The organism is Cellulosimicrobium sp. I38E (assembly GCF_001647255.1).
GTDB lineage: Bacteria > Actinomycetota > Actinomycetes > Actinomycetales > Cellulomonadaceae > Cellulosimicrobium > Cellulosimicrobium cellulans_E.
In genome coordinates this window covers 1-57,671 of the sequence record NZ_LUAZ01000072.1, presented here as the reverse complement: position 1 = coordinate 57,671, position 57,671 = coordinate 1, and the positions used below count along the sequence as shown (strand labels likewise).

The following is a 57,671-nucleotide window of genomic DNA, read 5'->3' as shown; positions in this document are numbered from 1 at the left end:
CAGCGCCGGACGCACCCCGCCGAGATCGGCCCGTGCGTCGCGACATCGACCTGCCGAGGGCCGATCTCGGACGCTCGGGCCGATCTCGGCGCGCTCCGGACCCGGCTCCCGACGCGCGCGGCCCCGGGGGCGGGTGGTACGACGGAGCGGTGAGCCCGCAGCGCGCCGAACCGGACCCGAACCGCTGGCGCGTGCTGCCCGTCTGCCTCGCGGTGGGCTTCGTCACGACGCTCGACGTCTCGATCGTCAACGTCGCCCTGCCGTCGATCGAGTCGTCTCTCGACGCGGGCCCCACGGAGCTCCAGCTCGTCGTCGCGGGCTACACGCTCGCGTTCGGGCTCGCCCTGGTTCCCGCCGGCCGCCTCGGTGACGCGGGCGCCCGGCGCTCGCTGTTCATCGCCGGGCTGGTGGGCTTCGCGCTCATGAGCCTCGCGTGCGGGCTCGCGCCGACCGACACGTGGCTGGGCGTCGCGCGACTGCTCCAGGGCGTGAGCGCGGGCATCCTCAACCCGCAGGTCGTCGGGCTCATCCAGCAGCAGTTCTCCGGGTTCGAGCGCGGCCGGGCGTTCGGCATGTTCGGCGCGACGATCGGCGTCTCGACGGCGCTCGGCCCGCTGCTCGGCGGGCTCATCATCGCGGCGGCCGGCTCCGCGGACGGCTGGCGCTGGGTGTTCCTCGTGAACCTCCCGGTCGTGGCCGTCCTGCTGCCGTTCGCGTGGCGGCTCGTGCCCGGGCCACCGCCCGCCGACGCGCGGACCAGAGGGGGCCCGCGTCGCCTCGACCTCGTCGGGCTGGCGCTCCTGGGCGCCGCGACGCTCGGCGTCATGATGCCGTTCGTCACGACCACGGGACAGGGCGACGACGCGTCGCGCTGGTGGTGGCTGGCCGCCGCGGCGGCGGCGGGACTCGCGGCCGTCGTCTGGGAACGCCGGTACCAGCGCCGCACGGGGGAGGCGGTGCTCGACCCGCAGGTGGTCGGGCTCGGGTCGTTCCGCAACGGGGCGCTGCTCGGACTCGCCTACTTCGCGGGCTTCACGGGGATCTTCCTCGTCGTCACGCTCTACCTCCAGGACGAGCTCGGGTACACGCCGCTCCAGGCGGGGCTCGTCGGGACGCCCTTCGCGGTGGCATCGGGGGTCTCCGCCTGGTTCTCGGGACGGTGGGTCGCGCGGTGGGGCCGCCAGCTCGTCGTGGGCGGCGTGCTGCTCGTCCTCGTCGGGGTGGTCGCGGCCGACGCCGTGGTGCGACTGCTCGGGGACGACCCCGGCGCCGTCGGGCCGGCGCTCGCGGGCGCGCTGCTGGTCGCCGGGGCGGGCAGCGGCACGGTCATCGCGCCGAACCAGACCCTCACCCTGTCCGAGGTCCCCGTGAGCCGTGCGGGAGTGGCGGGGAGCATGCTCCAGCTCGGCCAGCGCATCGGGTCCGCGGTCGGGATCTCGGTCGTGCTGTCCGTGTACTACGGCGGGCTGGCGAGCGGCGACACGGCGGCGCACGCGACGGGGCGCGCGCTGCTCGTGACGATCGTGCTCGTCGCGCTCGCGCTCGTCGTCGGGCTCGTGGACCTGCGTTCGCGACGAGCGGAGGACCGCGGGACGGGCCGCGCGGACGCGTAGGATTGGCACTCGGAGGTCGAGAGTGCCGACGCCCGCGCGCCCGCCCGGGGCGGCGACGGCGCGGCACACGGAGGTGGACGTGAGCGAGGAGCGCCGGCTCGAGGTGCTGCGGGCGATCGTCGAGGACTACGTCCTCACGCGCGAGCCCGTGGGGTCGCGCGTGCTCACCGAGCGGCACAGCCTCGGCGTCTCGCCCGCGACGATCCGCAACGACATGGCCGCCCTCGAGGACGCCGGGTTCATCGCGCAGCCGCACACGTCCGCGGGCCGCATCCCGACGGACAAGGGCTACCGCCTCTTCGTCGACCGGCTGTCGGGCGTGAAGCCGCTGTCGGCGCCGGAGAAGCGCGCGATCGAGACCTTCCTCTCCGAGGGGGTCGACCTCGACGACGTCATCGCCCGCGCCGGGCGCCTGCTCGCGCAGCTCACGGGCCAGGTCGCGGTCGTGCAGTACCCGTCCCTGAGCCGGTCCGGGCTGCGCCACCTCGAGCTCGTGCCCGTCGGGGAGTCGCGCCTGCTCGTCGTCATCATCACGGACACGGGCCGCGTCGAGCAGCGCACGCTCGAGGTCGCGAGCGTGCCCGACGAGGGCACGCTCGTGGAGGTCCGCGCGCGGCTCAACGCCGCCGCGGCCGGCAAGCGCCTCACCGACCTCGCGCCGGGGCTCGCCGCCGTGACGGAGAGCTTCCACCCCGACGACGCCCCGCTCGTGCGCGCCGTGGGCGACCTCGTCGCCCAGACGCTCGCGGAGGAGAGCGAGGAGCGCCTCGTGCTCGCCGGCACGGCGAACCTCGCCCGCGCGGGCATGCGGTTCGAGCACGCGCTGCGCCCGGTCCTCGAGGCGCTCGAGGAGCAGGTGGTCCTCCTCGGCCTGCTCACCGAGATGGCCGCGGAGTCCGGCGTGAGCGTCCGGATCGGGCACGAGACCCAGCTCGAGGGCCTCGTCGAGACCTCCGTCGTGACGACCGGTTACGGTAACGACGGTGACACGGTCGCCCTCGTCGGCTCGATCGGGCCGACGCGCATGGACTATCCCGGGACCATCGCGGCGGTGCGCGCCGTCGCGCGCTACCTGTCACGGGTGCTCGGCACGTGAGCCCCGCCGCGGCCTCCCCGCACGCGGCGGGCACCCTCGACGACCGGCCCCGTGCCGGTCTCACGACTCCCACCAGCCCCTTCACGACCGGCCCCGTGCCGGCCTCACGACCCGCACCAGCAGAGAGTGACGTGTGAGCGACTACTACGAGATCCTGGGCGTGGCGCGCGACGCCAGCCAGGACCAGATCAAGAAGGCGTACCGCAAGCTCGCGCGCGAGCTGCACCCGGACGTCGCGGGCGAGGAGGCGGGCGACCGCTTCAAGGACGTCGCGCGCGCGTACGAGGTGCTCTCCAACCCCGAGAAGCGCCAGCAGTACGACCTCGGCGTCGACCCGAGCGCGCCCGGCGGCGGCAGCGGCCCCATGGGCGGCGGGTTCGGCTTCCAGGACATCTTCGAGACGTTCTTCGGCGGCGGGCAGGCGCAGCAGGGCCCCATCCCGCGCGCCCGGCGCGGCCAGGACGCGCTCGTGCGGCTCGACATCGACCTGTCCGAGGCGACGTTCGGCGCGCAGCGAGAGCTCCAGGTGGACACCGCGGTCGTGTGCGGGACGTGCGGCGGCTCGTGCTGCCGCCCGGGCACCTCGCCGCGCACGTGCGAGGTCTGCCACGGCCGCGGCACGGTCCAGCGCGTCGCGCGCTCGTTCCTCGGCCAGGTCATGACGAGCGCCCCGTGCGCCGCGTGCCAGGGCTTCGGCACCGTCATCCCCGAGCCGTGCGCCGAGTGCTCCGGCGAGGGCCGCGTGCGCAGCCGCCGCAGCATCACCGTCAACGTCCCCGCGGGCGTCGACACCGGCACGCGCATCAAGCTCACCGCGCAGGGCGAGGTCGGCCCGGCCGGCGGCCCCGCGGGCGACCTCTACGTCGAGATCCGCGAGCGCAACCACGACACGTTCGTGCGCCGCGGCGACGACCTGCACTGCACGCTCCAGGTGCCCATGACCGCCGCCGCCCTCGGCACGGTCCTCGAGCTCGAGACGCTCGACGGCGCGCAGGAGATCGACCTGCGCCCGGGCACGCAGCCGGGCCAGATCGTCACGCTCAAGAACCTGGGCGTCGGGCACCTGCACGGCAGCGGCCGTGGCGACCTCAACGTGCACATCGAGGTCCAGGTGCCGCGCGAGCTCGACGAGGAGCAGGAGCAGCTCCTGCGCACGCTCGCGACGCTGCGCGGCGAGGAGCGGCCCGAGCCGCGCCTGTCCGCCGCGCACCCGGGCGTGTTCTCGCGTCTGCGCGACAAGCTCTCCGGGCGCTGAGAGGGGCGGGCGCGTGAGTGCTCCGGTGTTCCTCGCCGAGACCGGGCTCGACGCCGTCGCGCCCGGCGACCGCTACGTCCTCGACGGGGCGGAGGGTCGCCACGCGGGCGTCGTCCAGCGCCGCGGGACGGGCGAGCGGGTCGACGTCGTGGACGGGGACGGGCTGCGCCTGCGCTGCGTCGTCGAGCACGCCGACGCGGGCCGCGTGACCCTGCTCGTCCAGGAGGTCGACCGCGAGCCCGCGCCCGCCGTCGTCGTGACGCTGGTGCAGGCCCTGGCCAAGGGCGACCGCGACGAGATGGCGATCGAGGCGGCCACCGAGATCGGGGTCGACGTCGTGGTCCCCTGGCAGGCGGAGCGCTCCGTCGTCGTGTGGCGGGGCGAGCGCGCCGCGAAGTCCCGCGCCCGCTGGCTCGCGACAGTCCGCACCGCGACGAAGCAGGCGCGGCGCGCGCGCCTGCCGCACGTGGAGGTGGCCCTCGACTCGCGCGGCCTCGCCGCCCGGGCGGCCGACGTCGTCGCGCGCGGCGGGTGCGCGATCGTGCTGCACGAGGAGGCGGCGACGCCGCTCGCCGACGTCGTGCTGCCCGACGGCGCGACCGCGGACGGCGGCCCCGCGCCCGAGGTGCTGGTCGTCGTCGGCCCGGAGGGCGGGATCTCCGACCGCGAGGTCGCCGACCTCACCGCGGCCGGCGCGGTCGCGGCCCGGCTGGGGCCGCACGTGCTGCGCACGTCGACCGCGGGACCCGTCGCCGTCGCGCTGCTCGCCGAGCGCCTCGGCCGCTGGGGCGTGGGGGCCGGGCCTGGACTAGCCTCGGGGTCATGACGAGCACCGACGCACGCACGGACCCGGACTGCCTCTTCTGCCGCATCGTCGCGGGCGAGCTCCCCGCCGACGTCGTGGCGACGAGCGAGCGCTCGATCGCCTTCCGGGACATCGACCCGCAGGCCCCCGTGCACGTGCTCGTCGTGCCGCGCGACCACCACGGCGACATCGCCCAGCTCGCGGCCGCCGACCCGGAGCTGCTGAGCGACGTCGTCGCGCTCGCCGACGAGGTCGCGGGCGACCAGGCCGACGGCCAGTTCCGCCTCATCTTCAACTCCGGCCCGCGCGCCGGGCAGAGCGTGTTCCACGTGCACGGGCACGTCATCGCGGGCGCCGAGCTCGGGTGGACGCCCGCCTGAGCCCTGCGCGAAAGGACGTGTGGGGCCCGGGCGCGCTCGGTACGATGGAGGCGATCTGCGGGGCCGTGGCGGCCCCGGCCCTACCGTCCGACCGAAGGAGCGCAGCGGCGCAAGCCGGCTCATGACCTCTCCGTCCCGAGAACCCGACCCCCAGCCGCACCGGGTCGAGCACCGCATCGTCATCCCGAACCACGTGCCGATGGTGGCGCTCCTCGGCAGCCGCGACTCCGTGCTCCGGGCCGTCGAGGAGGGGTTCGGCTCGGTCGACGTCCACGTGCGCGGCAACGAGATCGCGGTCTCCGGCCCTCCGGGGGACGTCGCGCTCGCCTCGCGCCTGCTCGACGAGCTCGTCGAGGTCGTCGAGGCCGGCACGCAGCTCACCGCCGACGTCGTCTCGCGCTCCATCGCGATGCTCACGGCCGCGACGGCGTCGCGCCCGGCCGAGGTGCTGACGCTCAACATCCTGTCGAGCCGCGGGCGCACGATCCGGCCCAAGACCGTCGGGCAGAAGCGCTACGTCGAGGCGATCGACGCGAGCACCATCACGTTCGGCATCGGACCCGCGGGCACCGGCAAGACGTACCTCGCGATGGCCAAGGCCGTCCAGGCGCTCCAGTCCAAGCAGGTCAACCGGATCATCCTCACGCGCCCGGCGGTCGAGGCGGGGGAGCGGCTCGGGTTCCTGCCCGGCTCGCTCACGGAGAAGATCGACCCGTACCTGCGCCCGCTGTACGACGCGCTGCACGACATGATCGACCCCGACTCGATCCCCAAGCTGATCGAGGCGGGCACGATCGAGGTCGCGCCGCTGGCGTTCATGCGCGGCCGCAGCCTCAACGACTCGTTCATCATCCTCGACGAGGCGCAGAACACGACGACCGAGCAGATGAAGATGTTCCTCACGCGCCTCGGGTTCGGGTCGCGCATGGTCATCACGGGCGACGCGACGCAGGTCGACCTGCCGGGCGGCACCCAGTCCGGGCTGCGCGTGATCGAGGACGTCCTCACGGGCGTGGACGACGTCGAGTTCTGCCGCCTCACGTCGTCCGACGTCGTGCGCCACCGACTGGTGAGCGAGATCATCGACGCGTACGCGCGGTGGGACCTCGCGTCCGGGACCGGCGCCGGGGCGCGACAGGGGACGGGCGGCGGACCGCGCCGCCGCGACGACGAGCGCCGCGGACGCCCCGCGGCCAGGGACCGACGGACGAGGGACGACGCGTGAGCATCGAGGTCAACAACGAGACCGAGGCCGAGGTCGACGAGGCCGAGTTCGCGGCGCTCGCGCGCTACGTGCTCGACGCGATGCGCGTGCACCCGCAGAGCGAGCTGTCGATCCTCTTCGTCGACACCGACGTCATGACCGAGCTGCACGTGCGCTGGATGGACGAGCCCGGCCCGACGGACGTGCTCTCCTTCCCCATGGACGAGCTGCGGCCGGGCCGCGACGGCGAGACGTCCGGCCCCGGCCAGCTCGGCGACGTCGTGCTGTGCCCCGAGGTCGCCGCGCAGCAGGCGGTCACCGCGGGTCACTCGACCGCGGAGGAGATGCTGCTGCTCACGACGCACGGCATCCTGCACCTGCTCGGCTACGACCACGCCGAGCCGGAGGAGGAGAAGGAGATGTTCGCGCTCCAGCGCAAGCTGCTCCTGACCTTCCTCGCCGGCCGGTGAGCGGCGAACCCGTCGCGCTCCTGGCGGTCCTGACCGTCCTCACGGTCGTGCTCGCCGCGGCGCTGAGCGCCGGGGAGGCGGCGGTGCTGCGCGTGACGCGCGCGGCGGTGAGCGAGGCCGCGCTCGGCGACGACCTGACGACGCCGCCGCGTCCCTCGGGGCGTCGCGCGCTCGTCCTGCTCGCGGACCCGGCCGCGACCGCCCGCTCCGTCGGCTTCGTGCGCGTCGTCGCCGAGGTCGCCGCGATCACGTGCCTCACGCTGCTCGTCGCCGCGTGGCTCGAGCCGTGGTGGCAGGTCCTGCTCGTCGCGCTCGCGGTGAGCGTCGTCGTCGGGCTCCTCGTCGTGCGCGTCAGCCCCCGGTCGCTGGGCCGCCGGCACGCCGTCCGTACCCTGCTCGCGCTCTCGGGCCTCCTCACGGGGATCGTCGCCGCGACCCGCTGGCTCACCCGCCTCGCGCCCGCGCCCGACTCGGGGGCGCACGAGCGCGAGCTCCAGGACATGGTGGACCGCGTGAACGAGTCCGAGGTCATCGAGGACGAGGAGCGCGAGCTCATCCGCTCGGTGTTCGAGCTGGGCAGCACGCTCACGCGCGAGGTCATGGTCCCCCGCACGGACATGGTCACGACCTCGCGGGACACGCCGCTGCGCAAGACGCTGTCGCTGTTCCTGCGCTCCGGGTTCTCCCGCATCCCCGTGACGGGGACGTCCGCGGACGACCTCGTCGGCGTCGCCTACTTCAAGGACGTCGTGCGCGTCCTCCAGGGTGGTCCGGGCACGGACGCGCGACCCGTGGGTGACGTCGCACGCGCCGCGATCTTCGTGCCCGAGTCCAAGCCCGTGGACGACCTGCTGCGCGAGATGCAGGCGTCGTCGTCGCACATCGCGATGGTCGTCGACGAGTACGGCGGCATCGCAGGGCTCGTGACCATCGAGGACGCGCTCGAGGAGATCGTCGGCGAGCTGACGGACGAGCACGACCGGCCCGAGCCCGAGGTCGAGGACCTCGGCGAGGGCGTGCTGCGCGTCCCCGCCCGGCTCGGCGTGGACGAGCTCGGCGAGCTCTTCGGGCTCGACCTGGACGACGACGACGTGGACACCGTCGGCGGCCTGCTCGCCAAGACCCTCGGCAAGGTCCCGCTGCCCGGCTCCGTGGCCGACGTCCACGGCCTGCGGATCGAGGCCGACCGGGTCGAGGGCCGGCGCAAGCAGCTCGCGACCGTCCTCGTCTCCCACACCGCTCCACCGTCCGCCGTGCCGCCCGCGGCGCCCCACGAGCCGGAGACCCCGGCCGACACCCGACCCTCCCTCCCGACCGTGAAGGACACCCCGTGAGCACGACCACCCCTGAGCACCGCTCCGGATTCGCCTGCCTGGTCGGGCGGCCCAACGCCGGCAAGTCGACCCTGACCAACGCCCTCGTGGGCCAGAAGGTCGCCATCACGTCCGGACGGCCGCAGACGACGCGCCACACGATCCGCGGGATCGTGCACCGGCCCGACGCGCAGCTCGTGCTCGTCGACACGCCGGGCCTGCACCGGCCCCGCACGCTGCTCGGCGAGCGTCTCAACGACCTCGTGCGCGAGACGCTGACCGAGGTCGACGTCATCGCGTTCTGCCTGCCCGCCGACCAGAAGATCGGCCCGGGCGACCGCTTCATCGCGAACGAGCTCGCCGAGCTGATGCGCGGGCGCCGCGGCACGCCCGTGGTCGCCGTCGTGACGAAGGCCGACCTCGTGGACCGCGGCACGCTCGCCGCGCACCTGCTCGCCGTGGACCGGCTGGGGGAGGTCGCGGGCGGCTGGGCGGACATCGTGCCGGTCTCGGCGCAGGACGGCTACCAGGTGGACGTCCTCACCGACGTCCTGGTCTCGCACCTCCCCGAGGGGCCGGAGCTCTACCCGGGCGGCGAGCTCACCGACGAGCCCGAGGCCGTGATGGTCGCGGAGCTCGTGCGCGAGGCCGCGCTCGAGGGCGTGCGCGACGAGCTGCCGCACTCACTCGCCGTCCAGGTCGAGGAGATCGTGCCCCGCGAGGGCAGCGGCGACGAGGCCAGCGGGCGCCCGCCCCTGCTCGACGTGCGGGTCAACCTCTTCGTCGAGCGCGACTCGCAGAAGGCGATCGTCATCGGCCGGGGCGGTTCGCGGCTGCGCGAGGTCGGCACGCGCGCCCGCCACGGCATCGAGGCGCTCCTCGGGACCCGCGTCTACCTCGACCTGCACGTCAAGGTCGCCAAGGACTGGCAGCGCGACCCCAAGCAGCTCCACCGTCTCGGGTTCTGACGCGTCCGACGACCCGGCGGGGGAGAGCCCCCGTCCGGTCGTCGGGGCGGCACCAGGGACCCGCGTCCGGGGCGCGACGTACGATTCCCCGGTGATCTTCCGGACCGCCGCGACCACCGCCGCCCTCGCGATCGTCCTCGCGATCGTCGGTGCGGTCACGGGACCGCAGTGGGACCCGGTGCCCGTGACCGAGCACCTGGAGCCCGCGACGCCCGACACCACGATCGGCGGCCAGCCCCCCGGCGGCGCCGCCCCGGTCGGCACGTTCGAGGTGCGCGAGACGGACGTGACGATCCGGCTCGACGGCGCGACGGTCGGCGGCATCCTGCGCGAGCCCGTCGACGCGGGGGACGACCTCCCGGGCGTGGTGTTCGTGCACGGCGCGGGCACGGGCCTGGCGACGGAGGCCTTCGTCGACGTCGCGGCCGACCTTGCGAGCGCCGGCGTCGTCACGCTCGTCCCGGACAAGCGCCTCGACACGTACACGACGCGCCACCGCGACTACGAGGCCATGGCTCGCGACTACGAGCGCTCCGTGGACCTGCTCCGGGCGAGGCCGGGGGTCGACCCGGACCAGGTCGGCCTGTACGGGGAGTCGGAGGGCACGTGGATCGTGCCCGTCATGGCGGTCGAGGACCCGACGATCGCGTTCTCCGTGCTCGTGTCCGCCCCGGTCGTGCCGCCGCGCCAGCAGGCCGCGTTCGCGGTCGACAGCTACCTGCGCAACACCGACGTCCCGCACGGCGTGTTCCGCGCGATCCCGCGCGCGGTCGGCATGGCGATCCCGGGAGGTGGGTTCGAGTACGCCGACTTCGACGTCGAGCCGTTCCTCGAGCGGCTCACCCAGCCGGTCCTCGTCGTCTACGGCACCGCGGACCCGTCGATGCCGGTCGAGCAGGGCGCGCAGCAGATCCTCGACGCGACCGGACCGTCGTCGGAGTCCGGCGGCGCCGACGTCACCGTCCGGTTCTACGAGGACGCGAACCACGGGATCAAGATCGACGACGTGCTCGTCCCCGACTTCCCACGCGACCTCGGGGCCTGGATCACGTCCCTCCCGGACAGCGCGACCGCGCAGCCGCAGGTGGCCGGTGCCGAGCCGAACCAGCAGTACCTCGCGGGGCCCGTCCCGACCCCCCGGTGGCTGGGCAACGGCGACCTCCTCGTCGGGCTCGTGCTCGGTGCCGTGGGCCTGCTCGTGCTCGGTCCGGTCGTCGGGCTCCTCGGCGGGCTCGTGCGGCGCCTGCGTCGCGTCGCCGGGCGCCCGAGCGCGCCTGCCGGGCTCGCGCCCGGCTTCCGCGTCCCGCTCGCCGGCCTCGGGGCGGGGGCGGTCGGGACGACGGCGGCCCTCGTCGTCTATCTCGTCGCCGTGGCGCGGCTCGCGCTCGACTACGAGAAGGACGCCTGGGTCGTGCAGGGCGGCTGGGTGGGGGTCCGGCTCGTCGGCCTCGCGACGCTCGTCGCGGCGGCGCTGCTCATCAACCGGTCGGCCGAGGTGCGGGCCACCCGCCGCGCCGCGGCGGACCTGGCCGACGCGTCGGGCACGGACGTCGTCGACGAGGGCCGGGCGGGGGTCCTGCGGGTCGCGCGGGGCGTGACGACGCGCGTCATGCTGTGGTGCGTCGTGGTGGGCTCCGCCCTCCTGCTCGTGATCCTCGCGTACTGGGGCGTGTACCAGCTCGGCATCTGACCGCTCGCCCGGGCGCGGGCGCCCCCGCGTGCGTATCGTGGACAGGTGAGGCGCCGTCGGCTCGCGCAGGACCGGGCGGCTCGTGCCGGGCACGTCACCCACGAGCCGACGACGGACGGTGCCAGCGCACCGGCGAGCTTCGTCAGCTTCGAGCTCCTCCCGCCCGAGCTGCGCACCGACGACCGCTTCGACGCCGTGTTCGACGGCGAGCCCGAGGCGGCGCGCGACCGCGGCACGCCCGCGGCGACCGCCCCGGGGGCTCGGGACGACCGACGTCGCTCCCCGCACCCGCAGGGCTCCGGGAACGTGCCGCGACCCTCGACCGCCGCGGCGCGGTTCGCCCCGGTCGGGCGCGAGCGCGGGCCGTCCCGGGAGAACGGCGACGCGGACGCGCCGCGGCGTGCCTGGTACGCGCACCCCGTGCCGTGGGTCGCCGTCGCGGTCGCCGCCGCGTTCGCGGGCTCGGTCGCCTTCACGGCGTCGATGGAGGACGCGCGGCCCGTCGACGTCACCGCGCTCGCGGGTGGGCTGCGCCCGCTCGAGGAGCCGCCCGAGGCGCGGTGGACCGTCCCGGTCGCGCCGGGCTCCGAGATCGTCCCGGCGGTGGGCGCCGTCGTCACGGTCGACGGAGGGCTCACGGCCTACTCGGTCGACGATGGCTCGGTGCTCTGGCGGTCCGAACGCCTGGGCGACCGGGCCACGTGCCTGCCGGCGCAGGGCGAGCCCGCCCGCGAGGTGGTCGTGTGCGCCGTGCCGTCGGGGTGGCGTGAGCAGGTCGCCCGGCTGGTCACGGTCCGGTCCGGGTCGGGCGAGGTCGTCGGGGACCGGACGGTGGAGACCGCCGGCCGGCTGTCGGTCGTGCCGGTCGGCGCCACCGACGTCGTGCGCGCCTGGTGGCGGGGTGGCGACGTCGCCGTCGTGCGCGAGGACGCGGCGACCGGAGAGGTCCGCTGGGACCGCTCGCTCGAGCACGACGGGCTCGGGCGTGGGGGCGACGTCGTGCTCGACGTCCGCCGCGGGGTGGTGGACGTCCTGGCGCCGGGCGTCGCCGCGGCGCTCACCGAGGACGGCCGCTCGCTCGTCGAGGACGACGTGTGGACCATCGTGCGGCTCCAGGACGGGCGCTACGTGGGGAACGAGTACGGGCGCGGCACGGCGACCGTCTTCACGGCCGCGGGCGAGCCGGCCTTCCGGATCAAGGGTCGCGTTCTCGAGTCGCCGCTCTCCGACGGCTCCGCCCCGGGGGTGATCGTCACGAACACGTTCGGGAGCATCGTGGGGGTCGACGCGGCGACCGGCTCGGAGCTCTGGTCCCTCCCGGGGACGGGCCTGCGGGCGGTGGCGCGCGTCGACGGGCGGGTGGTCGTGCAGACGGACTCGTCGTACCGCAGCGTCGACGCGCGGACCGGCGAGGAGGCCTGGGCCGTGGACCTCGACGACAGCGGGCCCTGGCCGGTGCTCACGGACGGACGATCTCTCTTCGTGACCGAGCGCGGCCGGGAGGGGCAGGGGCTCGTCTCGCTCGCGCTCGACGACGGGGCCGTCGAGTGGCGGTGGACGCTGCCCGAGGACACCTACCACGTGGTCGCGGTCGAGGGCCGGCTCTTCCTGCTCGGCGTCGACCGGCTGACGGCCGTGTCCTGAGCCGTGCCCTCGGATCGGGGCCCGCGCCGCGTGGGCGCTTGAAGACGCACGTGATGAACCGGTAGAAACGGTCGGGGCCCGTCGGGCCGGCGTGCGTGCGTACGGCACGGCGCGACAGCGTAGGGAGTGCACGATGACCAACCAGACAGAGCCGGCCGAGGACCCGCAGCCCCGTGCTGCGGGCACCGGGCCGACCACGGCGCCCGACGGCGTCGCGGTGGGTGACGGGGACTCCTCGGCCGAGCGCGCGCCGGTCGGGACGCCCGCGGAGCCGGGCGCCGGAGACGGCGGACCTGGCGGCGAGGAGAGGGCCGAGACGCCCGCCGAGCCGGTCGCCGCGTCGGGAGCCGCCTCGCCGTTTGCCGGGATCCCCGTGAGCGACTACGTGCGCGACGGCGTCGCCGCGCTCCTGCTCCTCGTGTCGCTCGCGCTGCCGTGGGACGCCGCGAGCCGCGCGTCCGACAAGATCGAGGTCGTCCTCCTGACGATCCTCTCCCTGCTCACGCTCGCGCTGCCGTACCTGGCACGCACCGGGGTGCTGCCCGCGACCTGGACCGTGCACACCACGCGAAAGGTCCGCCTGCTCGCCAACGCCCCGTACGTCCTGCTCGTCGGCGTGTACCTCGTCGTCGACGTCGTCGGGGGCGGTGACTTCCGTGACGGGTGGGGCGGCGTGGGCTCCGCGGCCGCGCTCGGGCTCGCAGGCGCGCTCCTCGCGGCGCAGCCGCGCGAGAGCGAGCTCGGACCGCAGGACCAGGACCGCGCCGTCACGAACCGGTGGCTCCAGGCGCTCCTCGTCGGGGCCGCCGTCCTGGCGGTGGCCGTCCTGCTCACGGTCGTCCTCACGATCACGGGGCCGCTTCTCGGCGGCGCCCTCTCCGTCCTGCTCGTGCTCGTCTCCGCGCTGTTCGTCCTCGCGCTCGCCGGGCTGCCGACGTACGGCACGTGGCGCCGGTCGGAGGCGGCGCGCCTCACGCTCGTCGGGCTGGGTGTCATCCTCGCGGTGGCGTTCGTGCTCGGCTCGGGCAACAACGGGCTCTTCACGATCGAGAGCACCCACCGCGGCCGTTTCGGGCTCGTGCTCGTCCCGGCGCTCGCCGCGATCGCCGCCGCGCCCGCCGTGCACCGGGCGATGGCCGCCGCCGACCCCGTGAAGACCTGGGTGCGCGTCGCCGTGAACGCCCTCGACCTCGCGCTCGTCGTCGCCGGGTACCTCGCCGTGACGGCCGTGCTCACGCTGGCCGAGGGCGCCCGCGGGGTGCCGGTCGTGCTCGCCGTCGTGGTGGGGGTGCTCGCGGCGGCCGTCGCGTTCGTCGCGCGCCGCTCGCTCGCCCGCGACGCGACGTCCGGCCGCCCGCTCGCCCTCGGCGGGGCCGGCGTGGTCGCCCTGCTGGGCATCGTCCTGCTCGTCGTGACGTCCAACCGGGTCGTGTTCGGCGGCGGCGTCGAGCACGTGCTCCTCGCGTTCGGGCTCCCGCTGCTCGTCGTCGGCGCCCTGACCGTCCCGCGCGAGGTGCGCGCGTACTTCGCCGAGCACCGCCCGGTGCCCGCCGCTGCCGCCGGGCAGGCGGCGCAGGCGTACGTCTGGCAGCCGCCCGCGCCCAAGCCGGTCCGCCCGGCGACCGCCGCTGCCTCCGGACCCGCGGTGGCGCAGCCGCCGGGCGGCTCCTACCCGGCGACCCCGCACGGCGCCGGGGCGTACCCGGGCGCCACGCAGACCGGGCCGGTCGCCGCGCAGCAGCCCGGCCGGGACCGCTGGGCCCCCGCAGGCGGCGACGCGACCGAGGTCCTCCCGGTCCAGCAGGTCGAGCCCGAGCGCAGCGGGTACGCCGCGCGCCCGGGGCTGGACCCCGACCAGGGCCCCTCGACCGCCGTCATGCCGGCGTACCAGGAGGGCCAGCCGGGCACCGGTCCGCAGCCGACCGCGCAGCCCGGCGCCGCGTCGCCCGCGCAGGGCTACCCGGGCTACGGCCAGCAGGGCTACCCCCAGCAGGGCTACCAGCAGCAGGCGCAGCCGCAGCAGGGTTACGGCCCCGGGTACGGGCAGCAGCCCGCGGCGCAGCCGCAGCAGTCGTACTCGCCGCCTGCCCAGGCGCCGGGCTTCACGGCCTCCCAGGCGCTCGACCCGAGCACGCCGCTCGAGGTCCTCGCGCAGATCGTCCAGGACGCGCCGCACCTGCGGCCCCAGGTGGCGGCGAACCCGTCCACCTACCCGGCGCTGCTGGAGTGGCTCGGCAACCTCGGCGACCCCGCCGTCGACGCCGCGCTGCGCTCGCGCCGCTGACCACCCGACGACGCCCGGCCGACCTCCCCGCGGAGGCGGCCGGGCGTCGTCGCGCCGCCGTGCGGGGGAGGCGCGGCCCCGCCGCGGCGTTCCCACGGACGACGTGCCCGAGGAGCGGACGTCCTCGGGTCACGGAGCGTGGAGGAGTACAGTGGCGTCGTGCACCTGATGCGGCAGCTCCTCCTTCGTTGCCGCGGCGAGGCTCTCTAGCCGGTCCCTCGTCGCGGTGGTCGGTGTGCCGGCTGACACCCATCAGACGACCCGAAGGACCCACGATGAACGCCTCAGCCCCCTCCTCGACGCCGACCGCCACGGACGCGAACCCGCAGCAGCCGTCGGGCATGCCGATCCACAAGTACCTGCCGTTCCACCGGCAGATCGACGTGTCGGTGCCCGACCGCACGTGGCCCGACAAGCGCATCGAGACAGCTCCCCGCTGGTGCGCGGTCGACCTGCGCGACGGTAACCAGGCCCTCATCGAGCCCATGAACGCGGAGCGCAAGCTGCGCATGTTCGAGCTGCTCGTCGAGATGGGCTACAAGGAGATCGAGGTCGGCTTCCCGTCGGCCTCGCAGACCGACTTCGACTTCGTCCGGATGCTCATCGAGGAGGACCGCATCCCCGACGACGTCGTCATCCAGGTCCTGACGCAGTCGCGCGAGCACCTCATCGCCCGCACCTACGAGGCGATCAAGGGCGCGAAGCAGGCGATCGTCCACCTGTACAACTCGACGTCGGTGCTCCAGCGCGAGGTCGTGTTCCGCTCCGACCCCGAGGGCATCATCGCGATCGCCGTCGACGGCGCGCGGCTGTGCAAGAAGTTCGAGGAGACCGTCCCGGAGACGACGGTCTACTACGAGTACTCGCCCGAGTCCTACACCGGTACCGAGCTCGAGTTCGCCGCGCGCATCTGCAACGAGGTGCTCGAGGTCTTCGAGCCCCGCCCGGACCGCAAGGTCATCATCAACCTGCCCGCCACGGTCGAGATGGCGACGCCGAACGTCTACGCCGACTCGATCGAGTGGATGAACCGGCACCTGAACCACCGCGAGAACGTCGTCCTGTCGCTGCACCCGCACAACGACCGCGGCACCGCGGTCGCCGCCGCCGAGCTGGGGTACCAGGCCGGCGCCGACCGCATCGAGGGCTGCCTGTTCGGCAACGGCGAGCGCACCGGCAACGTGTGCCTCGTGACGCTGGGCATGAACCTTTTCAGCCAGGGCGTCGACCCGCAGATCGACTTCTCCGACATCGACCGCGTGCGCCGCACCGTCGAGTACTGCAACCAGCTCGGCGTGCCCGAGCGCCACCCCTACGCCGGTGACCTCGTCTTCACGGCGTTCTCCGGCTCGCACCAGGACGCCATCAAGAAGGGCTTCGACGCGATGGCCGTCCACGCGGAGGCCGAGGGCAAGACGGTCGACGACCTCGTGTGGGCCGTCCCGTACCTGCCGATCGACCCCAAGGACGTCGGCCGCTCCTACGAGGCCGTCATCCGCGTCAACTCGCAGTCCGGCAAGGGCGGCATCTCCTACCTGCTGAAGTCGGAGCGCCACCTCGACCTGCCGCGGCGGCTCCAGATCGAGTTCAGCCAGGCGGTGCAGCACCACACCGACCAGCAGGGCACCGAGGTCACCGGCGACGACATCTGGCGGATCTTCTCCGACGAGTACCTGCCCGTCGAGCCCGACTCCGGCCTGGAGCCGTGGGGCCGCCTCAAGCTTCGTTCGACGCGCGCGTCGTCGAGCGAGGAGGGGCCGGACACGCTGAGCGTCGACGTCGTCGACCGCGGCGAGCAGCTCACGCTCGAGGGCACCGGCAACGGCCCGGTGGCCGCCTTCGTCGACGCGATCGCCCAGGTGGGCGTCGACGTCCGCGTGCTCGACTACGCCGAGCACGCCCTGTCCGAGGGCGGCGACGCGACCGCCGCGGCGTACGTCGAGTGCCAGGTGGGCGACGACGTCCTGTGGGGCGTCGGCATCGACCCGTCGATCACCACGGCGTCGCTCAAGGCCATCGTGTCCGCCGTGAACCGCGCGGAGCGTGCCCAGGGCTGACCACCGCCTCGCCGATCTTCCGACGGCCCGGACGACCTCGTCGTCCGGGCCGTCGGTCTTTTGTCGACAGAGCGTTGGTAAGATACCGACGCACTGTCGACAACATCGGAAGGGCTCTCATGTTCCTCGCGTTGCGCGAGCTCGTCTTCGCGCGCACCCGCTTCCTCCTCATGGGCGGTGTGGTCGCGCTGGTCGCGGTCCTCGTCGTCCTGCTCTCCGGCCTGTCGGCCGGGCTCGTCAACGACGGCGTCTCCGGCCTCGAGCGCACCCCCGTCACCGACTTCTCCTTCGACGAGGGCACCGGGACCGACGCCGCGTTCACGCGCTCCGTCATCGAGACCGACCAGGTCGGCACCATGGCCGAGCAGCGGGGCGTGCTCGAGGCCGCCCCGTACGGCCTGCTCCTGGCCAACGCGCACCAGGAGGACGGCTCGCCCGTCGACCTCACCCTCGTCGGCGTCGAGCCCGGCTCGTTCGTGGCTCCCACCGCGCTCGCGCAGGGCGACCCGGTCGGCGCGGCGGACGGGATCGTCGTCTCGGCGACCGCCGCCGAGGACGGCCTCGCCGTCGGGGACACCGTGACGCTCGCGCGCCCGGAGCGCACGCTCACCGTCGTGGGTGTCCTGGAGGACCAGCACACGTTCGGGCACGTCGACATCGCCTATCTGCCGCTCAGCACGTGGCAGGAGCTGCTCGCGGGCGCGGAGGGACCGGGCGCCGACGTCCCGGACGTCGCGACCGCCGTCGCGCTGCGCACCGATCCTGCGTCGTTCGACCGGGGGGCCGCCGACGCGGCGTCGGGCACGGTGACCCGGACGCTCACCGAGTCCTTCGACGCCTCGCCGGGGTACGCGGCCGAGACCGCGACGCTCCTGCTCATCCAGGTGTTCCTCTACGCCATCTCCGCCCTCGTCGTCGGCGCGTTCTTCACCGTCTGGGTCATCCAGCGGCGGCACGAGATCGCCGTCATGCGGGCGATGGGTGCGCGGCGCCGGTTCCTGCTCGCGGACAGCCTGGGGCAGGCCGCCGTGCTCCTGCTCGCCTCGATCGGCGTGGGATTCGCCCTCGGCGTCGCGGCCGGCGCGGGCCTCGGCGCGTCCCCGATGCCGTTCGCGCTCCAGGCGCCCGACCTCGTCCTGGCCGGCGTCCTGCTCTTCGTCCTCGGGATGGCCGGAGCGGCCGTCGCCGTCGCGCGCATCACCTCCGTCGACCCCCTGACCGCCCTGGGAGGGCAGCGATGAGCACCACCACCCCCGCCACGCCCGTGCTCGAGATCGACCGCGTCACCGTCCGCCACGGCGACGGGGACTCGACCGTCGTCGCGCTCGACGAGGTGAGCCTGAGCGTCGCCGCGGGCGAGCTCGTCGGCGTCGTCGGGCCGTCGGGCTCCGGCAAGTCGAGCCTGCTCGCCGTCGCCGGCGCGCTCACGGCGCCCGAGTCCGGGACCGTGCGCCTCGAAGGGGTCGACCTCGGCGCGGCGGGCGAGCGCGAGCGCGCCCGGCTGCGGCGCGAGCGCATCGGCTTCGTCTTCCAGTCCGGCAACCTCCTCCCGGCGCTCACGAGCGTCGACCAGCTCCGGCTCGCGCTGCGGATCGCCCGGATCGACGAGCGCGACCCCCGCGCGCGCAACCCCCGCGAGCTCCTGGAGTCCGTGTCCATGAGCCACCGTGCGGACCGGCGCCCGGACCAGCTCTCCGGCGGCGAGCGGCAGCGCGTGGGCATCGCCCGAGCGCTCGTCGCGAGCCCCGCGCTGCTCCTCGTCGACGAGCCGACGGCGGCGCTCGACCGGGCGCGCAGCCACGAGGTCGTGAGCCTCCTGGCTCGCGAGGCGGAGGCGTTCGGCGCCGCGGCGCTCATGGTCACGCACGACCACGACGTGCTCGAGCACTGCCACCGGGTCGTCGAGATGGTCGACGGGCGCCTCGGGATCCCCGCCGTCGCGGGGTGACCGGTCGGGTGCACGCGGGGGTCGGCGTCGGCGAGGACGGCGCCGCCCGCGCGCCCTGTCCTCGGGCATGATGGTCCGGCCGGGTCGTCGTGCCCGGGGAGGAGGAGGCACCGTGCCGAAGATCGCCGCTCCGACGGTGGCGGAGCACCGCGCCGCGCAGCTGCGCGCGCTGCTCGACGCCGCGCGAGAGCTCATCCGCGAGGACGGGAGCGGGCTCACGCTCGCGGCGGTCGCTGCGCGCGCCGGGCTCGCCCGGTCGAGCGTCTACCAGTACTTCCGGTCGCGGGAGGAGCTCCTGGACGCCGTCGTCGCCGACGTCGTGCCGCGGTGGTCGGCGCGCATCACGGCCGCGGTCGCGACGGCGGCGTCCCCGGAGGACGCGATCGTCGCCTACGCGCGCGAGAACCTGCTCCTCGTCGCCGAGGGCGAGCACGCCGTCGTCGCGGCGCTGCGTGCCGAGGCGGGCCGCGAGGCGCTCGCGCAGCAGAGCGCGGCGATGCACGCGACGATCCTCGTGCCGCTCGTGGAGGCTCTGGAGCAGCTCGATGTCCCGGACGCCGCGCGCTCCGCGGAGCTCGTCAACGCCGTGGTCCTCGCCGCGGCCCGCCAGGTGGAGGCCGGCGAGGACGCGGAGACGACGCTGGCCCGGGTGCGCGCCGTGCTCGGGTGCCTCGCGCCCGCCTGAGCGTCGTCGGCGGGTGGTGCACGCCGTGTCGGCGGCGTGACGGACAATAGGGGCGTGGTGCTGTACCGAGACGACGCGATCGTGCTGCGCGCCCAGAAGCTGGGCGAGGCGGACCGTATCGTCACCCTCCTCACGCGCGAGCACGGCAAGGTGCGCGCGGTGGGCAAGGGGGTGCGGCGCACGTCGTCCCGGTTCGGGGCGCGGCTGGAGCCGTTCATGGTCGTCGACGTCCAGCTCTACGCGGGCCGGTCGCTGGACACGGTGACGCAGGCGGAGACGATCGGCCCGTACGCCCGACGGATCTGCGAGGACTACGGCCTGTACACCGCGGGCGCGGCGATGCTCGAGACGGCGGAGCGGCTCGTCGCCGACGAGCGCGAGCCCGCGGTGCAGCAGTACTGGCTGCTCGCCGGTGCGTTGCGGGCGCTGTCCGAGCAGGCGCACGCGCCGGGCCTCGTCCTGGACTCCTACCTCCTGCGGGCGCTGGCCGTCGCGGGCTGGGCGCCGTCGTTCGTCGACTGCGCACGCTGCGGCGAGCCGGGCCCGCACCACGCGTTCGCCGTCGCGCAGGGCGGCGCGGTGTGCTCGCGCTGCCGCCCGCCCGGTTCGACGGCGCCCGCCCCCCAGACCTTCGCCCTCCTCGCCGCGCTGCTCGCGGGGGAGTGGGAGACCGCCGACGCGTCGGACGCCCGGCACCGCAAGGAAGCGAGCGGCCTCGTGGCCGCGTACAGCCAATACCACCTGGAGAGAACGTTGCGATCACTGCGCATGGTCGAGCGGGACGCGCCCGTCGCCCCGCCTGCCGCCTCGCCCGCCGGACCGGTCGGCGTCGCCGCGGACCGTCAGGGCCGTGGGGCGGACGCCTGATGGCGAAGCGGACGTACGCGCGACCGTTCCCCCACCCGAGCGGCGAGCGGGCACCGGCGATCCCGGCGCAGTTCGTGCCGAACCACGTGGCCGTGGTCATGGACGGCAACGGTCGCTGGGCCAACGCGCGCGGGCTGCCGCGCACCGCGGGCCACGAGGCGGGCGAGGCCGCGCTGCTCGACGTCGTGGCCGGCGCCATCGAGATCGGCGTCAAGCACGTGTCGGCGTACGCGTTCTCGACGGAGAACTGGAAGCGTTCGCCCGACGAGGTGCGTTTCCTCATGGGCTTCAACCGTGACGTCATCCGGCGGCGCCGCGACGAGATGGACTCGTGGGGCGTGCGCGTGCGGTGGGCGGGGCGCCGGCCGCGGCTGTGGACGTCCGTGATCAAGGAGCTCGAGATCGCGGAGGAGCAGACGAAGAACAACGACGTGTGCACCCTGACGATGTGCGTCAACTACGGGGGGCGCGCGGAGATCGCCGACGCCGCGGCCGCCATCGCGCGCGAGGTCGCCGCCGGGCGGCTCGACCCGGGCAAGGTCACCGAGCGCACCGTCCAGCAGCACCTCGACGAGCCCGACCTGCCGGACGTCGACCTGTTCCTGCGCAGCTCGGGCGAGCAGCGCACGTCCAACTTCATGATCTGGCAGGCCGCGTACGCGGAGCTCGTGTTCCTCCCGGAGCCGTGGCCGGACGTCGACCGTCGGTCGCTCTGGCGCGCGGTCGAGGAGTACGCGCGCCGCGACCGCCGCTACGGCGGCGCGGTCGACGCGGTGGGCGGTACCGCCTGAGGTCGTGGCCGGGGCCGTGCGGGGGACGGAGCGGGCGGCGGCCGGTAGCGTGCGCGCCATGGCTCTGAGCATCGGCATGGTGACCGTGGACTCCACCGACCCCCGTCCGCTCGCGCAGTGGTGGGCGCGCCAGCTCGGCGGACGGGTGGTCGACGAGTCGGACGGGTGGTTCCTCGAGGTCGTGCCCGCGGAGGGCGTGACCGCCCCGGTCCTCGGCTTCCAGCGTGTCGAGGACCCGACCCCCGGCAAGAACCGGCTGCACCTGGACCTCGGGAGGTCCGACCGCGAGGCGGACGTCGCTGCGCTCGTGGCCGACGGCGCGACGTTCGTCGCAGAGCACACGATGCCCGGCTTCCGCTGGGCCGTGCTCGCCGACCCGCAGGGCAACCAGTTCTGCGTCGGCGCGGCCGACGGCTCCGCGACGACGCTCGGCTGAGCCGCGGTCCGGCGCAGGAGCCGCACCGTCCTCGGTCCGCGCCGCTGACCGGGACGGGCCGTCAGCGGGCGAGGACCTCGAGCCGGGCGGCGAGCTGGACCGGCCGGCTGAGTGCCACGAGGTGGCCGCCGGGCAGCGTCTCGACCTCGGTGCCGAGACGCTCGCGGGCGACGTCGCGCTGGAAGGTCACCGGGAAGAGCCGGTCGTCAGCGCCCTGGAGCACGACCGTCGGCACGGCCGGCCAGGAGGGCGCCGGCCACGGCTCGGCGAAGGAACGCTCGGACGGCTGCCGGTCGCTGCGCTGCACGACGGCCGCGACGGCGTCGGGCACGTCGTGGAGGAAGTCGTCCACGGGGTCGAACGGCCCGAGCCCGGTCTCCGCGCGTCGCGCGGCGTGGTCGGTCGCGCGCCACCAGTCGGCCCCGGTCTCGCCCGGCAGCGGGATCATCGGGTTGAGCAGCACGAGCAGGCGGACCGCCTCGCGCTCGCACACGAGCGGGCCGACGTACGCGCCCATGGACTGGGCCACGACGACGAGGTCGTCCCGCTCGGCCGGGCCCGCCGCGTGGTGCAGGGACGCGACGGCGACGTCGGTGAGGTCGGCCCAGCCGTAGCCCTCGTCGTGCTGGGGCAGGTCGACGGGGACGGGGAGGTGGCCGAGCCGGGCGAGCTCCGGTGCGAGCAGGTCCCAGTACGCGGGGTCGCCGCCGGCGCCGGGCAGCAGGAGGAACGTGGTCATGCAGGTTCGGACGGTCGGGCGCGCGTCATCTCATCGGTCGAGGCGCGTCGCGTCCCGCGCGTCCTGCACCTGGGCGTCGGCCTCCAGGACGAGGCCGGTCCCGTCGAGGGCGACCGCCGAGCCCGCCGCGGCGACAGGCCTGCGGGCGGCGCGGCGTCGAACCACGACGACGACCCCGACGGCCAAGGCCAGGGCCAGCAGGACCAGCGCCGCGACACCCCACGGCGAACCGGTCGCCGCGGCGAAGGCGGCGGTCCACACGGCCCAGCCGACGGTCGCGTAGATGGTCGCGTGGATCGCGCACCCGAGCGTCATCGCGGCGAGGTAGCGGCCGAACGGCATCCGGACGACGCCCGCGGCGGCGTTGACGACCGTCTTGGTCCCGGTCGCGAGGAAGGACGCGGGGACGGCGAGGACGCCCCAGCGGCGGACGGTCTCGATCCCGCGCGCCGCCGACCGGCCCGACAACCAGGCGTGGACGCGCGCGACCCACGGCTTCACGGGGCGCGTCCGGTCCAGCGTCCACGTCGTGACGAGCCGGGCGATCCAGTACGTCGCCTGCGTCCGGACGAACGCGATCGCGAAGAAGAACGCGAACAGCGCGGCGAACGGGGCGCCGTCCAGCGCGTCGGGCACGGCTCAGTCCCGCACGGACGCGCGTGCGCACCCCGCGCACGTGCCGAACAGCTCGATCGTGTGCTGGATGTCGACGAACCCGTGCGACGTGCCCACCTGGTTGGCCCACGCCTCGACGGTCGGGCCGTCGATCTCGACCGTGCGGCCGCACGTGCGGCACACGAGGTGGTGGTGGTGCTCGCGCCGTTCGCACCGGCGGTAGAGGTTCTCGCCCTCCTCGGTGCGCAGCACGTCGACGTCGCCGCCGTCCGCGAGGCTCTGGAGCGTGCGGTAGACGGTGGCGAGGCCCACGTTGTCCCCACGCGTCCGCAGGATCTCGTGGAGCTGCTGGGCGCTGCGGAAGTCGTCGAGGTTCTCCAGCGCGTCCGAGACGGCGGCGCGCTGGCGGGTCATGCGCTGCACGATTCACCTCCGGGTGTGCGGTTCGACGCCCCCGAGGGTACGAGGTCGAGCTCGACGTCGTCGGGGATGTCCGGGTGCGGGTCCCGCGCGACGCGCGGGCGTCGACGGACCCACAGCGGCCGCAGGACCGCGACGAGGAGGTAGGTGGCGATCGCGAGGACCACGATGGTGGCGCCCGGCGAGACGTTGTTCCAGTACGTGAAGGACAGTCCGGCGACGCACACGACCACGCCGACGACCGACGCGACGAGCATCGTCCGGCGGAACGAGCGCGTGACGAGCTGCGCGACCGCGACGGGCACGATCATCAGCGCGCTGACGAGCAGCAGCCCGACGACCCGCATCGATACCGTCACCGTGAGCGCGGCGACGACCGCGACCGCGATGTTGAGCGTCCGGACCGGCAGGCCCGACGCGCGCGCGAACTCCTCGTCGTGGCTCACGGAGAACAGCGCGGCGCGCAGCCCGAGCCCGACGAGCAGGATCACGGCGCTGAGCACGACCGTGAGGACGAGGTCCGACGACGTGACGGTCGAGATGGAGCCGAAGAGGTACTGCATGAGGCTCCCCGAGGAGCCCCCGGCGAGCCCGATGAGCAGGACGCCGCCCGCGATGCCGCCGTAGAACAGGAGCGCGAGCGCGAGGTCGCCGCTCGTCCGGCCGCGCTCGCGCACGACCTCGATCGCGACCGCGCCGAGCACGGCCGCGACCACGGCCCCCGGGATCGCGAGCGCGTCGTTCGGGACGACGCCCATCGCGGCTCCGACGAGCCAGCCGAGCGCGACGCCGGTGAGGGCGACGTGCCCGATGCCGTCGCCGAGGAGCGAGAGCTTGCGCTGCACGAGGTACGTGCCCACGACGGGCGCGCTGACGCCGACCAGGAGCGCGGCGAGGAGGGCACGCTGCATGAGCGGGTCGGTGAGCATCAGGGAGATCTCGGAGAACACCGTGGTCATGAGGCCGTCCTGGGTGCGTGGCCCGCGGCGAGGTCGGGGTTGAGGGTGTCGGTGAGGCCCGTCTCCGGGCCGGTGGCGCGGTTGCCGGCGTCCGCGGGCTCGTGCGGGTGCAGGTGCTGGTGCGTGGCGCTCGCGTGGGTCGACGACGCGCGGGGCGGGGCGCCGTCGTGCACGACGCGGCCGTGGCGCAGCACGACCGCGCGCTCGATGAGCGGGGCGAGCGCGCCGAGCTCGTGGAGGACGACGAGCACGGTGAGTCCGTCGCCCACGAGCCGCGTCATGGTCGCGGCGAACGCCTCCTGGCTGGGCTTGTCCACGCCGGCGACCGGCTCGTCGAGGACGAGAAGGTCGGGCCGGCGGACCAGGGCGCGCGCGATGAGCACGCGCTGCTGCTGGCCGCCCGACAGCTCGGCGGTGGAGTCGTCCGCGCGGTCGGCGAGCCCCACGAGGTCGAGCGCCTCGACCGTGCGCGCCCGCCAGCCGCGGGGGAGCCGGAGGCGGGCGCCGCCGAGGAGGCCGGATGCGACGACCTCGGACGCCGTGGACGGCATGCCCGACGGCGCGGCGACGCGCTGCGGCACGTACCCGAGCCGCTGCCAGGGGAGGCGGGGACCGAGCGGTGCTCCGAAGAGGTCGACGGAGCCGCGGGACAGCGGCACGATCCCGACGAGAGCCCGCACGAGCGTCGACTTGCCCGACCCGTTGGCGCCGAGGACCGCGACGACCTCGCCGGCGCCGACGGTCAGGTCGATCCCGCGGAGGATCTCGCTCCCGCCGAGGGTCACGTGGACGTCGCGCGCGGCGACGAGCTCCGCTGCGTCCGTCATGAGCAGACGAGGCCGGAGGTGAGCGCCTCGAGGTTGGACTCCATGACCTCACGGTAGTCCGTCGCGCCCTCCGCGAGGCTCTCGAGCGGGTCGAGCAGAGCGGTCTGCACGCCGAGGTCGTCGGCGAGCGTCTGAGTCACCTTGGGGCTCACGAGCGTCTCGAAGAAGAGGGTGGTCACGCCGTTCTCGCGGACGACCTCGCCCACCTCGCGCAGTCGGGCGGGGGACGGCTCGGCCTCGGGGTCGATGCCCGAGATGCCCACCTGGTGCAGGTCGTAGCGCTCCGCGAGGTAGCCGAACGCCTCGTGCGACGTGACGAGGGTCGCGCCCGCGCAGGGGGCCAGCGCCTGTGCGTACTCGGCGTCGAGGTCGTCGAGGTCCGCCGTGAGCGCCGCGGCCCCAGCGGCGTAGTCGTCCGCGTGGTCGGGGTCGATCGCGGAGAGCTCGTCCGCGACGGCGTCGCCGACGGCGGCGAGCCGCGTCGGGTCGAGCCAGAAGTGCGGGTCGGTCGGGCCGTGGTCGTGGCCGTCGCCGGACTCGTCCGCGTGCTCGGCGTGCTCCTCCGCGCTCTCGTCGGCGTGCGCGTCCGCGTCCTCGCCCGGGTGCTCCTCGAGCCCCGCCGACCCGGCGGCGTCGACGACGTGCTTCGGAGCGCGCTGCTCGATCCCCTCGTCGACCGCGGGCTGGAAGCCCGAGAGGTAGACCACGAGGTCGGCGTCGCCGATCGACCGCACCTGGGCGGGCGCGAGCTCGAGGTCGTGCGGCTCGGCCGCAGGCGGGGTGAGGTTGGAGACGTCGACGTGCTCGCCGCCGACCTGCTCGACGACGTACTGGAGCGGGTAGAAGGATGCGAGCACCTGGAGCCGCCCGTCGTCGTTGCCGCCGGAACCGCCGTCGCCGGGGGAGCAGGCTGCGACGAGGGCAGCCGTGGCGAGGGCGGCGGTGGTGACGAGGGCGCGACGGCGCCGGGCGGGGGAGCGGTGCATGGCTCCAGTCTCCGCCTTCTTGAGAATGAATGTCAAAACCGTTCCCGGTGAGCCGGGTCACGGCCGGGTACGCTGGTCGGTCGGCGCCCGTGCGGGCGTCGCCCACCCGTCCAGCCCCCACGAGCCACGTGCGGGGCCGTGAGCACCAGGAGTGATGTCCGTGGCCGCAGCGCCCTCACCCACCGCCCGTCTCGACGCCGTCGTCTCCCTCGCCAAGCGGCGCGGGTTCGTCTTCCCCTCGGGCGAGATCTACGGCGGTACCCGCTCCGCCTGGGACTACGGGCCGCTCGGCACCGAGCTCAAGGAGAACATCAAGAAGCAGTGGTGGCGCGCGATGGTCACCAGCCGCGACGACGTCGTGGGCCTCGACTCCTCCGTCATCCTCCCGCGCCAGGTCTGGGTCGCCTCGGGCCACGTCGGCGTCTTCACCGACCCGCTCACGGAGTGCCTGCACTGTCACAAGCGGTTCCGCGAGGACCAGATGATCGAGGAGTTCGAGGAGAAGAAGGGCCGCGCGCCCGAGGGCGGCCTCGCCGAGATCGTGTGCCCCAACTGCGGCACGCGCGGGCAGTGGACCGAGCCCCGCGACTTCAACATGATGCTCAAGACCTACCTCGGCCCGGTCGAGGACGAGTCCGGCCTGCACTACCTGCGTCCCGAGACGGCGCAGGGCATCTTCGTGAACTTCGCCAACGTCATGGGAGCGGCCCGCCGTAAGCCTCCCTTTGGTATCGGCCAGATCGGCAAGTCGTTCCGCAACGAGATCACGCCGGGCAACTTCATCTTCCGCACGCGCGAGTTCGAGCAGATGGAGATGGAGTTCTTCGTCGAGCCGGGCACGGACGCCGAGTGGCACCAGTACTGGATCGACACGCGCACCGACTGGTACGTCGACCTCGGCATCGCGCGCGACAACCTCCGCCTGTACGAGCACCCGCAGGAGAAGCTCTCGCACTACTCGACCCGCACGGTCGACATCGAGTACCGCTTCGGCTTCTCCGGCTCGGAGTGGGGCGAGCTCGAGGGCATCGCGAACCGCACCGACTTCGACCTCAAGACGCACGCGGAGCACTCCGGCAAGGACCTGTCGTACTTCGACCAGACGAAGAACGAGCGCTGGGTGCCCTACGTCATCGAGCCGGCCGCGGGCCTCACGCGCTCGCTCATGGCCTTCCTCGTCGAGGCGTACACCGAGGACGAGGCGCCGAACGCGAAGGGCGGCGTGGACACGCGCACGGTCCTGCGCCTCGACCACCGCCTCGCGCCGGTCAAGGCGGCGGTGCTGCCGCTGAGCCGCAACGAGCAGCTCTCGCCCAAGGCGAAGGACCTCGCGAAGGAGCTCCGCAAGTACTGGAACGTCGACTTCGACGACGCCGGCGCCATCGGCCGCCGGTACCGCCGTCAGGACGAGATCGGCACGCCGTTCTGCATCACGGTCGACTTCGACACGCTCGACGACCAGGCCGTGACGATCCGGCACCGCGACTCGATGGCCCAGGAGCGCGTCGCGCTCGACAAGGTCACCGAGTACCTGGCCGGGCACCTGCTCGGCGCCTGACCGTCCGCCCGGCACGCGCCGGGCACATAGGAGGGGCGGGACCGTTCGCGGTCCCGCCCCTCCGTCGCGTCGTGTCGGGACGCGTCGCCCCCTGCGGCCTCGCGCTAGCGGGCCGCCCCCTTCGCCCGGTTGAGCAGGCCGATCACGAGGCTCACGACCAGCACGATGATGCCGATCCAGATGAGGACCTTCGCGGCCTCGATGGCGACGCCGAGGATGAGCAGCACGGCGCCGACGATGACCAGGATGAGCCAGAGAGGCATGTCGTCCCTTTCGTCCATGTCCGGCCTGGATTGCCGGACCTCCTCAACACTGCCACGACCGGCCGCTGCTCGCTCGTCGAACGCCTCTCGCGGGTGAGACCGCTCCGGATGGGACAATGGAGCGCGTGACTGCTCCCGCCCCTGTCCTCAGCACGACGACCGCCGACCCCGGCCCGGCCTCCGCCGGCACGGGTCCGCTGCTCGCGCCGCTGCGGATCGGCCCGATCGTCGTCGAGACGCCGGTCGTCCTCGCCCCGATGGCGGGCGTCACGAACCGCGCGTTCCGCACGCTGTGCCGCGAGGCCGGCGCGAGCGGCGGCGACGACCCCGGGCTCTACGTCGCCGAGATGGTGACGAGCCGCGCGCTCGTCGAGCGCAACACGGAGGCGCTGCGCATCGTGACGTTCGGCGCGGACGAGACGCCGCGGTCCGCGCAGGTGTACGGCGTCGACCCGGCGACCGTCCGCGAGGCCGTGCGCATCATCGTCGCCGAGGACCGCGCCGACCACGTCGACCTGAACTTCGGCTGCCCGGTGCCCAAGGTGACGCGCAAGGGCGGGGGAGCGGCGCTGCCCTGGAAGCGCGACCTGTTCACCGCGATCGTGCGGGGCGCCGTCGAGGCCGCCCGCCCGTACGGGGTCCCCGTCACGGTGAAGATGCGCAAGGGCATCGACGACGACCACCTCACCTACCTCGAGGCCGGCCGCATCGCCGAGGGCCTCGGCGTCGCCGCCGTCGCGCTGCACGCGCGCACGGCCGCCGAGCACTACTCGGGCACCGCGGACTGGACCGCGATCGCCCGCCTCAAGGAGGCGGTCACGAGCGTGCCGGTGCTCGGCAACGGCGACATCTGGTCCGCCGAGGACGCGGTCCGCATGGTGCGCGAGACGGGCTGCGACGGCGTCGTCGTGGGCCGCGGGTGCCAGGGGCGGCCGTGGCTGTTCGCCGACCTCGCCGCCGCGTTCGCGGGCCGGCCCGAGCGCGTGCGGCCGGGGCTGCGCGAGGTGGCCGACACGATCTACCGCCACGGCGAGCTCATGATCGAGTACTTCGACGGCGACGAGGGCAAGGGCATGCGTGACCTCCGCAAGCACATGGCCTGGTACCTCAAGGGCTACGCGGTGGGCGGCGACGCGCGCCGCGCGCTCGCGATGGTCTCGACGCTCGACGAGCTGCGCGGGCACCTCGACGCGCTCGACCAGGACGCCCCGTACCCCGGCGAGGCCGCCGAGGGGCAGCGCGGCCGTGCCGGTTCGCCCAAGACGCCGCACCTGCCGTACGGGTGGCTCGACTCGCGCGAGCTCGACGCCGAGCACGAGGAGCGCCTGCGCGAGGCCGAGCTGAGCGTCTCCGGCGGCTGACGGCGGTCGGACAGCCACGGCGACGAGCGAGAGGAGTCCGCGGTGCGGTTCGAGGGTCGGCCGTCGTGGCGCCTGTCGGTGTCGGACGGCGGGGACCTCGACCTGCTGCTGTGGGTCCGCGACGCGCTCGGGCTCGTCGCCGCGGCCGACGACACGCCGCCGCACTGCGAGCCGGCACCGGCCGACCGGTCGGCGCTGCTCCCGGCGGACGCACGCGACGCCGCGGCGTCGCGATGGATCGTCTGGTGGCGCGCCGCCCTCGCGTTCGAGGCCGCCGGAAGGATCGCGGAGCCTCCGTCGGGGGAGGACGCGTTCCTCGGCTGGGTCCGCGCGCGGTCCGTGGCACGGGACGCCGTCGGCTCACCGCCCGCGTTCGCGGCTCTGGACGACGTGCCCGGGCTGCGCGACGCCGTCGCGCGCCTGTGGCCCGAGGCGCACCGTGCCCTCGCGGAGCGCGAGGCGGACCGCGCCGAGGTGCTGCACCGACGAACGGCGGCGGACGACCGTCGCGCGCTCGCCGCGGAGGTGGCCCGCACGCACGGCGTCGGGATCGGTGACGTGCGCGGCGCCGTGCTCGTGGTCCCGGTCGCCGGAACGTGGTGGCGCGTCGCCGCCCCGGGGGCGGTCGTGTGCTCCGCGTCCGCCTACGTCGGCGACGCGGCGTTCGCCACCGAGGTGGTCCGCGCCGCGTTCGAGTCCGGCCTGCGGGCATGAGGACGGCCGGGGCCCTCGCGGACCCCGGCCGTTGCTCGGGTCACCCGGTCAGAGTGCGCGCAGCCACACCGTCGTGTCGGACGGCACGCGGACCTGCGGGTCCGCGGACCGGTCGGTGAGGACGGGGCCCGACGCCACGAGGACCTCCACGCCGTGCGGCAGGACGACAGGCTCGGCGCCGAGGTTCGCGAGGACCACGACGTCGCGGTTGCGCAGCGCTAGGACGTCCACGGAGTCCGCGTAGTCCTCGACCCACGCGAGCGTGCCCGAGCCGAGGCGCTCGGCGCGGCGCGTCGCGAGCGCGGTGCGGTACGTCTCGTACGTCGACCCCTCGACGCCGCGCTGCACGTCGGCCGCGTAGCGCGCGTAGGACGCGGGCTGGGGGAGCCACGTCTTCCCGGACGGGCCGAAGCCGTACCCGTCGGCGTCCGCGTGCCAGGGGAGCGGGATGCGGCAGCCGTCGCGGCCCGCCTCGGCGCCCTGGGTGCGGAAGAACGCGGGGTCCTCGCGCACGTCGTCGGGCAGCGCGGTGTGCTCGGGCAGGCCCAGCTCCTCGCCCTGGTAGAGGTACGACGAGCCGGGCAGGCCGAGCATGAGGAGCGACGCGGCGCGTGCCCGGCGCAGGCCGAGCTCCTCGTCGGGCTGCGGGTCGTGCGCGAAGATCCCGTTAGGACGCAGCCCGGGGTCCGCGAGGCCGAGTCGCGACGCGTGCCGCACGACGTCGTGGTTTGACAGGACCCACGTCGTGGGTGCGCCGACCTCGTCGTTCGCGCGCAGCGACGCCGCGATCACCGTGCGCAGGGGCGCCGCGGACCACGCGGTGGTGAGGAAGGAGAAGTTGAACGCCTGGTGCATCTCGTCCGGGCGGACGTAGCGCGCGAGCCGGGAGAGCGGCTCGACCCACGCCTCGGCGACGAGCGCGCGGTCGCCGTCGTACTCGGCCAGGACGCCGTGCCACGCGCGGTAGATCTCGTGCACGCCGTCCTGGTCGAACATCGGGCCGGAGTTGCCCGCGCCCGTCGAGCCGTCCTCGGGAGCGCCGGGGTCGGTCTCCTCCTCGGCGGTCCCCTCCACCATCGACACCGTGCCGTCCCAGTCGGGCAGGCCGTCGGCCTTGATCATGCCGTGCGCCACGTCGACGCGGAACCCGTCCACGCCCTTGTCGAGCCAGAAGCGCAGGACCTGCTCGAACTCCTCGCGCACCTCGGGGTTGTCCCACGCGAGGTCGGGCTGCGTGGAGTCGAACAGGTGCAGGTACCACTGGCCGGGCGTCTCGCCCTCCGCCCCGGTGACCGGGCGTGCGTCCGGACCGGCGGTGACGCGGGTCCACGCGGGGCCGCCGAAGATCGACTGCCAGTTGTTCGGGGGCAGCTCGCCGTGCTCGCCCTCGCCCTCGCGGAAGACGTAGCGCGCGCGCTCGACCGAGCCCTCGGGCGCGGCCAGCGCCGCCTGGAACCACGCGTGCTGGTCCGAGGTGTGGTTCGGGACGAGGTCCACGATGATGCGGATCCCGCGCGCGTGCGCCTGGGCGAGCAGCTCGTCGAAGTCTGCGAGCGTGCCGAACAGCGGGTCGACGTCGCGGTAGTCCGCGACGTCGTAGCCCGCGTCCTTCTGGGGCGAGCGGTAGAACGGGCTCAGCCAGACCGCGTCGACCCCGAGCTCGGCGAGGTGGTCGAGCTTCGAGGTGATGCCGGGCAGGTCGCCGACGCCGTCGCCGTCGCCGTCCGCGAACGAGCGCGGGTAGACCTGGTAGATCACGGCGTCGCGCCACCACTCCGGCGCCTCGCCCGGGCCGGTGTGCACGAGCGCCCCGGTGCTGAAGGGCGCGGGCGCGGTGGCCGTCGCGGTGGTGCTGGCGGTCGGCGTCGAATCGATACGAGTCATCGAGCTGTCGGTCCTCACGTGCGTGGTGTCGGGGTTCTTCAGGGGGATCACTCGGCAGGCGGAGCGGGGGTGACGCCGACCCTCCGTCGAGTGTAAGCGCTTGCGGTGACGGGGCGACGGGCCCGGCCCGGGGGCCGGGGTGGCCGTCGACGTCGTGGCGTGCGTCGTGCTGCCGCGGCGTGCTGCCGTCAGGCGGTGGGCGCACCCGTCGCCGGGGCGGCGCCCGTGGAGTCGCGGACGATGAGCTCCGGCTGGAACAGCAGCTCGGAGCGCGGAGCGCGCTCGCCGGCGATCTCGGTGAGCAGCGCGCTCACCGCGGCGTGCGCCATGGCGTTCACGGGCTGGCGCACCGTGGTCAGGGGCGGGTCGGTGAACGCGATGAGGGGCGAGTCGTCGTAGCCGAGCACCGACACGTCCTGCGGCACGCGCAGCCCACGTGAACGCGCGGCGCGGATCGCGCCGAGCGCCATGAGGTCGGAGCCGCAGACGATCGCGGTGTGGCCCGCGTCGATGAGCTCGCCGCCCGCCGCCTGGCCGCCCTCGACGGTGTACAGGGTGACGACGACGTGCTGCGCCGCCTCGGACTCGTCGGCGACGAGCCCGTGCCGCACGAGCGACTCGGCGAAGCTCGCGAGCTTGCGCTGGGCGGGGACGAACCGGTCCGGCCCGATCGCGAGCCCGATGCTGCGGTGGCCGAGCGAGACGAGGTGGCGCACCGACAGCTCGACGCTCGCGACGTCGTCGGGCGAGACGAACGGCGCGTCGATGCCCTCGGCGAAGCCGTTCACCAGCACGATCGGGATGCCGCGGCTGCGCAGGCGCTCGTAGCGCTCGTGGCTCGCCTGGGTGTCGGCGTGCAGGCCGGAGACGAAGACGATGCCGTCGACCGCGTGGTCCATGAGCATGTCGACGTAGTCGTCCTCGGTCGTGCCGCCGGGCGACTGCGTGCACAGCAGCGGCGTGTACCCGTGCTCCGAGAGGAGCGACTCGATCGTCTGGGCGAACGCCGGGAAGACGGGGTTCGTCAGCTCGGGGACGACGAGGCCGACGAGGCCGGCCGAGCGGGTGCGCAGCGTCGAGGGGCGTTCGTAGCCCAGCACGTCGAGCGCGGCGAGGACCGCCTGGCGGGTCTCGCTCGCGACGCCGGGCTTCCCGTTGAGGACGCGCGAGACCGTCGCGGTGGAGACGCCGGCCTGGGCGGCGAGATCGCTGAGACGGGTGCGCACATGGGGAAGCGTAGGGGACACCGGACCTCCTCGTCCTGGTCGTCCGACCGGCGAGCCGCGAATCTCCGTACGGAGGCGCGGACCCGTCGGCCGGGGGAGGCGGGGCGGGCGCCGGTCGGCGCCCTGCAAAGCGTTGCATGAAAGTTACCGCAACGACTTGCATCCGTGCCACCTCGCGCTCTACCGTCGTCGCATCAGGGCCCACGGTCGGTGCGAACCGACGTCGGCCACCACCGCACTGCAACATGCTGGGAGTGACCACTGATGCGACGGAGCATCCTTCTTGCCGCCGCGCTGACCACGACGTTGGCGCTGGCCGCCTGCTCGTCCGGCGGCTCGGGAGACGAGAGCACCGACGAGCCGAGCGCCGAGGACACCTCCGGTGGCGGCACGCTCACCGTCTGGGTCGACGAGACCCGCCAGGACGCCGTGACCGCGGCAGCGGAGTCCTTCGAGACCGAGACGGGGACGACCGTCGAGGTCGTCCTCAAGAACTTCGAGGACATCCGCGCTGACTTCCTCGCGCAGGTCCCGACGGGCGAGGGCCCCGACATCACGGTCGGCGCGCACGACTGGCTCGGCGAGCTCACGACGAACGGCGTCGTGGCGCCGCTCGAGCTCGGCGACAAGGCCGCCGAGTTCGAGGACGTCTCGATCCAGGCGTTCACGCAGGACGGCCAGGTCTACGGCCTGCCCTACGCGATCGAGAACATCGCCCTGATCCGCAACACCGCCCTCGCGCCGGAGGCGCCCGCCACGTGGGACGAGGCCGTCGCCGCCGGCCAGGCCGCGGGGACGCAGTTCCCGATCCTGGTCCAGTCGGACGGTGACAAGGGCGACCCGTACACCCACTACCCGTTCCAGACGTCGTTCGGCGCCCCCGTCTTCACGCAGAACGAGGACGGCAGCTACACGTCCGAGCTCGCGATGGGCGGCCCCGAGGGCCAGGCGTTCGCGGAGTGGCTCGGCGCCCAGGGCGCGGCCGGCGTGCTCAGCCAGGACACCACGTACGACATCGCCGTCGAGGCGTTCAAGAACGGCCAGTCCCCGTTCATCGTCGGCGGCCCGTGGATGATCGACTCGTTCGAGGGCATGGATCTGTCGATCGACCCGATCCCGACTGCGGGCGGGCAGCCCGCGCAGCCGTTCGTCGGCGTCCAGGGCTTCTACCTCAGCGCCGAGAGCAAGAACGCGATCGTCGCGAACGACTTCCTCGTCAACTTCCTCTCGACCGAGGAGGCGCAGCTCGCGCTCTACCAGGCAGGCAACCGTCCGCCGGCGCTGACGGTCGCGGCCGACTCCGCCTCGGCAGGCGACCCGATCGTCGCGGGCTTCCGGGCCGTCGGTGCCGAGGCCGTGCCGATGCCCTCGATCCCCGAGATGGCGTCCGTCTGGAGCTTCTGGGGCGTCACGGAGGCCGCGATCGTCAGCGGTGCTGACCCCGTCCCCACCTGGGACAAGATGATCGCCGACATCCAGGGCGCGATGGACTCCTGACCCGGCTCGGACCGGACCGCCGTCGCGGTGCGCAGGGTCACCTGCGCGCCGCGACGGCGTCACCGCCGGTCCGGCACCGGCCGCGACACGGCACGACGACACACGGGACGACGCGGGACGAACCGCGTCACGACCTCGGAGGCACCAGGATGTCCGCCCCACAGACCACGACCGACGCGGAAGTCGGCCCACTCGGAACCGACGGGCCGCCGCCGCGGCGCACCCGTGGGCTGCGCGCGGCGGACGCCTCGCACGCGCGCGACTACAGCCCCGGGTTCTTCGTCAAGCTCGCGCTCATGGCCGTCGTCGACGCGCTCGGCGTGTACGTGGTCTGGTCCGCGTGGACCGAGGGCTCGTACGGGATCCTCGCGGCGTCCCTGGCGATGCTGGTCGTCGCGAACTGGGTGTACTTCTCGAAGCGCGCGCTGCCGCTCAAGTACATCCTTCCCGGGCTGCTCTTCCTCCTCGTCTACCAGATCTTCGTGGTCGGCTACACCGGGTACGTCGCCTTCACCAACTACGGCACCGGGCACAACGCGACCAAGGAGCAGGCGGTCTCCGCGCTGCTGATCCAGAACGAGCGCCGCGTCGAGGGCTCGCCCTCGTCGGCGCTGACCGTGGTCGAGGACGGCGACGCGCTCGGCTTCGCGGTCGTCACCGAAGACGGCGAGGTCGAGGCCGGGACGGCGGACCGGCCGCTCGACGTCGTGGACGGCGCGACGGTCGAGGACGGTCGCGCGACCGACGTCCCCGGCTTCACCGTGCTGCCCCGCGACCAGGTGCTCCAGCGCCAGGCCGAGGTGACCGAGCTCCGCGTGCCGGTCTCGGACGACCCGGAGGACGGCTCGATCCGCACCACGGACGCGCGGACCGGCTACGTCTACACCTCTGCGCTCGAGTGGGACGCCGCGGCGGACACCATGACCGACACGACGACCGGGACCGTCTACACCCCGAACGACGAGGGCCAGTTCGAGGCTCCCGACGGCTCGACCCTCGCGGTCGGGTGGCGCGTGCCCGTCGGCTTCGACAACTTCGTCACCGCGTTCTCCGACGCCCGCTACGCGCAGCCGTTCGTCAAGATCCTCGTGTGGACGTTCGTCTTCGCGATCGGCTCGGTCGTCACGACGTTCCTGCTCGGCCTCTTCCTCGCGATCGTCTTCAACGACACGCGGATGCGCGGGCGCAAGGTCTACCGGACGCTCATGATCTTGCCGTACGCGATCCCGGGGTTCCTCGCCGCGCTGCTGTGGTCCGGCCTGCTCAACACGCGGTTCGGGTTCGTCAACGAGGTGATCCTCGGCGGCGCGCACATCCCGTGGCTCACGGACCCGTGGCTCGCGAAGCTCTCGGTGCTCGGCGTGAACCTGTGGCTGGGCTTCCCCTACATGTTCCTGATCTGCACGGGCGCGCTGCAGTCCCTGCCGTCCGACGTCATGGAGGCCGCGAAGATCGACGGCGCGGGCCGCTGGACGACGTGGCGCGCGATCACGCTGCCGCTCCTGCTCATCGCGACCGCGCCGCTGCTCATCTCGTCGTTCGCCTTCAACTTCAACAACTTCACGCTCATCTACATGCTCACCGGAGGCGGTCCACGCTTCGCGGACGCGTCGGTCCCGCTGGGGCACACCGACATCCTCATCTCGATGGTGTACTCGATCTCCGGCGTCGACGGCTCGGCGCAGAAGGACTTCGGGCTCGCGAGCGCCCTGTCGATCGTCATCTTCGTCATCGTGGGGACGATCTCGGCCATCGCCTTCCGCAGCACGCGCAAGTTCGAGGAGATCAGCTGACATGGCGACCACCCAGGCACCCCCCGTCGTCGACGGTCGGCCCGTCCCGTCCTCGGCCTCGCGGACCCGCATGAAGCCGGGCCGCTGGTTCTCCGAGCTCGGCTGGCGGCACGTCGTCGGCGTGATCGCCGTCGTCTACGCGGCGTTCCCGCTCGTGTACGTCCTCTCCGCGTCGCTCTCGGAGAACGGGACCCTCACCGGCTCCAACACGTTGTTCTCCGACGTGAGCGGCGCGAACTACGCCGAGCTCGGCACCACCATGTTCTGGACGTGGATGGGCAACACCCTCGTCATCGCGATCGCGACGTCCGTCGGCACGGTGCTCATGGGAGCGGCTGCCGCCTACGCGTTCTCGCGGTTCCGGTTCGCCGGACGCCGTGCGGGACTGACGTCGCTGCTCATCGTCCAGATGTTCCCGCAGATGCTCGCGTTCGTGGCGATCTTCCTGCTGCTCATCGGGCTCGGGAACGTCGTCCCGATCCTCGGCCTGAACAGCAAGATCGCCCTCATCGCCGTGTACCTGGGCGGCGCGCTCGGCGTGAACACGTTCCTCATGTACGGGTTCTTCAACACGGTCCCGCGCGAGCTCGACGAGGCCGCCAAGATCGACGGTGCCACGCACTCGCAGATCTACTGGACGATCATCCTGCGCCTGGTGGCGCCGATCCTCGCGGTCGTCGCGCTGCTCTCGTTCATCAGCACGTTCGGCGAGTTCATCATCGCGCGCATCGTCCTGACGTCGGAGCGCAACTGGACGCTCGCCGTCGGGCTCTACGGGTGGGTGTCGTCGCTCAAGGAGGCGAACTGGGGCCTGTTCACGGCCGGCGCCGTGATCTCCGCGCTGCCTGTGCTCGCGCTGTTCCTCTACCTCCAGAAGTACATCGTCGGCGGGCTCACCGCCGGTTCCGTGAAGGGCTGACCGCGTGCGCGACGTCGCGACCCCCGTCCCGCACCACGACGGCTCGGCGCTGTACGTCCCCGAGGGCGTCCCCGCCCTCGGGGACACGGTCCCCGTCCGCGTGCGCGTGCCCCGGTCGGCGGGCGTGCGCGACGTGTGGCTGCGCACCGTGCGCGACGGCGAGCCCCGGCTCGCGCCCGCGCGCCTCGACCGCTCGGACGAGCACGAGGACTGGTACGTCGCCGAGGTGCTCGTGCACAACCCGGTGACCGGCTACCGGTTCTTCCTCGACGAGGGGGAGCGCGGCTACCGCTGGCTCAACGGCCGCGGGACGTGGGACCGCGACGTGCCCGACGCCGCAGACTTCCGCCTCACGGTCCACGAGGGCGCGCCGGCGTGGATGCGCGACGGCGTCGTCTACCAGGTCTTCCCCGACCGGTTCGCGCGCTCGGCCGCAGCCGACGGCCGACCGCTCCCGGAGTGGGCGGTCCCCGCGGCCTGGGGCGACGAGCCGCACGGCGCCGGGCCCGACGTCGGCACCCAGTACTACGGCGGCGACCTCGCCGGGGTCGAGGAGCGGCTCGACCACCTCGTCGCGCTCGGCGTCACGACCCTCTACACGACGCCCGTCTTCCCGGGGCGCTCCAACCACCGCTACGACGCGAGCACGTTCGACCACGTCGACCCGCTGCTCGGCGGCGACGCCGCCTACGCCTCGCTGATCCGCGCCGCGCACGCGCGCGGGCTGCGCGTCATGGGCGACCTCACGACCAACCACACGGGCGCCGGGCACGAGTGGTTCGCCCGGGCGCTCACGGACCCCGGCGCGCCGGAGCGCGACTTCTACTACTGGACCGACGGCGAGCCCGGGTACGTGGGCTGGCTCGAGCACGCGTCGCTGCCCAAGCTGTCGTACGGCTCGGCCGAGCTCGGGGCGCGCATGATCGACGGGCCGGGATCCGTCGTCGGGCGCTACCTCGGCGAGCCGTTCGGGCTCGACGGCTGGCGGATCGACGTCGCGAACATGACCGGCCGGTTCGGCGCCGAGGACCGCACGCTCGAGGTGGCGCGGCGACTGCGCGCGACCATGCGGGCCGCGAACCCCCAGGCGGCGCTCGTCGCGGAGCACTTCCACGACGCGTCCGGCGACCTCGCGGGCGACGGCTGGCACGCGAACATGAACTACTCGGCGTTCACGCGCCCGGCGTGGACGTGGCTGTCGCCGCCGGACTCGCCCGTGCCCTACCTGGGGCTGCCGGTGCGCACGCCGCGGCGCGGGGGGCGCGACGTCGTCGCGACCATGCGCGAGTTCGACGCCGTGCTCCCGTGGCGCGTCACGGCGTCGCAGTGGAACATGCTCGGCTCGCACGACACCCCGCGCCTGCGCTCGATCGTCGGCTCACGCGAGATGGTCGAGGTCGCGGCGACGCTCCTGCTCACCTACCCCGGCACGCCGGTGATCTTCGCGGGCGACGAGGTGGGGCTCACGGGCCTCAACGGCGAGCACGGCCGCGCGACCATGCCGTGGGACGACGCGGCGACGGGTTCGGGTCGTTGGGACGCCGCGACGTTCGACCTGTACCGCGACCTGATCGCCGTCCGGCGCGGCTCGGACGCGCTGCGGCACGGCGGCCTGCGGTGGGTGCACGTGGACGACGACGCCCTCGTCTACCTGCGCGAGACGCCGGAGGAGCGCGTGCTCGTCGCGCTCGCCCGCGCGCCGTGGGACGGCGTCACGCTGCACCCCGCGCTCGTGGGGCCGGGCGGGGCGGAGAGGCTGCACGGCTCGCTCGACCTCTCCCGGCACGACGGCGGCGCGCGGCTCGCGGGCGACGGCCCGGCCGTCGGGGTGTGGCGCCTGGGCTGAGCGCTCAGCGGAAGAGGTGCGCGACCTGGCGCACGGCGTCGTCGTACTGCGCGCGGTCGAAGGCGAACGCGCCGAGCGCGGAGTAGTCCCACTCGGGCCGGAACGGCTGGGTGAGGTCGCGCCAGACGACGGTCGTCGCGTCGGCGTCGACCGTCACCTCGAACGGCCAGCACCCGGCCTCGTGGCAGTCGCACGCGAGGACCCACGCGTGCCCGCCCGACGGCGTCCGCCCGCGGCCATACCACTGGTGCGCGGCGTCGCCGTAGCGGAAGAACGCGGGGACGAGCCCCCCGTACGCACCCGCGGGGGAGTAGCCGCGCGCCGACTCGTGCCGTCCGACGAGGTCGACGAGCGAGCGGCCGTCGACGTACGGGACGACCTCGACCAGGCCGTCGACGGTGACGGCCCGCAGCTCGAGCGCGTGCGCTGCACCCATGTGCGCGAGGCTACGCCCCGGCAGGCCGGCGCGCTGCCGAGACGGGAGCTCTCGCCCCCGAGCGGGTCGGACCGCGGGCCGGAGCTCCTTCTCGGGGCGGCGCCGCCGTGGCAGGATCGCGGCGTGACCGTCGAGCGCCTCGCGATCCTCTCGGACGTCCACGGCAACCTGTCCGCGCTGGAGGCGGTGCTCGCCGACGCGCGGTCCCGCGGCGTGACGACGTTCGTCAACCTCGGCGACATGGTCGGCAAGGGCCCGCGCGGGCGGGCGGTGGTCGACCGGTGCCGGGAGGTGTGCGCGGTGAGCGTGCGCGGCAACTGGGAGGACTTCCTGCCCCGGACGCCCGACGACGGCCTGCCCGAGCACGTGTGGTGGCGCGACGAGCTGCGCGCGGACCAGCGGGAGTGGTTCGGCACGCTCCCGCTCGGCCACGACCTGCTGCTGAGCGGTCGGCGCGTGCGCCTCTTCCACGCCTCGGCCGCGTCGGTGCACACCAAGGTGCACCGCAACCACACGCCCGAGCAGTTCGCGGGCATGTTCGCCGCGACCGACCTCACCGGCCCCGGGCCGGAGCCCGCCGTCGTGGGGTACGGCGACATCCACGACGCCTACGTCGAGACGCACCGCGGCCGCACGCTGTTCAACACCGGCAGCGTCGGCAACCCGCTCGACGAGCCGACCCCCGTCTACGCGATCCTCGAGGGCGTCCCCGGCTCGCCCGACCCCGCGCCCTTCTCGCTCCAGCACGTGCGCGTGCCGTACGACGTCGAGGCGGAGATCGCCGTCGCGTACGACCTCGGCATGCCCGAGGCGGACGCGTGGGCGGGCGAGCTGCGCACCGGCGTCTACCGCGGCCTCGCGGACCCGGCTGCCGCCGCTTCCTGACCGGCGTCGTTACGCTGGGGCCCGTGCAGACGTTCGAGCAGGAGGCGTTCGACCCCGCGGTGGTGGGGACCGGCCCGCGCCCGGCGCGCGGCGAGGAGGGCACGGCGTCGTACTCGGACGCCGACACCGAGCGGTGGTTCGTCGAGTCCGCGAAGTCCCGCGCGCGCACGCCGTTCGAGCGCGACCGCGCGCGCATCGTCCACTCCTCGGCGCTGCGCCGCCTCGGCGCCAAGACGCAGGTGCTCGGGCCGGGCAGCGACGACTTCGTCCGGACCCGCCTGACGCACACGCTCGAGGTCGCGCAGGTGGGCCGCGAGATCGGCAAGGCGCTCGGGTGCGACCCGGACATCGTCGACACCGCGTGCCTCGCGCACGACCTCGGGCACCCGCCGTTCGGGCACAACGGCGAGCGGGCGCTCGCGGACCTCGCGGTCGACGTCGGCGGGTTCGAGGGCAACGCGCAGACGCTGCGCCTCCTCACGCGGCTCGACCCCAAGGTCGTCGACGAGGACGGGCGGTCGTACGGGCTCAACCTCACGCGCGCGAGCCTCGACGCGAGCGTCAAGTACCCGTGGGGCGCGGGCGAGGCGCCGCTGCGCGCGGACGGCCGCCCGACGCACAAGTTCGGCGTCTACGAGGACGACCGCCCGGTGTTCGACTGGCTGCGCGCGGGCGCGCCGAGCCAGGTGAAGTGCCTCGAGGCGCAGGTCATGGACCTCGCGGACGACGTGTCGTACTCCGTGCACGACGTCGAGGACGCGGTGGTCGGCGGGCGCATCGAGCTCGCCGTGCTCGACGACCCCGACGAGCGCGCGCGCGTCGTGCGCGCGGTCCACTCCTGGTACGGCACGGCGTACGACGAGGCGGCGCTCGACGCCGCGATCACGCGTCTGCAGGGCACCGGGCACCTGGTCACCGGTTTCGACGGGTCGCGCCGCGCGCTCGCTGCGCTCAAGGACGCGACGAGCCAGCTCATCGGCCGGTTCACCGGAGCGGCGCAGGACGCGACGCGCGCCCTCTACGGGGACGGGCCGCTCACCCGGTATGCCGCGCGGCTCGTCGTGCCGGACGAGACGGTGGCGGAGATCCTCGTGCTCAAGGGTGTCGCGGTCGCCTACGTGATGGCGCCGCGCGAGCAGGAGCCGCTCTACCAGCGCCAGCGCGAGGTCATCGCCGATCTCGTGCACGTCTTCTCCGACCGCGCGCCCGTCGCGCTCGAGCCCTCGTTCGCGGCGGACTGGGAGGCCGCGCCCGACGACGCCGCCCGGTTGCGCGTCGTCGTCGACCAGGTCGCCTCGCTGACCGACGTCTCGGCCATGCAGTTCCACGCGCGCCTCGTGCGCCCGCCGGCCTGAGCGACCGGCGAGCGGCACCGCCGTCGGGCTGGGCGCCCGGGTCAGCCGCGCTCGGAGACCCAGGCGTCGCTCGCGCGCTGGACGTCCTCGGCCGTCACCGAGTCCGCGACGGTCGCGAAGTACCAGCGGTGCCCGAAGGGGTCGCGGACGGCGGCCTGGCGGAACCCCTCGAACCAGTCGGCGGGTTCCGCGAGGCTCGTCGCGCCGGCGGCGAGCGCCCGCGCGTACGCGGCGTCCGTGTCCTCGACGGGGACGGTGAACGACGCGTGCGTGGGCGCGCCCGGCTCCGGCGCGACCGAGTCCGGCGGGAACGCCTCCGCGACGGTGAACGTGCTCGTGCCGGACGGTGAGGCGAGACGCAGGTCGGAGTGGATGACGGCGTCGCCCGCCGTGATGGTGTCGACCACCTCGGCGCCGAGCGCCGCCTCGTAGAACGCGATCGCCTCGCGCGCGCCGCTCACCGTGACGTTGGGGTGCAGTGCCGACATCTCCATGGTGTCCTCCTCGTCGTGGTCGCCCGCGAGGTGCGGGCCGTCCCACCATGCTCGTGTCGGCGGGTCGTGCCAGTCTTGGAGGAATGCGACAGGTGTTCGAACCGGGTCATCCGGCCGACGGGGGCGCACGGGCCCGTCGGCGGCCGACGACGTCCGTTCGGGGCCTGGTGGATCCCACCGCCGCGCGGCGCGGGTTCGAGCTCGTACGCGTCGAGCCGGCGCCGGACCTCGCCGACCTCGTGGAGCGGCACTGGGTCGTGCGGTGGGACCTGCCGCCGGGGGAGTCGTTCACCCAGGTCCTCGTGCCGCACCCCGTCGCGAACGTCGTCGCCGAGGAGTCGGGCTACGTCGCGCACGGCATCCCGCCCGGCCTGTTCGCGCGCACCCTGACCGGCTCGGGCGCCGTGGTCGGCACCAAGCTGGGGCCCGGCGTGTTACGGGTGCTGCTCGGGCACCCGGACGCCGTGCGCCCGGGGGTGCAGGTCCCCGCGGCCGCGTTCCTCGGCCCGACGGCGGAGCGCACCGGGGCCACCGCGCTCGGCCTCGCCCGCGCGGGCCGGGACGAGGACGCGGCGCGCGCCGTCGAGCCGCTCCTGCGCTCCCGTGCCGAGCGCGCCCGGACCGTCCGTGCCGCGCGCGACCTCGACCGCGTCGCGCGCGCGTTCGCGGCCCTCGTGGGCGGCGAGCTCGGACCGGCAGCGGGCGTCGGCGACCTCGCGGCGGTCGTCGGCACGTCGGCGCGCTCGCTCCAGCGGCTCTTCGCCACGTACGTCGGCGTGAGCCCCAAGTGGGCCCTGCAGCGTCACCGCGTGCACCTCGCGGCCGACCTGCTCGCGGCCGACCCCGACCAGGACCTCGCGGCGCTCGCGACCACCGTCGGCTACTACGACCAGGCGCACCTCGGCACCGACTTCGCCCGCGCGACCGGGTCCACGCCCGGCGCCTACGCGCGCCGCTGCGCCGCGTCGCGCGCCGCGCTCGTCCCGGCGGCGTCGGGGCCGGGCCGGGGGTGACCGACGACGCCGTCCAGCCACCCCCGGGGCACCGCCCGGGCGCATAGACTCGCTCCGTGGCAGGCCTGATTCGACGCGAGGACGTGGAAGCCGTCCGCGACCGCGCACGGATCGACGAGATCGTCTCCGCGCACGTCACCCTCAAGACCGCGGGCGTCGGCTCGCTCAAGGGCCTGTGCCCCTTCCACGACGAGCGGTCGCCGTCGTTCCACGTGCGCCCCGGGGTGGGTCGCTGGCACTGCTTCGGCTGCGGCGAGGGCGGCGACGTCATCTCGTTCGTCCAGAAGATCGACGGCCTGACCTTCGTCGAGGCCGTCGAGTACCTCGCCGACCGCGTGGGGATCCAGCTCCGCTACGAGGACTCCGGCGGGCCGCAGCGCCCGCGTGAGGAGCCGGGCAGGCGCCAGCGGCTGCTCGAGGCGCACCGCGTGGCCGCGCAGTACTTCTCCGAGCAGCTCTTCGCCCCCGGCGCGCAGGCCGCCCGCGCGTTCCTCGCCGAGCGCAGCTTCGACCGCGCGGACGCCGAGCACTTCGGCGTCGGGTACGCGCCCACCGGCTGGGACAACCTCCAGCGCCACCTCCAGGGGCGCGGCTTCACGCAGCCCGAGCTCGTCGCCTCCGGCCTCATGAGCCAGGGCCAGCGCGGCATCTACGACCGGTTCCGCGGGCGTCTCGTGTGGCCCATCCGCGACGTCACGGGCGAGATCGTCGGGTTCGGCGCGCGCCGCCTCTACGACGAGGACCAGGGACCCAAGTACCTCAACACGCCCGAGACCTCGCTCTACAAGAAGTCGCACGTCCTCTACGGCATCGACCTCGCCAAGCGCGAGATCGCCAAGCAGAAGCGCGTCGTCGTCGTCGAGGGGTACACCGACGTCATGGCCGCGCACCTGTCCGGCGTGACGACCGCCGTCGCGACGTGCGGCACGGCGTTCGGCTCCGACCACGCGCGCATCGTGCGCCGTCTCCTCGGCGACACGACGGCGGGGGGAGGCATGCAGCTCGCGTCGGGCGCGTCCGTCGGGGGCGAGGTCGTGTTCACGTTCGACGGCGACGCGGCGGGTCAGAAGGCCGCCGTCCGCGCGTTCGGCGAGGACCAGCGCTTCTACGCCCAGACGTTCGTGGCCGTCGAGCCGAGCGGCATGGACCCGTGCGAGCTGCGCATGGCGCGTGGCCCCGACGCCGTGCGCGCCCTCGTCGACGGGCGCCAGCCCCTCTTCGAGTTCGTCATCAGGACGACGCTCGCGACCTTCGACCTCGACACCGCCGAGGGCCGCGTCGGCGCGCTGCGCGCCGCGGCCCCCGTCGTCGCGGGGATCCGCGACGCCGCGCTGCGCCCCGAGTACGCCCGCATGCTCGCCGGCTGGATCGGCATGGACGCCGAGCGCGTCCGCCGCGAGGTGGCGGCCGCCGCCAAGCGGGGCAGCGCGCCCGGTCCGGTCCGCACCGCGCGGCCCGACGACGCCCGCCCGGGTGCGGAGGCCGTCGCACCCGAGCCGGAGGTCCCCGCGCTGCCGGCGCCCGACCCGCGCGACCCCGTGGCGCGCCGCGAGCGCCTCGCGCTCGTCGCGGTCCTCCAGTACCCGCAGCACGTGCCGCCCGTCTTCGACGACCTCGGCGAGGACGCGTTCGCCGTCCCCGCGTGGCGCGCCGTCCACGCCGCGATCCGCGCCGCGGGCGGGGTGCGCGAGGGCGCGACGCTCGGCGCCGGGCACTGGGTCGAGGCCGTCGTCGAGCAGGCCGCCGAGCCCGTGCGCGGCCTCGTGACCGAGCTCGCCGTCGCGCCCCTGCCGGAGGACCGGGAGAACGTCGTGGGCGGCTACGTCGCCGGCGTCGTGCGCGGCCTCGTCGACCTCGGGCTCACCCGCCGCGTCGCCGACGCGAAGAGCCGCCTCCAGCGCCTCGACCCTGCGGCCGACCTCGCCGCGTACCAGGAGGCGTTCGCCGCGCTCCTCGCCGTCGAGGCGGAGCGCCGCACGCTGCGCGAGGGCGAGATCGCCTGAGCCGTCCGGGAGGTCAGGCCGTCGCGTCCGCGTTCGCGGCGGCCGTCGCCGCCCGCCGGTCGCGCGCGGCCTGACGGTCCGGCGGCATGAGGGCCGCGAGGACGACGAGGACCGCTGCGCTCGCGGCGAGCAGGACGAACACGACGTGGATCGCGGCCATGAGGCCCGGGCCCTCGGGCGTGCCGTCGGGGCCGAGCGTCGTGCGGGCGTTGATGATCGCGCCGCAGACCGCGACGCCGACGGCCGAGCCGAGCGACCGCGCGAACATGTTGGTGCCCGTCACGGCGCCGCGCTCCGTGAACGCGGCGGACGATTGGGCGGCGATGAGCGTCGGGACCGCGGTCAGCCCCATCCCGACGCCCACGACGAACGTCGTCGCGGCGACCGCGAAGACCGACGACGACGCGCCGAGCAGGAGCGTGAGCGACGTGCCGGCGAGGACGAGCGTCGACCCGATGACGGCGGTCCAGCGGAAGCCGATCCGCAGGTAGAGGCGCCCGGCGTTCGAGGCGGAGATCGGCCAGCCGACCGTCATCGCCGCGAGCGCGAAGCCCGCCACGAGCGGACCGACGCCGAGGACGCCCTGGGCGTAGATCGGTACGTACGTGGACAGCGCGAGGACGATCACGCCGACGAGGAGCGAGACCGCCGTCGACACCCCGACGACGCGCCGGCGCAGGATCGCGAGGTCGACCACGGGGTAGCGCGTGCGTCGTGCGTGCACCACGAAGACGCCGAGCAGGAGGACCGCGGCGCCGAGGACCGCGAGCGACGCGGGGGAGGCCCACGCCCACGTGGACCCGCCCTCGAGCAGCCCCAGCAGCAGCAGCGTGCTGCCGGCGGTGAGGAGCGCGGCGCCGACGTAGTCGATGGGCTCGCGCGCTCCCTCGCGCGGCGACTCGTGGTACCGGCGGTGCAGCATCCACGCGGCCAGCGCGCACAGCGGCACGTTGACGAAGAAGATCCAGCGCCAGCTCACGAACTCCGAGAACACGCCGCCGAGCGTCGGGCCGACGACGGACGAGATCGCCCATACGGACGCGAGGTAGCCCTGCGCCTTCGCGCGCTCCTCGAGCGTGTAGATGTCCGCGGCGATCGTCTGCGAGACGGGCATGACGGCACCGGCCCCGAGGCCCTGGAGCACGCGCCCGGCGACGAGCGCGGGCATCGACCACGCGAACCCGCACAGCACGGACCCGAGGAAGAAGAGGGCGACGCCCGCCAGCATGAGGCGCTTGCGGCCGAGGACGTCGGACAGCCTGCCGAAGACCGGCGTCCCGACCGCCTGGGCGAGCAGGTAGCTCGAGAACAGCCAGGGGAGCTGCGCGAACCCGCCCAGCTCGCGCGCGATCGTCGCCGACGCCGTCGCGATGATCGTCGCGTCCAGCGCGACGAGGGCCGTGGACAGCATGAGGGCGAGGAGGACGGGGCCGCGCTCGGAGCGCAGGCCGATCCCGGTGGGGGACGTCGTGGTCACGACAGACGCAAGCCCCGGGCAACGGTCGAGTATTCCCGGGCGCGTGACTGCGTGGGTCGGATCGGTCGGCCTGGCCGGAGAAACAGGCCGGCCCCGGACCGCTGGGCGATCCGGGGCCGAACCCGTGGGCTCCCGCGGTAGGACTTGAACCTACGACCGTCCGATTAACAGTCGGATGCTCTGCCAGCTGAGCTACGCGGGATCGATCATGGTCGTCGCGGTGTGCACCGCAGCGACCGGGGAAAACTCTAGCAGGCTCAGAGGGGTAGTCCGGACGCCGACCGGACCCTGCCCTCGGCGGCGTCCACGCGGGCCGTCACCTCCGGGTCCGTCAGGTCGACGCCGGGGTCCGCGACGACCTGCGAGAAGAGCTCGCCCTCGCCGTCGCGCCGCACCGCGACCCGGGCGGTGAGCCCTGCGGCGAACGTCACGGTCTCCGACAGGACCACCGAGGACTGCACGCGCTCGCGCAGCGTCTGGGCGAGCGACGTGCGGCGTGCGTCGGCGAGGCGGAGGGCCAGGGGAGCGCCGCCGTCGACCCACGAGACGGTGATCGTGGCGGTCTCCGGCGCGTACCCCGCCCGGTCGACGTCCGACCACGGACGGCGCGCGACGGTCGTGCCCGTCGGGTCGCTCGTGAGGAGCTCGGTGCGCGTCGCGACCGCCCACGAGCCGTCGGTCAGCTCGGCCGAGGCGAGCACGCGGTCGTCCGCCGGGACGTCGAGCGCGCGGCGGACGGGGTCGGGCAGGCTGGGACGGCGGAACCAGGACACGTCCCCACCGTAGCCGCTCCGGGTCGGCCCGCCGGACGGGCGGTATGCTCGCCCGCGCGCCCCGTTAGCTCAGCTGGTCAGAGCAGGAGACTCATAATCTCTCGGTCGCGGGTTCAAGTCCTGCACGGGGCACCACCGGGCTGCTCGTCCACGCCCACGTCCACGTCCCCCTGCGGATGCGGTGGGCGGCACCGCGCGGTGTCATGGCCGCATGACGGTACGGATCAAGCGGGTGTACGAGCCCGTTGACGAGGACGACGGGTTCCGCGTGCTCGTCGACCGGCTGTGGCCGCGCGGTGAGACCAAGGAGAAGGCGCGCGTGGACCTGTGGCTCAAGGACGTCGCGCCGTCGACGGAGCTGCGGCGCTGGTTCCACCACGAGGAGCGGCTGTTCGACGAGTTCGTCGCGCGATACCGGGCCGAGCTCGACGCGAACGGCACGGCCGTGGGAGAGCTGCGGGACGTCGTCGGACAGCATCCCGTCGTGACGCTCGTGTACGGGGCGAAGGACGAGGAGCACAACCAGGCGGTCGTGCTGCGGGACTACCTGGCCGCGACCGGTCCGTCCTGACGCGCCGGGGCGCGGCCCGGGGGGCCGGCGTCGCGTCGGAGGTCGCGATCGAGGGCGCGGCGCAGCCGCGGGCCGAGCGGGCGCTCGACGGCGCGGTGGATCGCCCAGGCGAGCACCAGGCACACGGCGACGGCCACGGTCAGCGTCGCCGCCCGGGACAGGTACGGGTGCACCGACTCGATCACCCACCGCCCCCACGAGGAGTGCACGAGGTAGAGCGGGTACGTCAGGGCGCCGAGCGCGGTGAGCCAGCCCCAGGAGACCCGGGCGAGCGGGGTGAGCGTCGCGGCCGCGACGACGGCGAAGCACAGGACGATCGCGACCCACCACACGGTCGGGGACACGACGACGTCGGTGCTGTTCTCGATGCGGGCCGCCTGGATCCTGCCCGAGACGGCTGCCGCGAGCACCACGTCGAGCGCGAGCGCCAACCACAGGACCGGCGAGCGGCGCTCCCGCGTGAGGAGGTAGAGCACCATCCCGCCGGCGAAGAGCGGGGCGTCGGGCGCGACGAGGACGGTCGCGACGAGCTCGGAGCCCGCCTGCGTGGCGATCGCCCCCGCGACCGGCCACAGCACGACGAACGCGAGCACCCGCGCGCGGGTGAGCCCGACGGCCACGAGCACGCCGACGAGGACGTAGAACCGCAGCTCGGACCAGAGCGTCCAGTAGACGGCCTCCAGGTCCGGGATCCCGAACGCCCGCTGGACCATGGTGAGGTTGGCCGCGGCCTGGGGGAGGTCGACGTCGCGGCGCCCCGGGATGACCAGGACGAGCAGCAGCAGGGTGAGGATGACCGCCGCCCAGTAGGCGGGGAACAGCCGGCCGGCGCGCGAGGCGATGAAGCCGCGCACGTCGCGACCCCACGCGGTCATGAGGATGACGAACCCGGACACGACGAAGAAGAGCTGGACGCCGAAGGACCCGTAGGCGGCGACGCCCTGTGCGCCCGGCAGGGAGTCGCTCGTCCGCTCGCCCCACGCGTGGTGGTTGACGGCGACGAAGTGGTACACGAGCACCGCCGCAGCGGCCGCGAACCGGAGTCCGTCGAGCACGGCGAGGCGTGGAGTCGTCGAGGGCATTCGGCGCACGTTACCAAACCGTGATCTGAAGAACCTGGGAGTGCGTTTCGACGTGCGTGCGCGGCGCAGTGCTGGCACCGTGTCCGGGCCGGAGAACCCGGCGACGCTGGGGGCGGCGTCCCGACGACCGAGGAGGTCCAGTGGCACCGAGTATCAGCTCGACGGGCAAGGCGGCAGCGCGAGGCGCACGGGGCAGCAGGATGCTCGAGCTCCTGGCACGTGCCGGGTACGCGGTCAGCGGTGTGCTCCACCTCGTGGTGGGCGTCCTCGCGGTCCAGGTGGCGACGGGCTCGGCGTCGAGCGAGCAGGCCGACCAGACCGGCGCTCTCACCGCCATCGCGCAGACGCCGGGCGGGACCGTCCTGCTCTGGTTCTCCGTCGTGGCGTTCGCCGCGCTCGCGCTGTGGCAGCTCACCGTGGCGGTGAGCGGCGCCGCCGAGACGTCCGACCGGCTCAAGGCCGCCGGCAAGGCGGTCCTCTACCTCGCGCTCGGGGTGCTCGCCGTGCAGGTCGTCAACGGGTCGGCGGGCGGCTCCGGCCAGGAGGAGAGCATGACGGCGACGCTCATGCAGAAGCCGGGCGGCGTGCTCCTGGTGGGCGCGGTCGGCGTCGGGATCGTCGCCGGCGGCGTATACCACGTGGTCAAGGGCTGGCGGAAGAAGTTCCTGGAGGACCTCGAGGGCGGCACGGGCGGGAACGTCGGTCGCGCCGTCGTGACGCTCGGCCGGGTCGGCTACATCGCCAAGGGTGTCGCGCTCGGCGTGCTCGGCGCGCTCTTCGTCGTGGCCGCCGTGCAGCACGACCCCGAGCAGGCGGGCGGGCTCGACTCCGCGTTCGCGACCCTCGCGGACCAGCCGTTCGGCGCGGTGCTGCTCGTCGCGGTCGGGCTCGGCTTCGCCGCGTACGGGCTCTACTCCTTCGCCCGCGCCCGGTACGCCCGCATGTGACGCGGCGGACAGGCGCGTCGGCCGTGAGGCCGGCCGCCCGTCCGCGCGCGCATGGAAGAATGGCGCCCATGGCGATGAGAGAGATCCGGACCATCCCGGACCCCGTGCTCCGCACCCCCTGCGACGAGATCACCACCATCGACGACCGCGTGCGCTCGCTCGTCGCGGACCTCGTCGAGACCGTCGACCACGAGGGCCGCGCGGGCCTCGCCGCCAACCAGATCGGCGTGAACCTCCGGGCGTTCTCCTGGAACATCGACGACGAGATCGGGTACGTGCTCAACCCGCGCATCGTCGAGCTCTCCGACGACTACCAGGACGGCGACGAGGGCTGCCTCTCCGTCCCCAACCTCTGGTACCCGACGCGACGCGCCTGGTACGCGCGCGTCGTGGGGACGGACCTCGACGGCAACGAGGTCGTCGTGGAGGGCACCGAGCTCATGGCCCGCTGCCTCCAGCACGAGTGCGACCACCTGGACGGCATGCTCTACCTGGACCGCCTCGACCGCTCCGTGCGCAAGAAGGCGATGCGGGAGCTGCGCGCCCACCTGTGACGACGCGCGTCGCCTGACCGCGGCCGGGCACGCCCGGCGAATCTCTCGCGCGAACGCGCGATGTCGTGCAAGATGGGCACGAGACACGCCGCGACGTACGTGTGACGTGCTGTGACACCACCCTCGGTGAGGACGTTGGGGAAGACGCAACCTCGACCTAGGGAGGCAGACATGGCCGGTGCCATCACCCGCGGTGTTCTTTACGTGCACTCAGCACCGCGTGCTCTGTGCCCGCACATGGAGTGGGCCGCGGGCAACGTCCTCGGCGTGCGCGTGTCGCTCGACTGGACCGAGCAGCCCGCCGCGCGCGGCCTCTACCGGGCCGAGTACTCGTGGCAGGGCCCGCAGGGGACGGGCGCCAAGCTCGCCTCCGCGCTGCGCGGCTGGTCCCACCTGCGCTACGAGGTCACCGAGGAGCCCAGCCACGGCGTCGACGGCGGCCGCTGGTCCCACACGCCCGACCTCGGCATCTTCTACGCCCAGACCGACGTGCACGGCAACATCGTCGTGCCCGAGGACCGTATCCGCGCCGCTCTGGAGCAGGTGAGCGAGCCGTGGGCCATGCGCGACGCCCTGCACCTCGCGCTCGGCAAGGCGTGGGACGACGAGCTCGAGCCGTTCCGCTACGCCGGGGCCGGCGCCCCGGTGCGCTGGCTCCACCGGGTCGGCTGACCGCGCGCGTCCGCCGCGCACGGCACGAACAAAGGGCGCCTGCCGGGATCTCCCGGCAGGCGCCCTCTGTCATGGCGCGCCTAGCGCGCCTAGTCTGCCCGGCGTGCGTGGTGCGCGCGGAGCCGGACGCCGGCGCCCACCGCGACCAGCAGGAGCGCGGCGACCAGGAACAGGCCCAGGTCGTCCGTGCCGGTCCGGGCGAGGTAGTCCGAACCGCTGCCGCCGGTGCTGCTTCCCGAGGTGCCGGAGCCGGAGCCGGAGCCCGAACCGGAACCGCCCGTGCCGTCGTCGTCGCCCGAGGCGGTGAGGTAGACCTCGAACGACGCGACCGTGGAGTCGCCGACGTCGACGCTCGTCGCCGTGCCCGTGTGCGGGCCGACCTCGAAGTCCGCCGGGACGACGAACGTCCAGCTGACCTCGCCGCTCGCGTCGGCGGTCGCCACCGGCAGGATCAGCGGCTCCGAGTTGATGACCGCCTGGACCGCCTCGCCCGGCTCGAAGCCCGACGCGACGAACGTCTGCTCGGCACCGCGCAGCACGCGCGGCGTGACGAACGACGAGACCAGGGCACGGTCGCCCGCGTCGACGACCGTGAGCGGCGCCTCCGCCTCGTTCCCGGCGTCGTCGGACGCGTGCACGGTGTAGTCGCCCGGCGTCGCGTCGTCGGGCACCGTGATCGGGGTGGTGAAGCTCCCCTCGTCGTCGGTCTCCACGTCGACCGTCGCGACGACGTCGCCGTCCTCGTCCACGAGCTCGACCGTGACCGTGGTGCTCGGCGGCCAGCCCTCGCCGGTCACGGTGACCTCGTCGCCAGGGTTCGCCGTGGTCGGGTCGACCGTGACGGTCGGCTCGGACACCCCGACGCCGCCGACGCCGAGCGGGGTCTCCGCCTCGGTCGAGGTCGTGTCGTCGATGCCGACGACGGTGTAGCTGCCGGGGGTGGTGCCGGCGGGGACGGTGATCGGGGTGGTGAAGTTCCCGTCACCGTCGGTGGGGACGTCCTCGACGGTGGCGATGACGGTGCCCGAGCCGTCGCGGATCTCGATGGTGACGGTGGCGTCGGGGGTGTAGCCGGTGCCGTCGACGGTGACTGCGTCGCCGGGGTTCGCGGTGGTCGGGTCGACGGTGATGGTCGGTTCGATCGCTGCTGATTCCACCGTGAGGGGCGTCTCGGCCTCGGTCTCGGTCGTGTCGTCGATGCCGACGACGACGTAGTCACCGGGTGCGGTGTCGACCGGGACGGTGATCGGGGTGGTGAAGCCGCCGTCGCCGTCGGTGGCGACGTCCGTCAGCGTCGCGATGACCGTTCCGGTGGTGTCCCGCACCTCGACCGTGACGGTGGCGTCCGGTGTGTAGCCGGTGCCGGTGACGGTCGTCGGGGTGCCCGCCGGAACCGTGGTCGGGTCGATCGTCACCGCCGGGGTGATGGCGGCTGCCTCGACGGTGAGCGGGGTCTCCGCCTCGGTCGAGGTGGTGTCGTCGATGCCGACGACGGTGTAGCTGCCGGGGGTGGTGCCCGCGGGGACGGTGATCGGGCTGGTGAAGTTCCCGTCACCGTCGGTGGGGACGTCCTCGACGGTGGCGATGACGGTGCCCGAGCCGTCGCGGATCTCGACGGTGACGGTGGCGTCCGGGGTGTAGCCAGTGCCGTCGACCGTGACCTCGTCACCGGGCACGGCCGTCGTCGGGTCCACCGTGACGGTCGGCTCGATGGTAGCCGCCTCGACGGTCAGCGGGGTCTCCGCCTCAGTCGTGGTGGTGTCGTCGATGCCGACGACGGCGTAGTCGCCGGGGGTCGTGTCGACGGGGACGGTGATGGGGGTGGTGAAGCCCCCGTCGCCGTCGGTCGGGACGTCGGTCAGCGTCGTGATGATCGTTCCGGTCGTGTCCCGCACCTCCACGGTCACGGTGGCGTCGGGCGTGTAGCCGGTGCCGGTGACGGTCGTCGGGGTGCCGGCCGGAACCGTGGTCGGGTCGATGGTCACCGCCGGGGTGATGGCGGCTGCCTCGACGGTGAGCGGTGCCTCGGCCTCGGTGGAGGTGGTGTCGTCGATGCCGACGACGGTGTAGTCGCCGGGGGTGGTGCCCGCGGGGACGGTGATCGGGGTGGTGAAGTTCCCGTCTCCGTCGGTCGGGACGTCCTCGACGGTGGCGATCACGGTGCCGGAGCCGTCGCGGATCTCGACGGTGACGGTCGAGTCGGGGGTGTAGCCCGTGCCGTCGATCGTGACCTCGTCGCCGGGGTTCGCGGTGGTCGGGTCGACCGTCACGGAGGGCGTGAGCGCCGCCGCCGTCACGGTGAGAGCCGTCTCGGCCTCGGTGGAGGTGGTGTCGTCGATGCCGACGACGACGTACTCGTCGGGGGCGGTGTCGACGGGGACGGTGAGGGGGGTGGTGAAGTCGCCGTCGCCGTCGGTCGGGACGTCGGTCAGGGTGGTGATGACCGTGCCCTCGCCGTCGCGGATCTCGACCGTGACCGTGGCGTCAGGGGTGTAGCCGGTGCCGGTGACGGTGGTCGGGGTGCCCGCGGGGACGGTGGCCGGGTCGACCGTCACCGCCGGGGTGATCGCTGCGGCCTCGACGGCGAGCGGTGCCTCGGCCTCGGTCGAGGTCGTGTCGTCGATGCCGACGACGGTGTAGTCGCCGGGGGTGGTGCCCGCGGGGACGGTGATCGGGCTGGTGAAGTTCCCGTCGCCGTCGGTCGCGACGTCCTCGACGGTCGCGACGACCGTGCCGCTCTCGTCGCGGATCTCGACGGTGACGGTCGAGTCGGGCGTGTAGCCCGTGCCGTCGACGGTCACGTCGTCGCCGGGGTTCGCGGTGGTCGGGTCGACCGTCACGGAGGGCGTGAGCGCCGCCGCCGTCACGGCGAGAGCGGTCTCGGCCTCGGTGGAGGTCGTGTCGTCGATGCCGACGACGACGTAGTCACCGGGTGCGGTGCCGACCGGGACGGTGATCGGCGTCGTGAAGCCGCCCTCACCGTCGGTGGCAACGTCGGTCAGTGTCGCGACGACCGCTCCGGTCGTGTCCCGGATCTCGACGGTCACGGTGGCGTCGGGCGTGTAGCCCGTGCCGGTGACGCTCGTCGCGGTGCCTGCCGGGACGGTCGTCGGGTCGACGGTCACCGCGGGGGTGATCGCCGCGACCGTCGAGCCGCGGACGGTCGCGGAGGCGAGGTGGAGCTCCGCGAGCCCGGTGCCCGTCCCGACCTCGAGGATCGACAGGGTCAGCGCCCGCTGCGTGAACGTGGCGTCGGCGACGGACGGCTCGGGCTCCTGGACGTTGACGACGAGGCTCACGACCTCCGTGAGGATCTCGAACACCGGCGAGAGCGCGGTGAGGACGGGGCCGGTGACCTGCGACGTGATCGTCCCGGCGAGCGTGCTCACCAGACCGGTCCCCTCGGCGAAGAGCACGGTGTCGAGCGGACCCGCCAGGGCGTTGACGAGGTCGCCCAGCGGGAGCGTGAGCGGCAGGCCCGAGAGCGCGATGGTGATGGTGGCGTCGGCGGGGTCGACCGTCCCGTCGACCACGTCGCCGACGGTCGTGCCGAGGTCGATGCTCAGGTTCAGCAGGTCGGGTGCGAGCGGGATCGGGTTGTCGACCACGGCCTCGACCGTCAGCGTCAGGCTCGCGGCGTGCAGAGCCGTGTCGACCGCCTCGACGAGCGCCGTCGTGAGATCGTCGAGGGCCGCGCTGAGCCCGTCGAGGATCGCGTTGATCGCGGCGTCGTCGAGGACCTCGGTGTTGGGGTCGAACCCGTTGAGCGAGCCGGTGCCGCCGAGGATCGTGTCGAGGTCGACCGTGACGGTCCCGTCGCCGACGTTGACCACGACGCCCTCGTCGCCGAAGTCCTGGTCGAGCACGGGCGCCAGCGCGCTGTCGAGGTCGACGTCGATCGCGACGGTCGGCTCCAGGTCGCCGCCGAGGATCTCGAGGACGTCGGCGAGCGCGCCGATCGAGTTCAGCGCCTGGGCGAGCAGCCCGTCGGTCCCGACGAGCTGGCCGACGGCGCCGTCCACGAGCGGGACGACCTCGTCGTCGACCGCCGTGGCGATGCCGGAGACGGCCGGGCTGTCGAGCGTGAGGGTCGCGCCGGCGATCTGGTAGTCGCCGGTCGGCGCGGCCCCACCGGTCGCCGCCGCCGTCGCTGACAGCGCCCCGAGCGACAGGTCGAGGTCAGCGACGACCGACTCGAAGCCGGGCCCGAGGAGCTGCGTGAGGTTGAGCTGTGCGTCGGACGGGAACTCCTCGCTGCCGCCGACGGAGATCGCGCCCTGGTCCGAGACGGCGCCCGACGCGGCACGTGCGGAGCCGTCGTCGTTCGCCTCGCCGTACTGGTTGACCGCACCGAGCTGAAGGATCCCGTTCGGCCCCAGCAGCTGGAGGGTGCCCGTCAGGTCGATCCCGAGAGACTGGAAGACGGAGGCGGCCAGCGGGTTCGTGACGACGGGGTTCGCCCCCGAGGGGTTCTCGGCCACGGCCCCCTCGAGCGCCGCGATCGTCGCGAGGTCGAGCCCGGCCACGGTGCCGCTGAGGAACTGCCCGCTGCCCTCGGAGTCGTCGGTCGGTGCCGCCGTCGCGGCGATCCCGCCCGCGAACGTCAGCGCGCCGACGACGCTCCCGACGGCCGCGAGCGCCGTCGCCCGCCTCCAGCGGGGTGGTGCCTGGGTGGAGAGATGTCTCGCCGTTCGGGTCACGTGCCTGTCCTTCCGCTCGCCTGCCTCGAGGTCGTGATGTGGCAGGCGCCACATCACGCCCACAGGGTCGGCGACGGGACGGAGGCGTGCTCGACGGGCGACAGGGGGCGCGGGGTGAAACCCGACGAGCGGCAGCAAGGCAGGGGACTGCGTCCGGCTTTGGGCTGGCTTGTCCGGACAAAAGGGATGGGTGAAATCGCAACGATCTGGACGATCGTCCATCTCAGGAGCCGAGACCTCGGCGTCCGGATCGTCCGGCCTCCGACGCACGCGAGCCCCGGGACGACGGCCGCTCGGCCGTCGCCCCGGGGCTCGAGGAAAGGCTGGTCAGACGCTCGCGACCGCGAGCGCGACGTTGTGGCCGCCGAACCCGAACGAGTTGTTCACCGCGACGATGTCGCCCTCCGGCAGCGGAGCCGGGGTGTCGCGCACGAGCGGCACCTGGAGCTCCGGGTCGGGGTTCGCGACGTTGATCGTCGGGGGAGCGAGTCGCTCGGCGACGGCCTTGATGGTGAAGATCGACTCGAGCGCGCCCGCGCCGCCCAGGAGGTGGCCGGTCATCGACTTGGTGGCCGAGAGGAGCACGTGGTCCGTCTCGGAGCCCAGGAGCGAGCGGATCGAACGGGTCTCGGTGAGGTCGCCCACCTTGGTCGAGGTCGCGTGCGCGTTGACGTGCACGACGTCGCGGCCGGTCACGCCGGCCTCCTCGATCGCCCGGCGCATCGCGGCGACCTGGCCACGGCCCTCCGGGTCCGGGGAGGTGATGTGGTACGCGTCGGCGGATAGGCCGACGCCCGCGAGCCGCGCGTACACGCGCGCGCCGCGTGCGGCGGCGTGCTCGGCGCTCTCCAGGACGACGACGCCCGAGCCCTCGCCGATGACGAAGCCGTCGCGGTCGACGTCGTAGGGGCGCGACGCACCCTGCGGGTCGTCGTTGCGCAGCGAGAGCGTGCGCGAGGCGGCGAAGGCCGCGATGGGCATGGGGTGGATCGTCGCCTCGGTGCCGCCCGCGACGACGATGTCCGCCCGGCCCGCGCGGATCATGTCGACGCCGTAGCCGATCGCCTCGGCACCGGACGCGCACGCCGAGACGAGCGCGTGGGCGCCCGCGCGGGCGCCGAGCTCGAGCGACACGTACGCGGTGGGGGAGTTGGGCATGAGCATCGGCACGGTCATCGGGAGCATGCGGCGGGCACCGCGCTCGCGCAGCGTGTCCCAGCCGTCGAGCGTGGTCCAGATGCCGCCGATGCCGGACGACACGACCGTGCCGAGCCGGTCGCCGTCGACCTCGGGGCTGCCCGCGTCGGCCCACGCCTCGCGCGCCGCGATGATGGCGTACTGCGTCGAGGGGTCCATGCGCTTGATCTCGGGTCGCGCCAGGACCTCGGCGGGGTCCACCTTGAGGGTCGCGGCGAAGGTCACCGGGATCTCGTAGCGCTCCGCCCAGTCGTTGTCGAGGGTGCGGGCGCCGGACTCGCCGGCGAGCGCCGCGGCCCAGGTCGAGGGCACGTCGCCGCCGAGCGGCGTGGTGGCGCCGAGGCCGGTGACGACGACTTCAGTAGCGGCGGACATGGTGCTCCTCGGGTGGGGTGAGGC

Annotated in this window: 50 protein-coding genes and 2 tRNA genes; 35 read left to right on the top strand and 17 right to left on the bottom strand. The window is 74.0% G+C overall.

Annotation, left to right across the window (positions count from 1 at the left end; translation table 11 throughout):
- Window positions 1–149 precede the first annotated feature (149 nt).
- The 19 genes from A0J59_RS18840 to A0J59_RS18750 all read left to right on the top strand — a co-directional run bounded on the left by A0J59_RS18840 (window position 150) and on the right by A0J59_RS18750 (window position 21,506).
- The gene (locus A0J59_RS18840; RefSeq protein ID WP_047232990.1) at window positions 150–1,613 is read left to right on the top strand and encodes an MFS transporter; all 1,464 of its coding nucleotides are present in this window, start codon (window positions 150–152) and stop codon (window positions 1,611–1,613) included.
- Window positions 1,614–1,692: 79 nt separating this feature from the next.
- Window positions 1,693–2,709, top strand: coding sequence for a heat-inducible transcriptional repressor HrcA (gene hrcA, locus A0J59_RS18835; protein ID WP_047233038.1), 1,017 nt, complete (start codon window positions 1,693–1,695; stop codon window positions 2,707–2,709).
- Window positions 2,710–2,842: 133 nt separating this feature from the next.
- Window positions 2,843–3,964: a molecular chaperone DnaJ gene (dnaJ, locus tag A0J59_RS18830; RefSeq protein WP_047232991.1), complete on the top strand. Its 1,122-nt coding sequence runs from the start codon at window positions 2,843–2,845 to the stop codon at window positions 3,962–3,964.
- A gap of 13 nt (window positions 3,965–3,977) precedes the next feature.
- The gene (locus tag A0J59_RS18825; RefSeq protein ID WP_064317111.1) at window positions 3,978–4,790 is read left to right on the top strand and encodes a 16S rRNA (uracil(1498)-N(3))-methyltransferase; all 813 of its coding nucleotides are present in this window, start codon (window positions 3,978–3,980) and stop codon (window positions 4,788–4,790) included.
- Entirely contained in the window at window positions 4,787–5,149 is a 363-nt protein-coding gene (locus A0J59_RS18820) for an HIT domain-containing protein (RefSeq protein ID WP_047232993.1), read from the top strand. Before A0J59_RS18825 ends, A0J59_RS18820 begins: the two co-directional genes overlap by 4 nt.
- Window positions 5,150–5,270: 121 nt before the next feature.
- A complete protein-coding gene (locus tag A0J59_RS18815; RefSeq protein WP_082919189.1) occupies window positions 5,271–6,374 on the top strand; it encodes a PhoH family protein in 1,104 nt (367 codons plus the stop codon).
- Window positions 6,371–6,823: an rRNA maturation RNase YbeY gene (ybeY, locus tag A0J59_RS18810; RefSeq protein WP_047232994.1), complete on the top strand. Its 453-nt coding sequence runs from the start codon at window positions 6,371–6,373 to the stop codon at window positions 6,821–6,823. The genes A0J59_RS18815 and ybeY overlap by 4 nt, the downstream gene beginning before the upstream one ends.
- Window positions 6,820–8,157 (top strand): hemolysin family protein, encoded by a 1,338-nt coding sequence (locus A0J59_RS18805; RefSeq protein ID WP_064317110.1) that lies wholly within the window; start codon window positions 6,820–6,822, stop codon window positions 8,155–8,157. The genes ybeY and A0J59_RS18805 overlap by 4 nt, the downstream gene beginning before the upstream one ends.
- Complete coding sequence (gene era, locus A0J59_RS18800) at window positions 8,154–9,104, top strand: GTPase Era (RefSeq protein WP_047232996.1); 951 nt, start codon at window positions 8,154–8,156, stop codon at window positions 9,102–9,104. The genes A0J59_RS18805 and era overlap by 4 nt, the downstream gene beginning before the upstream one ends.
- 91 nt (window positions 9,105–9,195) lie before the next feature.
- A complete protein-coding gene (locus tag A0J59_RS18795) occupies window positions 9,196–10,794 on the top strand; it encodes a prolyl oligopeptidase family serine peptidase (RefSeq protein WP_064317109.1) in 1,599 nt (532 codons plus the stop codon).
- Between the two features lie 45 nt (window positions 10,795–10,839).
- Entirely contained in the window at window positions 10,840–12,438 is a 1,599-nt protein-coding gene (locus tag A0J59_RS18790) for a PQQ-binding-like beta-propeller repeat protein (RefSeq protein WP_053371532.1), read from the top strand.
- A gap of 133 nt (window positions 12,439–12,571) precedes the next feature.
- Window positions 12,572–14,722, top strand: coding sequence for a hypothetical protein (locus A0J59_RS21745; RefSeq protein ID WP_064317108.1), 2,151 nt, complete (start codon window positions 12,572–12,574; stop codon window positions 14,720–14,722).
- Window positions 14,723–14,997: 275 nt separating this feature from the next.
- Window positions 14,998–16,779 carry a 2-isopropylmalate synthase gene (gene leuA, locus A0J59_RS18780; RefSeq protein WP_064317107.1) on the top strand — a complete coding sequence of 594 codons (1,782 nt, stop codon included), beginning with the start codon at window positions 14,998–15,000 and terminating at the stop codon, window positions 16,777–16,779.
- 119 nt (window positions 16,780–16,898) lie between these two features.
- On the top strand, window positions 16,899–18,020 hold the full coding sequence (locus tag A0J59_RS18775) for an ABC transporter permease (RefSeq protein WP_064317106.1): 1,122 nt from the start codon (window positions 16,899–16,901) through the stop codon (window positions 18,018–18,020).
- Window positions 18,017–18,727, top strand: a complete 711-nt coding sequence (locus A0J59_RS18770) for an ABC transporter ATP-binding protein (protein ID WP_064317105.1) — start codon at window positions 18,017–18,019, stop codon at window positions 18,725–18,727. The genes A0J59_RS18775 and A0J59_RS18770 overlap by 4 nt, the downstream gene beginning before the upstream one ends.
- Before the next feature lie 112 nt (window positions 18,728–18,839).
- Window positions 18,840–19,412, top strand: coding sequence for a TetR/AcrR family transcriptional regulator (locus tag A0J59_RS18765; RefSeq protein ID WP_047233002.1), 573 nt, complete (start codon window positions 18,840–18,842; stop codon window positions 19,410–19,412).
- 54 nt (window positions 19,413–19,466) lie between these two features.
- Entirely contained in the window at window positions 19,467–20,279 is an 813-nt protein-coding gene (recO, locus tag A0J59_RS18760; RefSeq protein ID WP_047233003.1) for a DNA repair protein RecO, read from the top strand.
- A complete protein-coding gene (locus tag A0J59_RS18755) occupies window positions 20,279–21,070 on the top strand; it encodes an isoprenyl transferase (protein WP_047233004.1) in 792 nt (263 codons plus the stop codon). The genes recO and A0J59_RS18755 overlap by 1 nt, the downstream gene beginning before the upstream one ends.
- 58 nt (window positions 21,071–21,128) lie before the next feature.
- A complete protein-coding gene (locus A0J59_RS18750) occupies window positions 21,129–21,506 on the top strand; it encodes a VOC family protein (protein WP_064317162.1) in 378 nt (125 codons plus the stop codon).
- Window positions 21,507–21,567: 61 nt separating this feature from the next.
- On the opposite strand, the gene A0J59_RS18745 is transcribed toward A0J59_RS18750, so the two are convergent.
- The 6 genes from A0J59_RS18745 to A0J59_RS18720 are packed head-to-tail and all read right to left on the bottom strand — an operon-like array spanning window position 21,568 to window position 26,052.
- Window positions 21,568–22,245, bottom strand: coding sequence for an alpha/beta fold hydrolase (locus tag A0J59_RS18745; RefSeq protein ID WP_064317104.1), 678 nt, complete (start codon window positions 22,243–22,245; stop codon window positions 21,568–21,570).
- A 30-nt stretch (window positions 22,246–22,275) separates the two neighbouring features.
- On the bottom strand, window positions 22,276–22,881 hold the full coding sequence (locus A0J59_RS18740) for a DedA family protein (RefSeq protein WP_064317103.1): 606 nt from the start codon (window positions 22,879–22,881) through the stop codon (window positions 22,276–22,278).
- Window positions 22,882–22,884: 3 nt separating this feature from the next.
- A complete protein-coding gene (locus A0J59_RS18735; RefSeq protein WP_047233042.1) occupies window positions 22,885–23,274 on the bottom strand; it encodes a Fur family transcriptional regulator in 390 nt (129 codons plus the stop codon).
- Entirely contained in the window at window positions 23,271–24,239 is a 969-nt protein-coding gene (locus tag A0J59_RS18730; protein ID WP_047233007.1) for a metal ABC transporter permease, read from the bottom strand. Before A0J59_RS18730 ends, A0J59_RS18735 begins: the two co-directional genes overlap by 4 nt.
- Complete coding sequence (locus A0J59_RS18725) at window positions 24,236–25,066, bottom strand: metal ABC transporter ATP-binding protein (RefSeq protein ID WP_064317102.1); 831 nt, start codon at window positions 25,064–25,066, stop codon at window positions 24,236–24,238. The genes A0J59_RS18730 and A0J59_RS18725 overlap by 4 nt, the downstream gene beginning before the upstream one ends.
- The gene (locus tag A0J59_RS18720) at window positions 25,063–26,052 is read right to left on the bottom strand and encodes a metal ABC transporter substrate-binding protein (RefSeq protein WP_064317101.1); all 990 of its coding nucleotides are present in this window, start codon (window positions 26,050–26,052) and stop codon (window positions 25,063–25,065) included. Before A0J59_RS18720 ends, A0J59_RS18725 begins: the two co-directional genes overlap by 4 nt.
- A 160-nt stretch (window positions 26,053–26,212) precedes the next feature.
- Between A0J59_RS18720 and A0J59_RS18715 the strand changes: the two genes are divergently transcribed.
- Entirely contained in the window at window positions 26,213–27,610 is a 1,398-nt protein-coding gene (locus A0J59_RS18715) for a glycine--tRNA ligase (RefSeq protein ID WP_255365344.1), read from the top strand.
- A 104-nt stretch (window positions 27,611–27,714) separates the two neighbouring features.
- Here the strand turns inward: A0J59_RS18715 and A0J59_RS21740 are convergent, their stop codons facing one another.
- A complete protein-coding gene (locus tag A0J59_RS21740) occupies window positions 27,715–27,873 on the bottom strand; it encodes a hypothetical protein (RefSeq protein WP_144425673.1) in 159 nt (52 codons plus the stop codon).
- Window positions 27,874–27,989: 116 nt separating this feature from the next.
- On the opposite strand from A0J59_RS21740, the gene dusB reads away from it, so the two are divergent.
- Together dusB and A0J59_RS18705 are read left to right on the top strand one after the other, a co-directional pair.
- Window positions 27,990–29,234 carry a tRNA dihydrouridine synthase DusB gene (gene dusB / locus A0J59_RS18710; RefSeq protein WP_047233011.1) on the top strand — a complete coding sequence of 415 codons (1,245 nt, stop codon included), beginning with the start codon at window positions 27,990–27,992 and terminating at the stop codon, window positions 29,232–29,234.
- A gap of 42 nt (window positions 29,235–29,276) precedes the next feature.
- Complete coding sequence (locus tag A0J59_RS18705; RefSeq protein ID WP_052877604.1) at window positions 29,277–29,948, top strand: hypothetical protein; 672 nt, start codon at window positions 29,277–29,279, stop codon at window positions 29,946–29,948.
- A gap of 48 nt (window positions 29,949–29,996) precedes the next feature.
- Here A0J59_RS18705 and A0J59_RS18700 read toward each other — a convergent pair whose 3' ends face one another.
- Window positions 29,997–31,832: a glycoside hydrolase family 13 protein gene (locus tag A0J59_RS18700; protein WP_064317161.1), complete on the bottom strand. Its 1,836-nt coding sequence runs from the start codon at window positions 31,830–31,832 to the stop codon at window positions 29,997–29,999.
- 188 nt (window positions 31,833–32,020) lie between these two features.
- Window positions 32,021–33,058, bottom strand: a complete 1,038-nt coding sequence (locus A0J59_RS18695) for a LacI family DNA-binding transcriptional regulator (RefSeq protein ID WP_231581808.1) — start codon at window positions 33,056–33,058, stop codon at window positions 32,021–32,023.
- Window positions 33,059–33,322: 264 nt separating this feature from the next.
- Between A0J59_RS18695 and A0J59_RS18690 the strand changes: the two genes are divergently transcribed.
- The 4 genes from A0J59_RS18690 to A0J59_RS18675 all read left to right on the top strand — a co-directional run bounded on the left by A0J59_RS18690 (window position 33,323) and on the right by A0J59_RS18675 (window position 39,113).
- Window positions 33,323–34,555 (top strand): maltose ABC transporter substrate-binding protein, encoded by a 1,233-nt coding sequence (locus A0J59_RS18690; protein ID WP_047233015.1) that lies wholly within the window; start codon window positions 33,323–33,325, stop codon window positions 34,553–34,555.
- Between the two features lie 149 nt (window positions 34,556–34,704).
- Window positions 34,705–36,348, top strand: a complete 1,644-nt coding sequence (locus A0J59_RS18685; RefSeq protein WP_082141233.1) for an ABC transporter permease subunit — start codon at window positions 34,705–34,707, stop codon at window positions 36,346–36,348.
- A 1-nt stretch (window position 36,349) separates the two neighbouring features.
- On the top strand, window positions 36,350–37,267 hold the full coding sequence (locus tag A0J59_RS18680; RefSeq protein ID WP_047233016.1) for a sugar ABC transporter permease: 918 nt from the start codon (window positions 36,350–36,352) through the stop codon (window positions 37,265–37,267).
- 4 nt (window positions 37,268–37,271) lie between these two features.
- A complete protein-coding gene (locus tag A0J59_RS18675; RefSeq protein ID WP_064317099.1) occupies window positions 37,272–39,113 on the top strand; it encodes a glycoside hydrolase family 13 protein in 1,842 nt (613 codons plus the stop codon).
- A 4-nt stretch (window positions 39,114–39,117) separates the two neighbouring features.
- Here A0J59_RS18675 and A0J59_RS18670 read toward each other — a convergent pair whose 3' ends face one another.
- Window positions 39,118–39,549, bottom strand: a complete 432-nt coding sequence (locus tag A0J59_RS18670; protein WP_047233044.1) for a hypothetical protein — start codon at window positions 39,547–39,549, stop codon at window positions 39,118–39,120.
- 123 nt (window positions 39,550–39,672) lie between these two features.
- Here A0J59_RS18670 and A0J59_RS18665 point away from each other — a divergent pair, with 123 nt between their 5' ends.
- Entirely contained in the window at window positions 39,673–40,434 is a 762-nt protein-coding gene (locus A0J59_RS18665; protein WP_064317098.1) for a metallophosphoesterase, read from the top strand.
- Between the two features lie 62 nt (window positions 40,435–40,496).
- Window positions 40,497–41,789 (top strand): deoxyguanosinetriphosphate triphosphohydrolase, encoded by a 1,293-nt coding sequence (locus A0J59_RS18660; RefSeq protein WP_047233045.1) that lies wholly within the window; start codon window positions 40,497–40,499, stop codon window positions 41,787–41,789.
- A 41-nt stretch (window positions 41,790–41,830) separates the two neighbouring features.
- On the opposite strand, the gene A0J59_RS18655 is transcribed toward A0J59_RS18660, so the two are convergent.
- Window positions 41,831–42,283: a VOC family protein gene (locus A0J59_RS18655; RefSeq protein ID WP_064317097.1), complete on the bottom strand. Its 453-nt coding sequence runs from the start codon at window positions 42,281–42,283 to the stop codon at window positions 41,831–41,833.
- Window positions 42,284–42,450: 167 nt separating this feature from the next.
- Between A0J59_RS18655 and A0J59_RS18650 the strand changes: the two genes are divergently transcribed.
- Both A0J59_RS18650 and dnaG read left to right on the top strand, forming a co-directional pair.
- A complete protein-coding gene (locus tag A0J59_RS18650; RefSeq protein ID WP_156533183.1) occupies window positions 42,451–43,296 on the top strand; it encodes a helix-turn-helix domain-containing protein in 846 nt (281 codons plus the stop codon).
- Window positions 43,297–43,352: 56 nt separating this feature from the next.
- Window positions 43,353–45,299, top strand: coding sequence for a DNA primase (gene dnaG, locus A0J59_RS18645; RefSeq protein WP_064317096.1), 1,947 nt, complete (start codon window positions 43,353–43,355; stop codon window positions 45,297–45,299).
- A gap of 13 nt (window positions 45,300–45,312) precedes the next feature.
- Here dnaG and A0J59_RS18640 read toward each other — a convergent pair whose 3' ends face one another.
- The 3 genes from A0J59_RS18640 to A0J59_RS18630 all read right to left on the bottom strand — a co-directional run bounded on the left by A0J59_RS18640 (window position 45,313) and on the right by A0J59_RS18630 (window position 47,549).
- Entirely contained in the window at window positions 45,313–46,776 is a 1,464-nt protein-coding gene (locus A0J59_RS18640; protein WP_064317095.1) for an MDR family MFS transporter, read from the bottom strand.
- A gap of 129 nt (window positions 46,777–46,905) precedes the next feature.
- Window positions 46,906–46,978 (bottom strand) — tRNA-Asn (locus A0J59_RS18635).
- A 55-nt stretch (window positions 46,979–47,033) separates the two neighbouring features.
- Window positions 47,034–47,549 (bottom strand): hypothetical protein, encoded by a 516-nt coding sequence (locus A0J59_RS18630; RefSeq protein WP_064317094.1) that lies wholly within the window; start codon window positions 47,547–47,549, stop codon window positions 47,034–47,036.
- Between the two features lie 58 nt (window positions 47,550–47,607).
- Here A0J59_RS18630 and A0J59_RS18625 point away from each other — a divergent pair.
- Window positions 47,608–47,684, top strand: a tRNA-Ile gene (locus A0J59_RS18625).
- A gap of 76 nt (window positions 47,685–47,760) precedes the next feature.
- A complete protein-coding gene (locus tag A0J59_RS18620; RefSeq protein ID WP_064317093.1) occupies window positions 47,761–48,120 on the top strand; it encodes a DUF488 domain-containing protein in 360 nt (119 codons plus the stop codon).
- On the opposite strand, the gene A0J59_RS18615 is transcribed toward A0J59_RS18620, so the two are convergent.
- Entirely contained in the window at window positions 48,093–49,202 is a 1,110-nt protein-coding gene (locus A0J59_RS18615) for an acyltransferase (protein ID WP_064317092.1), read from the bottom strand. The genes A0J59_RS18620 and A0J59_RS18615 overlap by 28 nt on opposite strands.
- Window positions 49,203–49,342: 140 nt before the next feature.
- Between A0J59_RS18615 and A0J59_RS18610 the strand changes: the two genes are divergently transcribed.
- The 3 genes from A0J59_RS18610 (at window position 49,343) to A0J59_RS18600 (ending at window position 51,375) form a co-directional block, all read left to right on the top strand.
- Window positions 49,343–50,149, top strand: coding sequence for a DUF1206 domain-containing protein (locus tag A0J59_RS18610; RefSeq protein WP_231581809.1), 807 nt, complete (start codon window positions 49,343–49,345; stop codon window positions 50,147–50,149).
- A gap of 68 nt (window positions 50,150–50,217) precedes the next feature.
- Complete coding sequence (gene def, locus A0J59_RS18605; protein WP_047233027.1) at window positions 50,218–50,703, top strand: peptide deformylase; 486 nt, start codon at window positions 50,218–50,220, stop codon at window positions 50,701–50,703.
- 171 nt (window positions 50,704–50,874) lie between these two features.
- On the top strand, window positions 50,875–51,375 hold the full coding sequence (locus tag A0J59_RS18600) for a DUF3145 domain-containing protein (protein ID WP_047233028.1): 501 nt from the start codon (window positions 50,875–50,877) through the stop codon (window positions 51,373–51,375).
- 89 nt (window positions 51,376–51,464) lie between these two features.
- On the opposite strand, the gene A0J59_RS22570 is transcribed toward A0J59_RS18600, so the two are convergent.
- Both A0J59_RS22570 and A0J59_RS18590 read right to left on the bottom strand, forming a co-directional pair.
- On the bottom strand, window positions 51,465–56,075 hold the full coding sequence (locus A0J59_RS22570) for a choice-of-anchor G family protein (protein WP_064317091.1): 4,611 nt from the start codon (window positions 56,073–56,075) through the stop codon (window positions 51,465–51,467).
- A gap of 327 nt (window positions 56,076–56,402) precedes the next feature.
- Entirely contained in the window at window positions 56,403–57,647 is a 1,245-nt protein-coding gene (locus A0J59_RS18590; RefSeq protein ID WP_047234688.1) for a beta-ketoacyl synthase, read from the bottom strand.
- Between the last annotated feature and the right edge of the window lie 24 nt (window positions 57,648–57,671).

Coding starts and splice junctions, on each gene's coding strand:
- A0J59_RS18820 (WP_047232993.1), top strand. CDS start 4,787: ATGACGAGCACCGACGCACGCACGGACCCGGACTGCCTCTTCTGCCGC.
- A0J59_RS18815 (WP_082919189.1), top strand. CDS start 5,271: ATGACCTCTCCGTCCCGAGAACCCGACCCCCAGCCGCACCGGGTCGAG.
- A0J59_RS21745 (WP_064317108.1), top strand. CDS start 12,572: ATGACCAACCAGACAGAGCCGGCCGAGGACCCGCAGCCCCGTGCTGCG.
- leuA (WP_064317107.1), top strand. CDS start 14,998: ATGAACGCCTCAGCCCCCTCCTCGACGCCGACCGCCACGGACGCGAAC.
- A0J59_RS18775 (WP_064317106.1), top strand. CDS start 16,899: ATGTTCCTCGCGTTGCGCGAGCTCGTCTTCGCGCGCACCCGCTTCCTC.
- A0J59_RS18770 (WP_064317105.1), top strand. CDS start 18,017: ATGAGCACCACCACCCCCGCCACGCCCGTGCTCGAGATCGACCGCGTC.
- A0J59_RS18755 (WP_047233004.1), top strand. CDS start 20,279: ATGGCGAAGCGGACGTACGCGCGACCGTTCCCCCACCCGAGCGGCGAG.
- A0J59_RS18750 (WP_064317162.1), top strand. CDS start 21,129: ATGGCTCTGAGCATCGGCATGGTGACCGTGGACTCCACCGACCCCCGT.
- A0J59_RS18745 (WP_064317104.1), bottom strand. CDS start 22,245: ATGACCACGTTCCTCCTGCTGCCCGGCGCCGGCGGCGACCCCGCGTAC.
- A0J59_RS18735 (WP_047233042.1), bottom strand. CDS start 23,274: ATGACCCGCCAGCGCGCCGCCGTCTCGGACGCGCTGGAGAACCTCGAC.
- A0J59_RS18730 (WP_047233007.1), bottom strand. CDS start 24,239: ATGACCACGGTGTTCTCCGAGATCTCCCTGATGCTCACCGACCCGCTC.
- A0J59_RS18725 (WP_064317102.1), bottom strand. CDS start 25,066: ATGACGGACGCAGCGGAGCTCGTCGCCGCGCGCGACGTCCACGTGACC.
- A0J59_RS18720 (WP_064317101.1), bottom strand. CDS start 26,052: ATGCACCGCTCCCCCGCCCGGCGCCGTCGCGCCCTCGTCACCACCGCC.
- A0J59_RS21740 (WP_144425673.1), bottom strand. CDS start 27,873: ATGCCTCTCTGGCTCATCCTGGTCATCGTCGGCGCCGTGCTGCTCATC.
- dusB (WP_047233011.1), top strand. CDS start 27,990: ATGGAGCGCGTGACTGCTCCCGCCCCTGTCCTCAGCACGACGACCGCC.
- A0J59_RS18700 (WP_064317161.1), bottom strand. CDS start 31,832: ATGACTCGTATCGATTCGACGCCGACCGCCAGCACCACCGCGACGGCC.
- A0J59_RS18690 (WP_047233015.1), top strand. CDS start 33,323: ATGCGACGGAGCATCCTTCTTGCCGCCGCGCTGACCACGACGTTGGCG.
- A0J59_RS18685 (WP_082141233.1), top strand. CDS start 34,705: ATGTCCGCCCCACAGACCACGACCGACGCGGAAGTCGGCCCACTCGGA.
- A0J59_RS18680 (WP_047233016.1), top strand. CDS start 36,350: ATGGCGACCACCCAGGCACCCCCCGTCGTCGACGGTCGGCCCGTCCCG.
- A0J59_RS18670 (WP_047233044.1), bottom strand. CDS start 39,549: ATGGGTGCAGCGCACGCGCTCGAGCTGCGGGCCGTCACCGTCGACGGC.
- A0J59_RS18655 (WP_064317097.1), bottom strand. CDS start 42,283: ATGGAGATGTCGGCACTGCACCCCAACGTCACGGTGAGCGGCGCGCGC.
- A0J59_RS18620 (WP_064317093.1), top strand. CDS start 47,761: ATGACGGTACGGATCAAGCGGGTGTACGAGCCCGTTGACGAGGACGAC.
- A0J59_RS18615 (WP_064317092.1), bottom strand. CDS start 49,202: ATGCCCTCGACGACTCCACGCCTCGCCGTGCTCGACGGACTCCGGTTC.
- def (WP_047233027.1), top strand. CDS start 50,218: ATGGCGATGAGAGAGATCCGGACCATCCCGGACCCCGTGCTCCGCACC.
- A0J59_RS18600 (WP_047233028.1), top strand. CDS start 50,875: ATGGCCGGTGCCATCACCCGCGGTGTTCTTTACGTGCACTCAGCACCG.
- A0J59_RS18590 (WP_047234688.1), bottom strand. CDS start 57,647: ATGTCCGCCGCTACTGAAGTCGTCGTCACCGGCCTCGGCGCCACCACG.